Here is a 42,477-nt window from a genome sequence, read left to right on the forward strand (position 1 = left end):
TATACAATTCATAAAGTTATTTCAATTTTACAGCTTGCAAAGGAAAAGGAAGAAAGTTTAGGAGTTAAAGTTGTCCCTGTCTTCTGGATTGCGGGTGAAGACCATGATATGGATGAGATTAATCATACTTTTGTAGCGAAAAATAAAAAGATGAAAAAAACTATTTTTTATGACCGTAATCCGAAAAAGGCAAGTGCTTCTGAGTCTGAACTTTCTGTTGAAGATTGTAGAAATTGGATTGAAGAGATTTTTAAAACATACCCAGAAACAAATTTTACAAAAGATGTATTAAAATTTGTTGATGATGCTTTGAAAAAATCGAATACGTATGTAGATTTCTTTGCTCATCTTATTACGAAAATCTTTGCTAATTCTGGTTTAATCCTTGTTGATTCACATCATCCTGAATTAAGAGAGTTAGAAATTCCATTTTTCAAGCGAATTATAAGTAAGTATAAAGAGGTACAAAAGGGCCTTCGTAATCAGCAGGAAGTAATTAAAGAACTAGGATACAAACCGATTATTGAAACGAAGTCTCATGCAGTGCATATATTCATGGAAATAGATAATGAACGAGTATTGCTTGAAGAGCATCAAGGGAAGTTTGTTGGAAAGGATGGGGCGCATTCCTTTTCATACGAAGAGTTGATTGAAGAGATGGAGAGAAATCCGGCACGTTTTAGTAATAATGTTGTAACACGTCCTCTTATGCAAGAGTATGTATTTCCTACGCTCGCATTTATTGGAGGTCCAGGGGAATTAGCTTATTGGAGTGAATTACAACAAGTATTCCATACTGTCGGTTTTCAAATGCCACCTGTCGTTCCTCGTCTTACAATTACTTATGTGGAGAGAGATATAGCGACAGATTTATTCGATCTGCAATTGAGAGAAATTGATCCGTTTTTAAATGATGTCGATAAACTGCGTGAAAACTGGTTGTCTAATCAAATAGAGGAACCGATTGATGATCATTTTGAAAAGGCGAAAAAAGAAATTGCCGATATTCATACATCTTTACAGCAATTTGTAAAGAAAATAGAGCCAGGGTTAGGTGCGTTTGCAGGGAAAAACGAATTGAAAATTAATGAACAAATTGAACTGTTGGAAAGAATGTTGAAAAGAAATGTTGAGAAAAAGTATGAGGTTCAGCTAAATAAATTCCGCCGTATACAATTCGCACTTCGTCCATTAGGTGCACCGCAAGAGCGTGTGTGGAATGTATGTTATTATTTAAATCAGTTTGGTTTGGATTTCGTTGATCGTGTAATGGAAAACCCTTTTTCTTGGGACGGAAAACATCATGTTATAAAACTATAAAATCTTGCTCTTTGGAGCAGGATTTTATTTTTATTCCGTTGAATTTACTGTGAAGTGATTTTTTTCTGAATTATCAATCAAAAAATGTTAGATATGGCAATTGTGTTGGATACTTAAATATATGACAAAATAGCACAAAATGTAAACGTATTATTCGCTTTTTCGACAGTTTTTTATTTAAATTCCCGCAAAAGATGATAAAATTTAGTATATAATAAAAGAAAATAGCGATTTGTATAGTATGTTGCCTTTGTTGGTAAGTTAAATGAGTCGTTCTTTCGTATTATTTCATTCTCTAAGCGTGAAATATGTGTTTAGAGGAAGGGATACATTCAACATAATTAATTGGAAAAAGAGTAGGTGCAACAATGTTTAAACACGTAACAGTGCTTTTAAAGGAAACAGTAGACGGCTTAGATATAAAGCCAGATGGTACATATGTAGATTGTACACTGGGGGGAGGAGGACATAGTTCTTATTTATTATCCCAATTAACTGAAGGTGGAAAATTAATAGCGTTTGATCAAGATGAGATAGCGATTCAAAACGCGAAAGAAAAGTTCTCTTCATACGGTGAACAGTTTATAACAGTAAAGAGTAACTTCCGTTATTTAGCTGAAAAACTGCAGGAAATAGGTATAACAGAAGTAGATGGTATTTTATTTGATTTAGGTGTTTCATCCCCACAATTAGATACACCAGAACGAGGCTTTAGTTATCATCATGATGCACCGCTAGATATGCGGATGGATCAAGATGCCCCATTAACAGCGTATGATGTTGTAAATAGCTGGTCATATGAACAACTTGTAAGGATTTTCTTCCAATACGGTGAAGAGAAATTTTCAAAACAAATTGCAAGAAAAATTGAAGCTTATCGTGAGAATAAAGCTATTGAAACGACAGGAGAATTAGTAGAGCTAATTAAAGAAGGTATTCCGGCTCCAGCTCGTAGAACGGGTGGGCATCCTGCTAAGCGAGTGTTTCAGGCAATTCGTATAGCTGTAAATGATGAATTAAAAGTATTTGAAGAAGCATTGGAATCTGCTATTGAGATGGTTAAGCCAGGTGGAAGGGTTAGTGTTATAACATTCCATTCATTAGAAGATCGTATTTGTAAAACAACGTTTAAGCGAAATAGTACAACGCCACAATTGCCGCCAGGATTACCGATTATTCCTGATGAATTTAAGCCGAAATTAAAGCTTATTACAAGAAAACCGATTTTACCTTCTGATATAGAGCTAGAAGAAAATAATCGTGCGCGTTCTGCGAAGTTGAGAATCGCTGAAAAACGATAAAAGGGAGAGAGAGGTATGACTAATTTAGCTGTAAAGTACAAACAACAAGCGCAAGAAGAGGTGCAAATTCAAACGCCCCCACAGCAGATGGCTAAGCCGAAGGTTAAAGCAAAAATTACAAGAATCGAAAAACTGTTGTATGTAGCGTTTATTGGCTTTTTATTGTATGCCTGTGTCGCGTTTATTGGAAATAAAGCAGGCCTTTATCAAGTTAATGTAGAAGCAGCGACGATAGAAGAAAAAATTGTACAGCAGCAAAAAGAAAATCAAGAATTACAAGCTGAAGTAGAGAAGTTAAGTCGCTATGAACGAATCGCTGAAGTTGCAAAAAAACACGGGCTAGAAATTAATGCGAATAATGTGAAAGGCCTCAAATAAGGCAATAGGTGTGAAGGAACGATGAAGAAGAATATGACTAAATTTCATACCAATAAGGGAGCAGGTTATTTTATGATATTTTTCCTCCTGCTCTTTTTGCTGTTATTAGCCCGATTTTTTTACATACAATCAACAGGAACAGTTCATAATCAGGATTTAGATGCACTTGCTAAACAAAAGCATAGTAAAAAAGGAGTTCTTGAAGCGAACCGAGGAACCATTTATGATCAAAACGGTCATGTGTTAGCGCAAGATGCAAACTCTTACAAAATGGTAGCTGCACTAAAAGGTGCTAACTCAGTTGAGAATAAAGAAGATACTGCAAAGAAAATTGCAGGAGTACTTGGAAAAGGCGAAGAGGATATTTTAGCTTCTTTAAATAAGGAAGGTAGAAGTCAAGTCGAATTTGGAACGTTAGGCAAGGATTTGACGAAAGAAAAGAAGGAACAAATAGAAGCGTTGAAGTTGCCGGGAATATCTTTTATTACAGAAAATGCAAGGGTGTATCCAAACGGTGATTTTGCATCTTACGTTATAGGTCATGCAAAACCAAATGAGAATGGAACCTCGGTAGGTCAATTTGGCATAGAGAAAAGCTTGGATAAATACTTAAGTGCTTCGAACGGAGAAGTAGCGTATACAGGTGATCGTAAAGGTGTGTCCCTTGATGGTGGAAAAGTTAATGTAAAGGCACCTAAAAATGGAGATAACGCGTATTTAACAATTGATCAACGTGTCCAAAGTTATTTAGAAGACGCGATGAAAGCAGCAAGTAAGCAATATGAGCCAGAAAGTTTAATAGGGATTGTTGCAGATCCGAAAACTGGGAAAATATTAGCGATGTCTACTAAACCTAGTTATGACCCTAATGATCGTCAAATTAAATATTTCTTCAATGATGCAATTGCCAATGCATTTGAACCTGGATCAACAATGAAAATTTTCACGTTAGCGGCAGCCATTAATGAAGGTGTGTACAAAGGGCAAGATTATTATCAGTCCGGGACATATCAAGTCGGAAATAGGAAAATAAAAGATCATAACGGTGGTGCTGGTTGGGGCTCTATCACGTTTGATGAAGGGGTAGAGCGTTCTTCAAACGTAGCGTTTGCAATTTTAGGAGATCAAAAACTTGGTCCAGAACGTTTCCGAAAATATATTCATAGTTTTGGATTAGATGAAAAAACGAACATTGATTTATCAGGTGAAGGATCGAATACAATTTTATTTGATCAGCAAATACAACAAGTGACAACAGCTTTTGGACAAGGTTCCACTGTAACACCAATTCAGCTTGTACAAGCTGCAACGGCCATTGCAAATGATGGGAAAATGATGAAACCTTATGCAATTGATAAAATTGTAGATCCGATAACAGACAAAGTAAAATTAGAACATAAGCCAGAAGAAGTAGGAAAACCTGTTACAAAGGAAACAGCAGCGCAAGTAAGACAATTATTAGAACGTGTTGTTACATCTCCGAAAGGTACAGGGACAGCTTATAAAATTGATGGATATTCAGTTGGTGGTAAAACAGGTACAGCGCAAATTCCGGATGGAAAAGGCGGCTATATGACAGGGAGACAGAATTATATATTCTCATTCTTAGGTATGGCACCAATGGACGATCCACAACTTGTTGTGTATGTAGCTGTTAAACAGCCGAAATTAAAAGATGATGAGAACGGTGCACAACCGTTAGCTGATATTTTTAAATATGTAACAAAAAATAGTTTAGAGTATTTAAAGATTAAGCCAAATGAAGTGAAAGATCCGAAAAAACATCTGAAAGAACAACAAACTACTGTTCCGGATGTAAATGGTAAAACGATGGCTGAAGCGGGGAAAGCGATTGATAAAGCAAAACTTCGTCCAATCGTACTAGGTGAAGGGAAAGTACAGCAACAAGTACCAAAAGCGACTGAACAAACATTAAAAGGCGACCGAGTCTTCTTGGTAGGAGATAAGCCTACAATGCCAAATATACAAGGATGGGCACTGCGTGATGTTATGAATTTAGCGAAGACATTACAGCTTAACTTGAAACCTTCTGGTACAGGATACGTAACAGAACAAAGTGTGGCGGAAGGAACATTATTACAACCTGGTACAGAATTAGGTGTCACACTCGTACCGCCACTCGAACCACAGCAAGAAGCAGAAAAGCCGTAATGGTAAAAGAGAATAAGTTCTAATTAAATAAGTACAAGCATATATTGGAACAAGCTAGGCGTAAGGGAGGCTTGTTCCGATATGCGTGTATCAAATGTAACAGTTAGAAAACGACTTATTTTTATACTTATATCAGGTATACTTATTTTCACGATTATCGATATTCGTCTTGGATATGTGCAATTTTTTCTTGGGAATATGTTAACGGATCGTGCGAAAGATTCATGGAGTCGTAATATTACTTTTGAACCCGAACGTGGGAAAATTTTAGACCGAAATGGTGTGGAACTTGCCACGAATAAAAGTGCTCCAACTGTCTTTGTTGTACCGAGGCAAATTGAAAAACCAGCAGAGACTGCAGAGAAGTTAGCTGCAGTATTAGGTGTGGAAAAAGATGAGATTTATAAAAGGATTACAAAAAAAGAATCGATTGTAAGGTTAGATAAGGGCGGAAGGAAAATATCACATGACAAAGCGAAAGAAGTACGAGGATTAAGTCTGAAGGGCGTGTATATCGCAGAGGATTCTATCCGGTACTATCCATTTGGAAACTTTTTATCACATGTATTAGGTTTTGCAGGTAGCGATAACCAAGGTCTTATGGGACTAGAAAAATATTATGATAAAGAGCTAAATGGGGACAAAGGTCATGTGCGTTTTTTTGCAGATGCGAAAGGACAAAGGATGCCTAATGTTGGTGATGATTTCAAAAAGCCAGAAGCCGGTTTAAATTTAGGATTAACAATCGATGCGCGTATTACAAGGATTATGGAAAGAGAAATGAATATTGCGGAGTCAACTTATAATCCTGACGGTATGATTGCGATTGCGATGAACCCTAAAAATGGTGAAGTTTTAGGGATGTCTAGTCGACCGAGTTTTGACCCAGCGGATTTTCAAAGTGTCTCTCCAGAAGTGTATAACAGAAATCTACCTGTATGGAGTACGTATGAGCCTGGTTCAACATTTAAGATCATTACATTAGCTGCAGCATTGAATGAAAATTTAGTAGACTTAGAGAAGGATACGTTTTATGATGATGGAGCAGCTGAAGTAGGTGGAGCTAGATTGAAATGCTGGAAAGCAGGAGGTCATGGCAGTCAAACGTTTTTAGAAGTCGTTCAAAACTCATGTAACCCGGGATTTATTGAACTTGGTGATCGCCTTGGTAAAGACCGATTATTTAAATACATTTGTAATTTTGGTTTTGGGCAGAAGACTGGAATTGACTTGCAAGGTGAAGGCAGTGGGATTTTATTTAATTTAGATAAAGTTGGTCCAGTAGAGCAAGCAACAACTTCATTCGGCCAAGGGGTTTCTGTTACACCGATTCAACAAGTAGCAGCTGTAGCGGCGGCTGTAAATGGTGGAACATTGTATCAGCCGTATATAGCTAAGGAGTTTATTGATCCGAAAAATAATCAAGTTGTTAGTAAAAAGACACCTGTTGAGAAAAGAAAAGTTATTTCCAAGGAAACTTCAGAAAAAGTTCGTTATGCATTAGAGAATGTTGTAGCGAAAGGTTCTGGTAAAGGTGCTTATATTGATGGATATCGTGTAGGTGGAAAAACGGGTACTGCTCAAAAGGTGAAAGATGGTAAATATTTAGAGAATAATTATATAGTATCTTTTATCGGATTTGCTCCAGCGGATGATCCAGAGATTGTTGTGTATGTTGCTGTTGATAATCCAAAAGGGGTTACACAGTTTGGTGGAGTGGTAGCAGCTCCAATTGTCGGGAATATTCTTCGAGATGCGCTTCCTGTTATGGGAGTGAAACCGAGAAAAGAACAAGTTGAGAAAGAATATAAATGGGGCGATACACCAACTGTGGAAGTTCCGAATTTAATTGGAATGAAAAAGAAAGACTTACAAACACAACTCGTCGATTTGAAGCTTGATATAAGTGGAGATGGAGAGAAAGTAATTAAACAATCACCAGAAGCGGGAGCTAAAGTAAAAGAAGGCTCAAAAATTAGAATTTACTTCGGGAATTAAAGGTAACATAGTACGTTTTATGGTACAATTGGTGGAAGTGAGTTCTTTATAGAACAGTTACTTAATTTGAGACAGTAAGTGTCTCATTCATAAATAGGTCAGTAGCACTTACCTCCTTATATAGGAGGTAATGTGTTGCTTACTAAAAAAAGATAAATAAACAATGTAGAGAGGGTTTAGTGAAATGAAGTTGCATACACTTGTATCATGTTTGCATGATTTTCCAGTTGTTCCAAAAGAAAATCCAGAAATCACATCTATAGAAGCTGATTCACGTAAAGTGAAAGAGGGAAGCTTATTTGTATGTATGAAAGGATATACGGTTGATAGCCATGATTTTGCTAAGCAAGCAGCGGCACAAGGAGCGGCTGCTATTGTTGCGGAAAGACCAATTGATGTTGACGTTCCAGTTGTACTTGTGAAAAATACTTTTCGTTCGTTAGCGGTTTTAGCTGATTATTTTTATGGTCAACCGACACACAAGTTACATTTAATCGGAATTACAGGTACAAATGGAAAGACAACAACATCGCATATTATGGATGAGATTATGCGAGCACATGGTCATAAAACAGGGCTAATTGGAACGATTAATATGAAAATCGGTGATGAAACATTTGAGGTGAAAAATACAACACCAGATGCACTAACACTTCAACAGACGTTTTCAAAAATGGTTGAACAAGGTGTGGACAGCACGGTAATGGAAGTTTCGTCACATGCGTTAGATCTTGGTCGTGTACACGGATGTGATTACGATGTAGCGGTATTTACGAATTTAACACAAGATCATTTAGACTATCATCAAACGATGGAAGAATATAAACATGCAAAAGGGTTACTATTTGCACAGCTTGGCAATAGTTATAATCATAATGGCGAAAAGTACGCTGTGCTGAATAGCGATGATAATGTAACAGAAGAGTATATGAGAAGTACTGCAGCAACAGTTGTAACATATGGTATTGATACAACAAGTGACATTATGGCAAAAAATATCGTTATGACGAGTGGCGGGACTACATTTACGCTTGTCACACCATATGAAAGTGTAAATGTTACGATGAAATTAATAGGTAAATTTAATGTATATAACGTACTTGCAGCAACAGCAGCAGGACTTGTTTCGGGTGTGAAATTAGAAACAATCATTGCTGTTATAAAAGAACTAGCTGGGGTTCCAGGGCGTTTTGAAGTTGTTGATGGAGGACAAAATTATACAGTTATTGTTGATTACGCACATACGCCGGATAGTTTAGAAAATGTATTAAAAACTGCAAAACAATTTGCAAAAGGTGATGTGTATTGTATCGTTGGTTGTGGCGGCGATAGGGACCGAACGAAGAGACCGATAATGGCAAGTGTTGCAACAAAATATGCAACTCATGCAATTTACACATCAGATAATCCAAGAAGTGAAGATCCAGCGGCTATTTTAGATGATATGGTACATGGTGCAAGCGGGAAAAATTATGAAGTGATTATTGATAGAAAAGAAGCGATACACCATGCAATCACTAAAGCGAAAGCAGATGATATCATTATTATTGCTGGTAAGGGTCATGAAACGTATCAAATTATTGGTAAAGAAGTTCATCATTTTGATGATCGTGAAGTTGCTAAAGAAGCAATTAAAGGGCGTTTAAGCAACGAAGAGTAACAACGTGAGAGGAGGACTACATGTGCTTGAGCAAGGTTTATTAGTAACGGCTGGGGTAGCATTCTTAATTTCTGTTGCCCTTTCGCCATTGTTTATTCCATTTTTAAGAAAATTAAAGTTCGGACAGAGTATTCGTGATGAAGGACCAAAGTCACATCAAAAAAAATCAGGGACACCAACAATGGGTGGTATCGTCATATACGTATCTATGATGGTAACTTCACTTATTATGGCGATTAAGTTTAATTATTTAGGTGCAGAGGTTTCGTTATTACTATTAGTGACGTTTGGTTACGGATTGATTGGATTTTTAGATGACTACATAAAGGTAGTTAAGAAGAGAAATCTTGGTTTAACATCAAAACAAAAATTAGTAGGTCAGCTTGTTATTGCTATTGCATTCTTTTTAATTGGAAAAGGGCAAGCGTTCCACACATACATCATGATTCCGGGAACGGATGTTAAGTTTGAATTAGGTTGGGCGTATTTCGTACTTGTACTATTTATGCTTATTGGTGGATCAAATGCAGTTAACTTAACTGACGGTTTAGATGGTTTATTATCAGGAACAGCTGCTATTGCATTTGGAGCATTTAGTATTATTGCTGTGGCACAAGAGCAATTTGGAGTAGCGATATTTTGTATGGCAGTTGTAGGAGCTGTACTTGGATTTTTAGTATTCAATGCGAATCCAGCAAAAGTGTTTATGGGAGATACAGGTTCATTAGCTTTAGGTGGAGCCATTGCAGCTGTAGCGATTTTATTAAAACAAGAATTGCTACTTGTAATTATTGGCGGAGTATTCGTAATGGAAACTTTATCGGTTATCATTCAGGTCATTTCATTTAAAACAACAGGAAAACGTGTCTTTAAAATGAGTCCATTACACCATCATTATGAATTATGTGGTTGGTCAGAGTGGCGTGTTGTTGTGACGTTTTGGTCTGCAGGATTTTTATTAGCTGTGTTAGGAATTTATATCGGGGTGTGGATGTAATTGAAAACTGTAACTGAATTTCAAAATAAGAATATTCTTGTATTAGGCATTGCAAAAAGTGGTTATGCAGCAGCTACATTGTTACAAAAGTTAGGGGCAAATGTTATTGTAAATGACGGAAAGCCTTTAGCAGAGAATGTACTTGCTGCAGAATTACAAGCAAAAGGAATGGACGTTGTATGCGGTGGTCATCCTTTAGAATTATTAGAGAGAAATATTTCTCTTGTAGTAAAAAATCCAGGAATCCCGTATTCTAATCCAATATTAGTTGCTGCGAAAGAAAAGCAAATTCCAATTGTTACGGAAGTTGAATTAGCATATCGTATTTCAGAAGCACCATTTGTTGGGATTACGGGGTCTAACGGTAAAACGACGACGACAATGCTGACATTTGAAATGCTAAAAGAAGGACAAAAGCATCCTGTAATTGCAGGGAACATTGGAACTGTAGCGTGTGAAGTAGCACAGGGTGCAAAAGAAAATGAAGTTGTAGTTACAGAACTTTCATCGTTTCAATTGATGGGAGTAGAATTGTTCCAACCTAAAATTGCTGCGTTTTTAAATTTATTTGAGGCCCACTTAGATTATCATGGGACGAAGAAAGAATATGGTTTAGCGAAAGCAAATATTTTTAAAAACCAAACAGAAAATGATTATAGTGTAATAAATGCGGATGATGCAGATGTGATGGCTTTGTCTGCGTATTCTAAAGGTCAAAAAATCCTGTTTTCGACAACGAAAGAAATTGAAGATGGCGCGTGTATAAAAGATAACGCTCTTTATTTCAAAGGTGAAAAAGTTGTTGAAGTAAGCGATATCGTTTTACCTGGTCAACATAATTTAGAAAATATTTTAGCTGCGATGAGTATTGCGAAATTATTAGGTACTTCTAATGAAGCAATTACGGTCGTGTTAAAACGTTTTACGGGTGTAAAACATCGTTTAGAATATGTAACAACGATTAACAACCGTAAGTTTTATAATGATTCAAAAGCAACGAATATGTTAGCGACTGAGAAAGCACTATCTGCGTTTACACAACCGATTGTGTTACTAGCAGGTGGGCTTGATCGCGGAAATGAATTTGATGATTTAATTCCGTATTTCAAAAATGTAAAAGCGATTGTAACATTTGGACAAACAGCTCCTAAACTAGTAAGAGCGGCAGAAAAAGCGGGATTAGATATAATTGAAAGTGTCGATACTTTGGATGAAGCAGTGGTGAAGGCTTATGCTCATTCTAAAGATGGCGATGTTGTTCTTCTTTCTCCAGCGTGTGCAAGCTGGGATCAATTTAAAACATTTGAAGAAAGAGGAGACATTTTTATACAAGCTGTGCATAAACTTATATAAAGTAAATCAAAACATCAGTAGGCTAACACCTACTGATGTTTTGTTACATAGGGCAAAAGGTTCTGCCTAAAGAGGTGGTGTTTGTGGGTAATGAAGAAAACGCCTGATTTTATTCTCATCATCGTAACACTTTCATTGTTGACAATCGGAATGATTATGGTTTATAGTGCGAGTGCAGTTTGGGCCTCTTATAAAATGGGGGACTCATTCTTTTTTGCAAAAAGACAATTACTGTTTGCGGGTCTTGGTGTAGTAGCTATGTTTTTTATTATGAAAATTGATTATTGGGTGTGGCGTACGTATTCAAAAGTGATTTTGCTAGTTTGCTTCATTCTTCTTATTCTCGTTCTTATTCCTGGAGTAGGTCTTGTTCGAGGAGGAGCACGAAGTTGGATTGGAATCGGAGCATTTTCGATTCAACCGTCAGAATTTATGAAGTTTGCGATGATTATTTTCTTGGCAAAGTTTTTAGCAGAACGGCAAAAATTGATTACATCTTTTAAACGTGGTTTATTACCGGCTCTTAGTTTTGTTTTTCTTGCTTTTGGGATGATTATGTTACAGCCAGACCTTGGGACAGGAACGGTAATGGTTGGGACATGTATCATTATGATATTCATTTCGGGAGCGAGAGTCTTTCACTTTGCAATGTTTGGTTTGATTGGTGTAGCAGGATTTGTAGGGTTAATTGCATCAGCACCGTATCGAATGAAACGCATTACATCATATTTAGATCCGTGGTCAGATCCGCTCGGGAGTGGATTTCAAATTATCCAATCATTACTTGCAATTGGACCTGGTGGATTATTTGGGCTTGGACTTGGACAAAGTAGACAAAAATTTCTTTATTTACCTGAACCGCAAACTGACTTTATATTTGCAATCTTATCCGAGGAATTAGGTTTTATTGGTGGTTCATTTGTGTTATTATTATTTAGTCTATTATTATGGCGCGGGATTCGTATCGCATTAGGAGCGCCAGATTTATATGGTACGTTTTTAGCAGTAGGTATTGTGGCGATGATTGCGATTCAAGTAATGATTAATGTTGGTGTTGTAACAGGACTGATGCCTGTTACGGGTATTACCTTGCCGTTTTTAAGTTATGGTGGATCAAGTTTGACATTAATGTTAATGGCAGTAGGTGTATTATTAAATATAAGTCGCCATTCTCGCTACTAAACCCTGTTTATAAGACAGGGTTTTTCGTATGTGTGTAAAAATGCAATATGTATATAGAAATAAGTATAATGGAAATAAGAAAAGAGAAGCGGAGGAGTTAGTAGTGCGTGTATTAGTGCGTGTATTAGTGAGTGGTGGGGGTACTGGTGGTCATATTTATCCAGCTCTTGCTTTAATTAGAGAAATAAAAAAGTTAAATCCAGAAGCGAGATTTTTATATATTGGTACGGAAAATGGACTAGAGAGTACAATCGTTCCAAAAGCAGGTATACCATTTCAATCTATTGTTATAAGTGGATTTAAACGAAAAATATCATTAGATAATGTGAAAACAGTAATGCGTTTTCTAAAAGGTGTACAGGATAGTAAACGATACATTCGTCGTTTTAATCCGGATATCGTAATTGGAACGGGTGGATATGTATGTGGACCAGTTGTATACGCTGCAGCCAAACTAGGTATTCCAACTATTGTACATGAACAAAATAGTGTACCAGGTGTAACGAACAAGTTTTTAAGCCGTTATGTTGATAAAGTTGCTGTTTGTTTTGAAGCAGCTATAGAGCATTTTCCAGAGTCAAAAGTGGTAATGACAGGCAATCCACGAGCATCAGAGGTAATGGATCAAAATGGAATGAAGGGGAAACGTTCAGTTGGGCTTTCTCTTCCTAAAAAGTCTGTACTTATATTTGGTGGAAGTCGTGGGGCTAGACCGATTAACGATGCCTTCGTTGAAGCAATTGAACAGTTTGGGAACAAAAGCTACGAAATACTATATGTAACGGGTGAAGTACATTATGATAAAGTGATGGAAGCCGTGAAGCAAAAAGGAAACCCAAGCAATGTTATTATTAAGCCGTTCATTCATAATATGCCAGAGGTACTAACTGGTGTAGACCTTGTTGTTTCAAGGGCTGGGGCAACAACACTTGCAGAATTAACAGCGTTAGGAAAACCAAGTGTGTTAATACCGAGTCCGTATGTAACAAATAATCATCAGGAAAAGAATGCACGTTCAGTTGTTGATAAAGGAGCGGCAAAAATGTTACTTGAAAAAGATTTAACAGCTGAAACGCTTATTCGTGATATTGATGAGATTTTATTGAATGCACAAACATTACAAAATATGAAGCTAGCGGCTAAGCAACTAGGTATTCCAGATGCAGCAAATAAGCTGTATGAAGTAATGAATAAGCTTGTAAAAAAATAAAGTGAGGCTTTAATCAGTGGGGAGTGATTCTCTCTCTTTGATTATTATCTTTCACTAATAGGATGTTTACTGACATCCTGATTCCGCCTAATTTCTTTGTTATCGCCGAATTTTGATTTAGGAGCTGTACTGCCCGTAAATAGAGGGATAACGTTAGGTGAACGCCCTGCATATTATTGTCATAAGGAGACTTAATATGGGGGAGATTGTCTATGGAACAATTAGTAAATGAGCTTATAGAAGCAGACGTTGGTCGTGTTTTAGTTAACGAGCCGTTAGCACGTTATACAACTATGAAAATAGGTGGACCAGCGGATATTTTAATTGTGCCAAAGCATGTAGCCGGTATTGAAAAAACATTACAGTTAGTAAAGCAATACAAAACGAAGTGGACTGTAATTGGTCGCGGTTCAAACCTTCTTGTATCTGATCAAGGCATAGAAGGTGTTGTTATTCGTTTAGGAGAAGGATTAGATCACTTAGAGGTCGAAAAACATAAGGTAAGAGTTGGTAGTGGATATCCTCTTATTAAATTGTCAACTTTACTTAGTCGTCAAGGGTTAGCTGGATTGGAGTTTGCGAGCGGTATTCCAGGAAGTGTCGGTGGTGCAGTATACATGAATGCAGGTGCACATAAATCGGATATATCGAGTGTATTATCGAAGGCTCTCATTCTGTTTGAAGACGGTACAATTGACTGGTTAACGAATAAAGAACTGGAGTTTTCTTATCGGGCATCTGTATTGCAAACGAAACGTCCTGGTATTGTTTTAGAGGCGGTGTTTCAATTACAGGCGGGAAAACGTGAAGAAATTGTACGTAGTATGCAAAATAATAAAGATTACCGCCGTGAAACGCAACCATGGAATCACCCGTGTGCAGGAAGTGTATTTCGGAATCCAATCCCACATTTTGCAGGAGATTTAGTAGAAAAAGCAGGGCTTCGTGGTTATAGGATTGGTGGAGCTCAAATTTCTGAAATGCATGGCAATTTTATTGTTAATACCGGGGGAGCTTCAGCGCAAGATGTATTGTCTTTAATTGAATTAATAAAACATACAATTAAGGATAAATTTGATGTAGATATGCACACAGAAGTAGAAATCATTGGAAGATAACGGTTATTCGTTCCGCTCATTATCATTTATGTTACATAGGGGGATCGTACATGAATAATAGTAAAGTGATTAAACTACAAGATCGTGTACCAAAATTGAAAAATCAAAAGAAAAAAAACAAAAAAAATGTTAATCATCGATTGATTTTATACATATCAATTTTATTTTTATTAGTGCTCTTTTTAATTTATTTTCGGTCTCCGCTTAGTAATATAAAAAAGATTAGTGTGTTTGGAAATCACTATATGACGGATGAGCAAGTAATGAAGGATTCAGGCGTGACATATGATACAAGTTATTTCCGAGTGACAGCACATAAAGCTGAAGAAAACTTAACGAAGCGAAAAGAAATTAAAGCAGTAAATGTAAAAAAACGTTTTCCAAACAAGATTGATATTCATATCGAAGAATATTTAACGATTGGTTATATAAATAAAGAGGGAAAATTACAACCGTTATTAGAAAATGGAAAAACGCTTGATGTACTACCTAATGGAAAACTTCCTGTTGCAGCACCGATTTTTGAACCTTTTAAAGAAGAGAAAATGAAGGAGTTAATCGCTGAACTAGAAAAATTAACACCAGCTATTTTAAAATCTATTTCGGAGATTCGCTATTCACCAACGAATGCGAATGAAGATCATCTTACTTTATATATGAATGAAGGTTATGAAGTGAGCACTACGATTCAAAATTTCGCAAAACGTATGGAAGCCTATCCACTTATTTTAAAAACAATTGAGCCAGGTAAGAAGGTATTAATTGACTTAGAAGTAGGTGCATATACGAAAGAATTAGGTGCGGAAGAAAAAAAAGAATAGAATGGTAGTTTTCGTTGCTTATAGCAGAAAAAACGAAACGAATGTTCTATTATATGTATACGAATTTAGAAGAATGGTTCATTTGATGAAAAATATGTAAAAATTCTTAGATTCATACTAGTATTGGTACAAGTTTCACTTTTCTATGAGTACATCTTAGTGTAGACTTATACTTGGCGGTAAACTTTACACTCGAAATAGAATTATTTCAAGATAAGCAGTTATTCATAGTTTACTGCGATATTCTTAATTGAATGCTAAATAAAAATAAGAAAAATATAGGGTTAAAAAAGGGAAACGTATAAAGACGTTGAATATTTTTCTTATAAATAGTAAAGTTGCGATTGTTGTTCCATATATTGAGTTGTATGGTATAAATAAAGAAGGAGGTGCCAAAGAATGAACAGCAATGAAATATATGTTAGTCTTGACATCGGTACATCCAATGTTAAAGTCATCATTGGTGAAATGGTTAATGACAGCTTAAACATTATTGGTGTTGGAAATGTAAAATCAAATGGTTTAAAGAAGGGATCGATAGTTGATATAGACGAGACTGTTCGATCAATTAAAAAAGCAATTGAACAAGCTGAGCGCATGGTGGGAATCCACATTGAGCAAGTTGTAGTAGGTGTCAATGCAAACCAGGTACAGCTACTTCCTTGTCACGGAGTAGTCGCTGTTTCAAATGAAGATCGTGAAATCGGGAATGAAGATGTCTTACGCGTTCTAGATGCAGCACAAGTTGTGTCAATTGCTCCAGAACGTGAGTTTATTGATGTGGTACCTCGACAGTTCATCGTAGACGGTCTTGACGAGATTAACGATCCACGCGGGATGATCGGTGTAAGATTAGAAATGGAAGGTACACTTATTACAGGCTCGAGAACTTTACTACATAACCTACTTCGTTGTGTAGAAAAAGCAGGTCTTGAAATTGTTGATATTTGTCTTCAACCTTTAGCGGCTGCAACAGTTGCTATATCTTCAGATGAAAAAAATAGAGGAGTAGCCCTTGTTGATATGGGGGGAGGATCTACAACTTTATCTATTTTTAAAGATGGAGAGTTACAAGCGACGAGCGTATTACCATTAGGTGGAGACCATATAACGAAAGATATTGCGATTGGGTTGAAAACTTCAACAGAAAATGCAGATCAAATTAAGTTGAAATATGGACATGCTTTTTATGATACAGCATCTGAAGAAGAGATGTTTACGGTTCCTATTATGGGAAGTGATCAAACAGAACAATATTCTCAGTTGGAATTATCGGATATAATAGAGGCTCGTGTAGAGGAAATTTTAATGTTTGTTCAAGATGAAGTGCGTAAGTTAGGAGTAAAGCAAGTGGCTTCTGGTTATGTACTAACTGGCGGAATTGCTTCTATGCCAGGTGTTCTTGATCTTGCATATGATATTTTACATGAAAATGTTCGTGTAGCAACTCCTGATTATATTGGTGTGCGTGAGCCTCAATATACAAGTGGAGTTGGATTAATTAAACATTCTTATCAAAAAGCTAAATTACGTGGGAAAAATGTGCAGGAAAAGCAAGAGCATTTTGAACCAGTACCAGCACCAGCACCAACGCCGGTACAACAGCAACCCGCGAAACAAAAAACTCGTAATCAAAACAATAATAATCAAAATGATGACCGCATGATGTCAAAAGTAAAACGTGTATTCCGTTATTTATGGGATTAAAATTGGACACGAAAAATGAGGTTCTAGGGGGATTTCGACATGTTAGAGTTTGATACTACTCAAGATCAATTAGCGAATATAAAAGTTATCGGTGTCGGCGGTGGCGGAAACAATGCTGTAAACCGTATGATTGAACACGGTGTACAAGGTGTAGACTTTATCGCTGTGAACACTGATGCACAAGCATTAAATCTATCAAAAGCTGAAACAAAAATGCAAATTGGTGGAAAATTAACGCGTGGACTTGGTGCAGGCGCAAACCCTGAAGTAGGGAAAAAAGCTGCAGAAGAAAGTAAAGAACAGATCCAAGAAGCACTTCGTGGTGCGGATATGGTCTTCGTAACTGCCGGTATGGGCGGTGGAACTGGAACTGGTGCAGCTCCAGTTGTTGCTCAAGTTGCAAAAGAATTAGGTGCTTTAACAGTTGGTGTTGTAACACGTCCATTTACTTTTGAAGGACGTAAGCGTGCGACGCAAGCAGCATCTGGTATTGCAGCATTTAAAGAAAATGTAGATACTCTTATTGTAATTCCAAACGATCGCTTATTAGAGATTGTTGATAAAAATACGCCAATGTTAGAAGCATTCCGTGAAGCTGATAACGTATTACGTCAAGGTGTTCAAGGTATTTCGGATTTAATTGCAACGCCAGGTTTAATTAACTTAGACTTTGCAGACGTAAAGACAATTATGTCTAATAGAGGTTCTGCTTTAATGGGTATTGGTTCTGGTAACGGGGAAAATCGTGCTGCAGAAGCTGCGAAAAAAGCGATTTCTAGTCCATTACTAGAAACATCTATTGATGGAGCTCAAGGTGTTATCATGAACATTACGGGTGGCGCTAACTTAAGCTTATATGAAGTACAAGAAGCGGCAGATATTGTAGCTTCAGCTTCAGATCCAGAAGTAAATATGATCTTCGGTTCTGTTATTAACGAAGGATTAAAAGATGATATCGTTGTAACTGTAATTGCAACTGGTTTTGATGATAGCATTGCAACTCAACCACCAAAACCAATTATTCGTCCGAATGCGAACCACACGCAACAACAGCAACAACCAGTAGCTCAACCTTCAAAACAACGTGAAGTAAAACGTGAAATGAAGCGTGAAGAGCCAGTTGTACATGAGCGTCATTCAGATTCAGATGATATCGATATTCCAGCATTTTTACGTAACCGTCGTAGACGATAAAAAAAGGAGCTTTCATGCTCCTTTTTTGTTTTTTAAATGGAAAAGACCTGCTAAGCAGGTCTTTTTTTTATTTGGTATATTTTGTTGGTGAAAATAAGAGTATATCATTCTATGAATTTGTACTTTTATTTTTTACCGACAGATTATGTCTAGAAATCACAAAATAACAAAAAAACACCTCCGCAAATTGACACACTTTCCTATTGGATATGCATTATACTAGTCTCAACTTGAAAAAAGAGGTGAATTGTTTGGTTGTTTACGCCGACGTTGTTTGGTTGTTAAACGCCTGCATTGATTTTCTTTTGCTTTTATTAACAGCTACCGTGTTAAAAAAGAAAATCAAAAAATGGAGGCTTGTGTTAGGGGCATTTATAGGTTCAACTATTGTTATTTTTGCCTTTACTCCTTTTGCTTCTATGATGACACATCCAATTATGAAACTACTGTACTCATTACTTATTGTGTATACAGCATTTGGGTTTACAACATTTAGAAATTATGCACAAACTGTTTTTACTTTTTACTTTGTAACCTTTATGGTTGGCGGAGGATTAATTGGAACTCATTTCTTTTTGCAAACGAATGAAATGGTAAATGGATTGGTTCAATCTCAGTCAATTTCTTACGGTGATCCAATTAGTTGGTTATTTGTTATTTTTGGTTTTCCAGTAATTTATTATTTTTCTAAAAAGCGTATTGAAAGCGTAGAGGTCACGAAAATACACTATGATCAAATTGTGAAAGTAAAAATTCAATTAGCAGAAGAAGAACTAGAACTGGCAGGTCTTATTGACAGTGGGAACCAACTTTATGACCCATTAACAAAAACACCCGTTATGATTATGCATGTTTCATCATTAGAACATTGCTTACCATCTTGGTTAACAGAACAAATTTATTCCAAAACAGAAATTCCTCAAATACCAGAAAATGATTCTGGTTGGGCGACAAAATTACGCTTAATTCCTTTCCGTGCAGTAGGAGTAGAGAGTCAATTTTTGTGGGCAATTAAGCCTGACAGTGTGCAAGTTGACCATGAAGGTAGTTCTATTGTTGTAAACAAAGTATTAATTGGATTAAATACACAACAGCTTTCTACTAATGGGGAGTATCAATGTATTGTGCATCCAAAAATGTTGATTTCACAAAAAAATGGTAATTGCTTAATAATGAGAGGCGGGATAATATGATGAAATTAAAATTTTATTTAGTATACCTTTGGTATAAAGTATTGCTGAAATTAGGAATTAAGACCGATGAAATTTATTATATTGGTGGAAGTGAAGCGTTGCCACCACCGTTAACAAAAGAAGAAGAGGAAGTTCTTTTGAATAAATTGCCAAAAGGAGACCAGGCAGCAAGGTCATTACTTATTGAACGTAACTTAAGGCTCGTTGTATATATAGCAAGAAAGTTTGAAAATACAGGGATAAATATTGAAGATTTGATTAGTATAGGAACAATCGGCCTTATTAAAGCGGTAAATACATTTAATCCAGAAAAGAAAATAAAATTAGCAACATATGCATCGCGTTGTATAGAAAATGAAATTTTAATGCATTTACGTCGAAATAACAAAAATCGTTCGGAAGTTTCTTTTGATGAACCACTAAACATTGATTGGGATGGGAATGAACTGTTATTGTCTGACGTGTTAGGTACAGATGATGATATTATTACAAAAGATTTAGAAGCTACTGTAGATCGTCACCTTTTAATGAAAGCATTACACCAATTAAATGATCGTGAAAAACAAATTATGGAACTTCGGTTTGGGCTTGCTGGAGGAGAGGAAAAGACGCAAAAAGATGTGGCTGATATGCTTGGGATTTCACAGTCATACATTTCGCGTTTAGAAAAAAGAATTATAAAAAGATTACGAAAAGAATTTAATAAAATGGTGTAAAGAATAAGACCAGCCGTTATGTAGGCTGGTCTTATTCTATTTAGTTGTATTAGGAAAGATAATTTAAATAACAAATCGTGAAAAAACCACATGCATAAAATCCCCTTCAAAGGAAATACTTTACACTGTACAGCAACTCCCGATAGGAGGGAACACTTTGACGAGAAACAAAGTAGAAATTTGCGGTGTTGATACAGCTAAACTTCCAGTATTAAAAAATGAAGAGATGCGTAAATTATTTCGTGAAATGCAAAGTGGAGAGATAAGCGCAAGAGAAAAATTAGTGAATGGAAACTTACGTCTTGTACTGAGCGTCATCCAAAGATTTAATAACAGAGGAGAATATGTTGACGATTTATTTCAAGTTGGTTGCATCGGACTTATGAAATCAATTGATAATTTTGATTTAGGCCAAAATGTAAAATTTTCAACGTATGCTGTGCCGATGATTATTGGGGAAATACGCAGATATTTGCGTGATAATAATCCGATTCGCGTATCGCGCTCATTGCGAGATATTGCGTATAAAGCTTTGCAAGTAAGAGAAAAGTTGATTGCAGAAAATTCAAAAGAACCAACAGCAATGGATATTGCAAAAGTGCTAGAAGTAACTCATGAAGAGATAGTATTTGCTTTAGATGCAATTCAAGATCCAGTCTCATTATTTGAACCGATTTATAATGATGGGGGAGATCCTATCTTTGTTATGGATCAGTTAAGTGATGAAAAACAAAAGGACGAGCAGTGGGTTGAAGAATTAGCATTGAAAGAAGGAATGAAGCGTTTAAATGATAGAGAGAAAATGATTATTAGAAAACGTTTCTTCCAAGGAAAGACACAGATGGAAGTTGCAGAAGAAATTGGGATTTCCCAAGCGCAAGTATCACGTTTAGAGAAGTCAGCCATTAAACAAATGAATAAAACGATTCAAGGATAAGGTCTCACCAATTATGGTGAGACCTTTTTATATGTAATATGGTTTGTGCTCATAGTAGGGGATTAGTGTTCATATAATTTCGTATAGGTGGCTTCCTGTAAATATGAGAAACAGTTTCCAATTTGTCATATAAGGGAGAGGATGAAAATGGTGATACGAATTTCAGAGTTACAGATGAAGGATGTTATAAATATTTCAGATGGAAAAAGGATTGGGAATATTGGAGATATTGAAATTGATATGAACACAGGGAAAATTTGTTCTGTTATTATTTCCAAACAGACACGTATGCTAGGTATTTTTGGAAAAGATGTTGAGATTGTAATTCCTTGGAAGGAAATTGTGAAAATTGGGGAAGATGTCATACTTGTAAGAGTAAATCCTGTTAATTCTGTAACAGAATCAATACAAACACCGACAATTTCATAAAGAATATTACAAATTCCTCTTTTTTTTCTGTTAGGATTATGAAAAAATAAAAGTATGGTAAAATAGACAGGAAGTACCATGCTTTTTTCTGTTATTTTAATTAAAAGGAGCCGCTTTATTATGAGAGAAGCATTTAAATATGTGGACGGTATACTGTATTTACAAGCGTGGAAAGAACTTGGAAACATTACTGCTGGATTTACGACAAAAGATGGTGGGATAAGTACGGGCTCCTTTCATGCGATGAATTTAGGATTACATGTGAATGATATCGTGGAGAACGTTCATGAAAACAGACGCATTTTAGCAAATAAGTTACAAAAACCATTAGAAAATTGGATTTGCTCTGAACAAGTTCATGCTCATCATGTTGAAAAAGTAGGGCAACAGGAAAAGGGAAGTGGTGTCTATTCATATGAGGACGGCATTTCAAAAACAGATGGCATTTATACGAGTAATGAAGATGTTCTGTTAACGTCTTGTTACGCGGATTGTGTTCCGCTCTATTTTTATGCACCATCACATGGTATGATAGGACTTGCGCATGCTGGATGGAAAGGCACTGTACAAGAGATTGCAAAGGAAATGATTCAAAAGTGGAATGCAGAAGGTATTTCAAGTGATGAAATTCATGTTGCAATTGGGCCGTCGATCGGATCTTGTTGTTATGTTGTGGATGATCGTGTATTAACAGCAGCACAGGAAGTAGTTAGGGGTGCTGTTCCTCATCAAAAAATTTCTGACGGGCAGTACGCAATTAATTTAAAAGAAATTAATCGTATATTATGTGTACAAGCAGGCATAAAAGAAGAGCATATTGTAATGTCATCTCTTTGTACAAGCTGTGAAGAGCAACTATTTTTCTCTCATCGTCGTGATCAAGGTAAGACAGGAAGAATGTTGAGTTTCATAGGTTTTAAGGAGGAAGAAAGCAAGTGACAGTACAAGAAAATTTAGTAATTGTAAACGAAGCTATTAAAGAATCTTGCGCTCGAGCTGGACGTTCGTTGCAAGATATTAAACTTGTTGCAGTTACAAAAACTGTAGGGATTGAAAAAACAAACGAAGTAATTGAAGCTGGAGTTATCGATTTAGGTGAAAATAGAAATGAAGGTTTCTTACAGAAATACGAGCATTTCGGTTCAAAAGTTAATTGGCACTTTATTGGCTCATTACAAACGAGAAAAGTAAAAGAAATCATTAATGAAATTGATTATTTACATTCGTTAGATCGTCTTTCACTGGCGAAAGAAATTCAGAAACGTGCTGATAAGAAAGTGAAATGCTTTATTCAAGTGAAAACCTCATCTGAAGAATCGAAGCAAGGATTGGCAATAGAAGAGGTTGTTTCTTTTATTCAAAGTTTGCAAGAATTCGATAAAATTGAAGTGGTTGGACTAATGACGATGGCTCCATTTACAGAAGAAGAGGAAGAAATCAGACGCTGTTTTAAGGAATTACGTATGCTGCAAACAGAGGTGCAGGAGCTAGAGTTATTACATGCGCCATGTAAAGAATTATCAATGGGAATGTCCAACGATTACAAGATTGCAATTGAAGAAGGGGCTACATATATTCGTTTGGGAACGATTTTAGTAGGAAAAGCGTAAAAGGAAGGAGAATCTTATTATGAGTTGGTCAAAAGTAAAATACTTCTTTTTTGATACACCGGAAGAAAAAGAAGCAGCTCAATATGGTTATGAAAAGGAGCAAACAGACATGAAAAAGCAGCAAGATCCACCAGAACAACAAGACGTTACGTTCCCGAAAGCGCAACCGAAGCAAAATGTTGTGAGTATTGAAACAGCAAAACAATCTTCAAAAGTTGTTTTATTAGAACCACGCACATATTCGGAAGCACAAGGGATTGCGGACCACTTAAAAGGTAGACGAGCTGTTGTAATTAATTTGCAGAGAATGTCTACTGATCAAGCGGTACGTATCGTTGACTTTTTAAGTGGTACTGTATACGCTATAGGCGGGGACATTCAAAAAATAGGGCCGAAAACATTTATGTGTACACCTGAAAATGTAGATATTGTTGGTGCGATTTCAGAGTTATTCGGTGAAGAAGAAGAAACAAATATAAAGAGGTGGTAATACGCCATGACAACAGTTTTTATAGTGTTAAGTTATGCTATCGAGATTTACTCGTGGGCACTTATTATTTACATTCTCCTATCATGGTTTCCTGGTGCGAAGGAATCATCTTTTGGAGAGTTCCTGGCACGTATTTGTGAACCGTATTTAGAACCGTTCCGCCGCTTTATTCCGCCGCTTGGAATGATTGATATTTCTCCAATCGTTGCGATCTTTGCGTTGAAACTTGCTAAAACTGGTTTGTTCAGTTTATTAAGCTATTTCTTATAGTAAGAAGGTAAATACATGAGCATCTACGAACATTTTAGGCCTGATGAGGAGGTCTTTGTGGATAAAGTGCTAGAGTGGAAGCGAGCGGCGGAGTACCATCAAGTGAAGTTAACGGATTTTCTCGATCCTAGGCAACAACAAATTGTTTCTATGGTAATAGGACAAGGTGATGTTGCTGTGCAATTTGGTGGTGCAACGCCTAATGCAGAGCGTAAAAGAGCACTTATTTATCCAGACTATCTAGAATTAAATGAAGAAGAATTTCAAGTAGAAGTATTAGAAATTGACTATCCTTCCAAGTTTTATACGCTAGAACATAGGAAAATATTAGGTACATTTATGTCTCTTGGTTTAACAAGAGAAAAATGTGGTGATATTTTGCTGCAAGAAAATCGTGCCCAAATTGTAGTTGCGAAAGAAATTGTATCGTATATTGAGATGAACTTACAATCAATAGGGAAAGTAAAAGTCTCTTTAGCGTCAGTGCATGGAGAACAAATTCTACAGATACATGAAACGTGGGGAGAGAAATCTGGAACGGTTTCTTCACTTCGTTTAGATGTTATGTTAGCTGAAATGTTACATTTATCTAGACAGAAAGTACAACCTTTCATAAAAAATGGTTTAGTAAAAGTCAATTGGAAAACAGTGGAGCAAACTTCTTATGAATGTTATCCAGGAGATGTTTTTTCTGTTAGAGGATATGGCCGAAGTAAATTATTTTCTGTAGAAGGTAGAACAAAACGCGACAAATGGAGAATTTTGTATGGTATACTAAAATGATTGGTTTTTTAGAAGGAAATCCTCCTATTTTGTCGAAGAAAAGATATAATTGAAAGAGGAAATTTAGATAACTACTTGGAGGTGGCGTTGTGCCGTTAACACCATTAGATATTCATAACAAAGAATTTGGTCGCGGATTCCGTGGCTATGATGAAGATCAAGTAAATGAGTTTCTTGATCAAATTATCAAAGATTATGAATTGGTCATTCGTGAGAAAAAAGCTTTAGAAGAAAAAGTTGCGCAGTTAGAAGGGAAGTTAGATCATTTCTCTAATATTGAAGATACGTTAAACAAATCTATCGTTGTTGCACAAGAAGCAGCGGAAGAAGTAAAACGTAATGCGCAAAAAGAAGCGAAATTAATTGTGCGTGAAGCTGAAAAGAATGCTGATCGTATTATTAACGAAGCATTAGTAAAATCAAGAAAAGTTGCTTTTGATATTGAAGAGCTAAAGAAACAAGCGAAAGTATTCCGAACTCGTTTCCGTATGTTATTAGAAACACAGCTTGAGATGTTAAACAACGATGATTGGGATAAACTAATTGAATTAGAAGACGAAGTAGATGAACTGTTGAAAAAAGAAGAAACAGTGTAAGCTTGACGTTTTTCTCATTATTACATATAATTTTAAACAACATATTTATTAAGAAAAACGAAGATAGGGATAAGTACCTTTTCAAACCTTATATAGCGAACTGAGGATGGTGTAAGCTCAGGATAAGGAGATAGTGGGAATATCACCCTGGAGTTCCGCGCTGAACAAATAGAGTAAGCGTAGGCGTGTATTCGCGTTAAGAATATAAAGAGGATTCTATACATATGTATATGATCTACTAGGGTGGTACCGCGGGAGACTTTCTCGTCCCTTTTTGGGATGAGAAGGTCTCTTTTTTATTCCGTTTTTTAAGTATTTCTTTTATACATGTAAGGAGGAATTGAGCATGGAGTACAAAAATACATTACTGATGCCAAAAACTGAGTTCCCAATGCGTGGGAATTTACCAAAACGTGAGCCTGCAATGCAAGAAAAATGGGCTGAAATGAATATTTACGAAAAAGTACAAGAACATACAAAAGGTCGTCCTTTATTTGTATTGCATGATGGACCTCCATATGCGAATGGTGACATTCATATGGGACATGCATTAAATAAAGTATTAAAAGACTTTATTGTTCGTTATAAATCAATGACTGGTTTTAGTGCGCCATATGTTCCAGGATGGGATACGCACGGTTTACCAATTGAACAAGCTTTAACAAATAAAGGTGTAAAACGTAAAGAAATGACAGTTGCTGAGTTCCGTAAGTTATGTGCAGAGTATGCATATGAACAAGTAGAACGTCAACGTGAACAATTTAAGCGTCTAGGTGTACGTGCAGATTGGGATAATCCATATATTACTTTAGAGCCAGCTTATGAAGCACAACAAATTAAAGTGTTTGGTGACATGGCGAAAAAAGGTTATATCTATAAAGGTCAAAAACCAGTTTACTGGTCTCCAACGAGTGAATCTGCTTTAGCGGAAGCTGAAATTGAATATCAAGATAAAAAATCAGCATCTATTTACGTAGCATTCCCTGTAAAAGATGGAAAGAACGTATTAGAAGGTGATGAGAAGTACATCATTTGGACAACAACACCTTGGACATTACCTGCAAACTTAGGTATTTCTGTTCATCCAGAGCTTGAATATAGCATTGTAAAAGTAAATGATGAGAAATATATCATTGCTTCTGAGCTGTTTGAGACAGTTGCAAAAACGTTAGAGTGGGAAAATGCTGAAGTTGTGAAAACAGTAAAAGGTAGCGAACTTGAGTATACAGTTGCAAAACATCCATTCTACAATCGTGATTCATTAGTTATGCTAGGAGATCACGTAACAACAGATGCAGGTACAGGTTGTGTTCATACAGCACCAGGACACGGGGAAGATGACTTCGTTGTTGGTAAAAAGTATGGATTAGAAGTACTTTGCCCAGTCGATGATAAAGGTGTATTAACAAATGAGGCACCTGGATTTGAAGGCTTATTCTATGATAAAGCTAACAAACCAATTACAGAAAAATTAGAAGAAGTAGGCGCGTTACTGAAACTAACATTCATTACACATTCATACCCACATGATTGGAGAACGAAAAAACCAATTATTTTCCGTGCGACAGCACAGTGGTTTGCATCTATTGAAGCATTCCGTAAAGAATTAATAGAAGCTGTAGCAGAAACAAAATGGGTACCAGCATGGGGAGAAACTCGTCTTCATAATATGGTTCGTGACCGTGGTGACTGGTGTATTTCTCGTCAGCGTGCATGGGGTGTGCCAATTCCGGTATTCTATGCTGAGAATGGTGATCCAATTATTACGGATGAAACAATTAACCATGTAGCAGATTTATTCCGTGAACACGGTTCTAACGTATGGTTCGAGCGTGAAGCGAAAGATCTATTACCAGAAGGATTTACACATCCAGGTAGCCCAAATGGCGAATTCCGTAAAGAAACAGACATCATGGATGTATGGTTCGATTCAGGTTCTTCTCACCAAGCGGTATTAGAAGAGCGCGAAGATTTACAGCGTCCAGCTGATTTATATTTAGAAGGATCTGACCAGTATCGTGGTTGGTTTAACTCTTCATTATCAACAGCAGTTGCTGTAACAGGTAAAGCTCCATATAAAGGCGTACTAAGCCACGGTTTCGTACTAGATGGTGAAGGACGTAAAATGAGTAAGTCGATTGGAAACATCGTCGTACCGAAGAAAATCATGGATCAATTAGGCGGAGACATTTTACGCTTATGGGTATCTTCTGTTGACTATCAATCTGACGTACGTATTTCAGATGATATTTTAAAACAAGTAGCAGAAGTGTATCGTAAAATCCGTAACACATTCCGTTTCTTATTAGGAAACTTAGACGACTTTAAGCCAAGTGAAAATGCAGTAGCTGTAGCTGAACTTCGTGAAGTAGATCGTTACATGTTAGTAAAATTAAATGACTTAATTACAAAAGTTAAAGAAGCATATGAGACATACGACTTCGCTGCTGTGTATCATGCAATTCATAACTTCTGTACAATTGATTTAAGTTCATTCTACTTAGACTTTGCAAAAGACATTTTATACATTGAAGGTGCAAACCACGAAGATCGTCGTGCAATTCAAACTGTATTATATGATGTTCTTGTTGCGTTAACGAAACTTGTAACACCAATCTTACCGCACACAGCTGATGAAGTATGGCCATATATTCCAGGCGTAACAGAAGAAAGTGTACAATTAACTGATATGCCAGAAGCTGTACAATTAGATGACGCGGAAGCGTTAAAAACAAAATGGGATGCATTTATGACATTACGTGATGACGTGTTAAAAGCACTAGAAGTAGCTCGTAATGAAAAAGTAATCGGTAAGTCATTAAATGCAAGCATTACGCTATATCCAACTGCAGAAATGAAAGCTATGTTAGAGTCTATTAGCGAAGACTTAAAGCAATTATTCATCGTTTCTGAGTATAAACTTGGTGGTATGATGGATGAAGCGCCAGCAGATGCACCGAAGTATGAACATACAGCGGTTGTTGTTGTTCAAGCAACTGGTGAAACATGTGAACGTTGTTGGGTAGTTTCAGAAACAATTGGTAAAGATGCTGAACATGAAACATTATGTGAGCGTTGTGCAACAGTTGTTAAAGAAAACTATGTAAAATAATAAAAAACTGACTGCTATTGATGCGGTCAGTTTTTTTGTTGATGGCATATCAAGATCACTTTCAGACTCTTTCCTGTGAAGGAAAAATGTGTGTGAGGTAAGCAAATAAATTTCGGACACACTAACTGTACATTACAGCTAGGAGGAATGTACACGTGAATGAAATTTACATGGAAATAAAAGAAGAATTGCAATTGATGAGAAAAGAGTTGCAAGAGAGACTAGCTAAAGAAGTAATGCACAAATATGATGTCGAGTTCAGCCAAGAGCTTGGATATGAAATTAAGGAAGAGATAAAGAAAAAATTGCTATTACATGATATAAAAGAGGATTTAAAGGATGTAGAACGCGCATTATTTAAAATGGAAATAGACATGTATGGTATTTGTGAAGAGACAGGGAGATTAATTTCGACAAAGCAAATGAAGACAATGCCGACTGCCCGTACGATTCATGAATTCTTCTACGAAAAGGTAAATGTATGAATACGCACAACGATATTATATTACCTTTTTTAAATTTATTTTATTCTTCTATAAAGGTTCATTGTGAAAAGGTAGCAGCTATGCTAAAATTTTGAGGTACACTGTCTTTGTGGGGGAAATGAAAATGATATATTATGTAATAGCGTTATTCGTCATTGCTATCGATCAAATATCGAAGTGGTTAATTGTAAAGAACATGGAATTGGGTACGAGTATTCCGATTATCGACAATGTATTATACATAACATCACATCGAAATAGAGGCGCTGCTTGGGGTATTTTAGAAAATAAAATGTGGTTCTTCTACATTATTACAGTTGTTTTTGTAGTGTTTATTGTATTTTATATGAAAAAGTATGCGAAAACAGACAAGCTTCTAGGTATTTCGTTAAGCCTAATTTTGGGCGGGGCAATTGGTAACTTTATTGATCGTGTATTTAGACAAGAAGTAGTGGATTTCATTCACGTGTATATTTTCTCGTACAACTATCCAGTATTCAATATAGCTGATTCAGCATTATGTATTGGTGTTGTATTAATTATTATTCAAACATTATTAGAAGGCAAGAAAGCGAAGGAGTAATTGAATGAGTGAAGTAGTACAAGTAACAGTTGCAGCAGAGCAAAAAAACGAGCGAATTGATAAATTCGTTGCAGGGATAAATAACGAATGGTCACGTACGCAAGTGCAGCAATGGATTAAAGATGACGTTGTGACAGTAAACGGAAAAGCGGTAAAAGGGAATTATAAAGTAAAAGAAGAAGATGAAATTACAGTAACAATTCCTGAACCAGAAGAGTTAGATATTCAACCAGAGGATTTAAATTTAGAAATTTATTATGAAGATGCAGATGTGCTTGTTGTAAATAAGCCACGTGGTATGGTTGTACATCCAGCACCAGGGCATACAAGTGGTACACTTGTAAACGGCCTTATGCACCATTGTACAGACTTATCAGGCATTAACGGTGTAATGCGTCCAGGTATCGTGCATCGTATTGATAAAGATACATCTGGACTATTAATGGTTGCTAAAAATGATATGGCACATGAATCGCTTGTAAATCAGCTTGTAGCAAAAACAGTAACGAGACGTTACAAAGCGATTGTACACGGTGTGATTCCGCATGATAAGGGAACGATTGATGCTCCGATTGCTCGTGATAAGAAAGAGCGTCAAAGTATGACAGTTGATGAAAATGGTAAGAACGCTGTTACGCACTTCCAAGTGTTAGAACGCTTTAAAGACTTTACGCTTGTAGAATGTCGCTTAGAAACGGGACGTACGCACCAAATTCGTGTTCATATGAAATATATTGGCTATCCACTTGCAGGAGATCCGAAGTATGGTCCGAAGAAAACGTTAGATATGAATGGACAAGCACTTCATGCGGGTATTTTAGGCTTTGATCATCCTCGTACTGGTGAATATATTCAGTTTGAGGCACCGATTCCAGAAGTGTTTGAAGACGTATTAAATATTTTACGAAAATAGTATTGACAAATCATAAGAAAACTGAGATACTGGCAACAGTTAAATAATGATCCTTTAACACAGCCCCGTGAGGTTGAGAAGGTAACGGTTTGAAATACTTAGGGTATGTTGTACCCTTTTTTCAAAAGTCCTCTCGCACACGCTGAGAGGACTTTTTTTATACCATTACTCTCACGCAAGAAAAAAGCTTGGAGGTGTAGAGCATGCAAGAGAAAGCTGTCGTTTTAGATGACCAAATGATTCGCCGCGCTTTAACACGAATTAGTCATGAAATCGTGGAACGAAATAAAGGTGTAGATAATTGTGTTCTTGTCGGAATTAAAACTCGTGGAATTTTTATTGCACAACGTTTGGCAGAACGAATTGGTCAAATTGAAGGAAAAGAAATGGAAGTTGGAGAGTTAGACATTACGTTATATCGTGATGATTTAACACTACAATCGAAAAATAAAGAACCACTTGTAAAAGGTTCTGATATCCCTGTAGATATTACGAAGAAGAAAGTTATCCTTGTGGATGACGTATTATATACAGGAAGAACAGTTCGAGCAGCAATGGATGCTCTTATGGATTTAGGTAGACCATCTCAAATCCAATTGGCGGTTCTTGTTGATAGAGGTCATCGCGAATTACCAATTCGCGCTGATTATGTAGGGAAGAACATTCCAACATCAAGTGAAGAGCGTATCGAAGTTGATTTGCAAGAGACAGATCAACAAGATCGAGTAAGCATATACGATAAGTAAAGCCCTTTTAAATGTAGTCCTGTGAGGCTGCCAAAGGGTCTTGGCTTTCATATGTCAAATTTGGCATACGAAAGTGTAGGACTCTTTGTGCACAGGCACAAAGAGTTTTTTTATTGCAAAGATCTAAACTGAAGGAGGATGTAACAATGGAACAAAAGCCAGTGTTAGACGTTAATGAAGTACCGAAACCGGGAAAATGGTTATTTTTAAGTATACAACATTTGTTCGCGATGTTTGGATCAACAGTGCTTGTTCCGTTTTTAACAGGATTGAATCCATCAGTAGCATTAATATCAAGTGGATTAGGAACGTTAGCGTTCCTTCTTATAACGAAAGGTCAAGTACCTGCCTATCTAGGATCATCATTCGCCTTTATCGCACCGATTATAACAGCGAAAACGGCAGGTGGACCGGGAGCAGCAATGCTTGGTGGTTTGCTAGCAGGACTTGTGTACATCTTAATCTCACTCGGAATTAAGAAGTCAGGATCAGAGTGGATTATGAAATTACTTCCGCCAATCGTAGTTGGTCCAGTAGTAATGGTAATCGGTCTAGCTTTAGCACATACAGCAGTTAACATGGCGATGAACGGTGCGGATGGCAAATATAGCTTTACACACTTTTCAGTAGCGTTAGTAACGTTAGCAATTACAATTATCTGCTCGATATTCGGGAGAGGGTTTTTCAGTATCATACCAGTGTTACTAGGGATTGTCGGCGGATATATCTTCGCTTACTTCCAAGGGCTAGTAGACTTAAAGCCGGTAGCTGAGGCAAAATGGTTTGTTATACCAGATTTCACAGTACCATTTGTAACATATACGCCGGAGTTTTCGTGGAAGATTGTACTCCTGATGGTACCAGTTGCACTAGTAACAATTTCAGAGCATATCGGACATCAAATTGTACTTGGAAATGTTATTAAAAGAGATTTAATTGAAAAACCAGGTTTACACCGTTCAATCTTCGGTGATGGGAGCGACATTAATCGCGTCACTAATCGGTGGACCGCCGAATACGACGTATGGTGAAAACATCGGTGTGCTAGCAATTACGAGAGCATACAGTGTATACTTATTCATCGGTTCAGCAGTGTTTGCAATCATATTCGGGTTTATCGGTAAGATTTCTGCACTGATTCATTCGATCCCAACACCAGTTATGGGTGGTGTATCAATCCTACTATTCGGTGTAATCGCATCAAGCGGATTACGCATGATGGTAGATGATAAAACAGACCTAAGTGACAAACGAAACTTAATGATTGCATCAGTGATACTAGTGATTGGTATTGGCGGAGCGGTACTTCACGTAGGAGAATCGTTCCAAGTAGAAGGAATGGCACTAGCAGCAATTGTAGGTGTACTATTAAATCTACTACTACCAGAAACGAAACAAATAAAACAATCTAAGCAAATTGCTTCATAATAATAACCTTTTAATTCAGTCCCGTGAGACCGAAAAGGGTGGCTTCTTTCTTGCACCCTAGTCTCACACGACTAGGGTATTTTTATACAAATGTTGTTATAAATATACGAAAGTGGTAACATAAAAATTAGAAAGATGAGGGATGACGATGAGCCATTTGTTAACGATGAGTGAATTATCGGAAGTAGAAATTTCAGAAATCCTAAAAGACGCAGAAAATTTTGCGAATGGAAAAGAAAGCAAAACGACAGAGCAAACTTTTGTTGCGAACTTGTTCTTTGAGAATAGTACGAGAACGAGATTTAGCTTTGAGGTTGCTGAGAAGAGATTAGGACTTGATGTTTTAAACTTTTCAGCTGATGCATCTAGCGTACAAAAAGGAGAAACTTTATACGATACGATAAGAACATTAGAATCAATCGGAACAAAAGCGGTAATCGTCCGCCATGAGCAAGATCGCTACTTCGATGAACTAAAAGATCAGGTGAATATCCCAATCTTAAATGCTGGAGATGGATGTGGAAACCACCCAACGCAGTGCCTACTCGATCTCCTTACAATTAAACAAGAGTTTGGAAGATTTGAAGGATTAAAGATTGCGATAGTAGGAGATGTTCGTCATAGCAGAGTAGCGCGTTCGAATGCAGAAGCATTAACGAAACTAGGTGCAACAATCTACTTTGCAAGTCCAGAAGAGTGGAAAGATGAAGACAACACATTTGGAACATACAAACCATTAGATGAACTTGTTCCAGAAGTGGATGTAATGATGTTACTTCGTGTACAACATGAGCGTCATGATCATTATGAAACAGACATTATGAAAGAGTATCATGAGAAACACGGATTAACAGTGGAAAGAGAAAAGCGTATGAAAGAAGGAAGCATTATTATGCATCCAGCTCCTGTAAACCGTGATGTTGAAATTGCAAGTGAACTTGTTGAGTGTGAGCGTTCACGCATATTTAAACAAATGGAAAATGGAGTTTACGTAAGAATGGCTGTACTAAAACGCGCCTTACCAAATGTATTAGGAGGAATGAAACATGAATTACTTGTTTAAAAATGGTCGTTATATGAATGAAGAAGGAAAAATCGTAGCAACGGATCTTCTCGTACAAGACGGTAAAATCGCTAAGGTAGCAGAAAATATTACGGCAGATAATGCTGAAGTAATCGATGTGAACGGAAAGTTAATCGCACCTGGATTAGTAGATGTACACGTACATCTTCGTGAACCAGGTGGTGAACATAAAGAAACAATTGAAACAGGTACACTAGCAGCGGCAAAAGGTGGATTCACTACAATTTGCGCAATGCCAAATACACGTCCGGTACCAGATTGCAGAGAACATATGGAAGACTTGCAAAAACGTATTGAAGAAAAAGCTCATGTTAACGTACTACCATACGGAGCAATTACAGTACGTCAAGCTGGTTCTGAAATGACAGATTTCGAAACATTAAAAGAACTTGGAGCATTTGCTTTCACAGATGACGGCGTAGGCGTACAAGATGCGAGCATGATGTTAGCGGCTATGAAACGTGCAGCAAAATTAGATATGGCAGTAGTTGCGCACTGTGAAGAGAATACGCTTATTAATAAAGGTTGTGTACATGAAGGGAAGTTTTCTGAGAAACACGGATTAAACGGTATCCCATCAGTATGTGAATCTGTACATATTGCAAGGGATATACTGCTTGCTGAAGCAGCAGATTGCCACTATCACGTATGTCATGTAAGTACGAAAGGTTCGGTACGTGTAATCCGTGATGCGAAACGCGCTGGAATTAAAGTAACAGCAGAAGTAACACCGCATCACCTAGTGTTATGTGAAGATGATATCCCATCAGCTGATCCTAACTTTAAAATGAACCCACCGCTTCGTGGAAAAGAAGACCATGCAGCATTAATTGAAGGTTTATTAGATGGAACGATCGATATGATTGCAACTGACCATGCACCGCATACAGCGGAAGAGAAAGCACAAGGAATTGAAAGAGCACCGTTTGGAATTACTGGTTTTGAAACAGCATTCCCACTTCTATACACAAACCTTGTGAAAAAAGGAATTATTACATTAGAACAATTAATTCAATTCTTAACAGAAAAGCCAGCTGATACATTCGGCTTAGAAGCAGGTCGCCTGAAAGAAGGTAGAACAGCTGATATTACAATCATTGATTTAGAACAAGAAGAAGAGATTGACCCAACAACATTCTTATCAAAAGGAAAAAATACACCATTCGCAGGTTGGAAATGCCAAGGATGGCCGGTAATGACAATCGTTGGTGGTAAGATCGCATGGCAAAAGGAGAGTGCATTAGTATGAAAAGACAACTTATCTTAGAAGATGGAACAGTATTAATTGGAACAGGTTTCGGAGGCGAAATCGAAAAGTCAGGTGAGGTTGTATTTACAACAGGAATGACTGGATATCAAGAAACATTATCTGATCCATCATATTGCGGTCAAATCGTAACATTCACGTACCCATTAATCGGAAACTACGGCATTAACCGTGACGATTTTGAATCCATTCACCCATCTGTAAATGGTTTAATCGTAAACGAAATTTGTGATCATCCATCAAACTTCCGTAATGAAATTTCGTTAAATGATTACTTGAACGAAAGAAATATCCCAGGATTAGCAGGGATTGATACGAGAAAATTAACGAGAAAAATTCGTCAATACGGTACATTACGCGGACGCCTTTGTAATATGGATGCAGATGTAGAGTACATTGTAAGTCAATTAAAAGCGACAGTATTTACAGATCATGTAAAACGCGTATCAACGAAAGATCCATACCCAAGCCCAGGTCGTGGTCACCGAGTTGTACTAGTAGACTTCGGTATGAAACATGGTATTTTACGAGAATTAAATAAGCGTGACTGTGATGTAATTGTAGTTCCTTACAACACAACAGCAGAAGAAATTTTACGCCTTAGCCCAGATGGAATTATGTTAAGTAATGGACCTGGAGATCCGAAAGATGTACCAGAAGCAATTGAAATGTTAAAAGACATTATCGGTAAAGTTCCTTTATTCGGAATTTGCCTAGGACATCAATTGTTCGCTCTAGCATCAGGTGCAAATACAAGTAAGTTGAAATTTGGTCACCGTGGTTTAAACCATCCAGTAAAAAATCTTGCAACTGGAAAAGTAGCAATTACATCTCAAAACCACGGATACGCAGTAGAAGAAGCATCAGTTGAAAATACAGATCTTGAAATTACACATGTTGCTTTAAACGATGGAACGGTAGAAGGTCTTCGTCATAAGAAGTTCCCAGCATTTACAGTACAATATCATCCAGAAGCTTCAGCGGGACCAGAAGATGCAAATGATTTATTCGAAGATTTCTTAACAATGATTGAAAACTTCAAGAAAGAAGGGGAAGAGTTATGCCAAAACGCCTAGACATTAACACAATTTTAGTAATCGGATCAGGACCAATTGTAATTGGGCAAGCAGCGGAGTTTGACTACTCTGGTACACAAGCTTGTCAATCTCTTAAAGAGGAAGGTTACAAAGTAATCCTTGTTAACTCTAACCCAGCAACAATTATGACGGATACTGCAACAGCAGATAAAGTATACATCGAGCCATTAACATTAGAATTCGTAAGCCGTATTATTCGTAAAGAACGTCCTGATGCAATCCTACCAACATTAGGTGGTCAAACAGGTTTAAACATGGCTGTTGAACTTGCAAAATCAGGCGTACTTGACGAGTGCGGAGTTGAAATTTTAGGAACAAAATTATCAGCAATCGAGCAAGCGGAAGATCGTGATTTATTCCGTACATTAATGCAAGATTTAAATGAACCAACACCACCAAGTGAAATTATTCATAACCTTGATGAAGCATATGGATTTGTAAACGAAATTGGTTATCCAGTAATCGTTCGACCAGCGTTCACATTAGGAGGAACGGGCGGCGGAATTTGCCATAACGAAGAAGAGCTAATTGAAATCGTAACAAGTGGTTTAAAACATAGTCCAGTAACACAATGTTTATTAGAGAAAAGTATTGCTGGCTGTAAGGAAATTGAATATGAAGTAATGCGTGATTCAAATGATAACGCGATTGTAGTATGTAACATGGAAAACATCGATCCAGTTGGTGTTCACACAGGTGATTCGATTGTAGTAGCACCGAGCCAAACGCTAAGCGACCGTGAATATCAAATGTTACGTAACACTTCATTACGAATTATTCGTGCACTAGGAATTGAAGGCGGATGTAACGTTCAACTTGCGCTTGATCCATATAGCTTCCAATACTATGTAATTGAAGTAAATCCACGTGTAAGTCGTTCATCTGCACTAGCATCTAAAGCAACTGGATATCCAATTGCGAAATTAGCAGCAAAAATTGCAGTCGGCTTAACGTTAGATGAAATTGTAAACCCAGTAACACAAAAAACTTACGCTTGTTTCGAGCCAGCGTTAGACTATGTTGTTTCAAAAATTCCACGTTGGCCGTTTGATAAGTTTGAATCAGCGAACAGAACGCTTGGAACACAAATGAAAGCAACTGGTGAAGTTATGTCAATCGGACGTAACTTAGAAGAATCATTACTAAAAGCAGTTCGTTCTTTAGAGCTTAGCATTTATCACTTAGAATTAGAGCACTTAAAAGAACTTGATAAAGAAACGATGAAAAAACGTATCATTAAAGCGGATGATGAACGACTGTTTATTGTAGCAGAAGCAATTCGCCAAGGTGTAACGAAAGAAGAAATCAATGAATGGTGTGAAATGGACTTCTTCTTCTTACAAAAAGTTGAAAACATCGTAAATATGGAACGTGAAGTAAAAGCGAACGTAGGAAATATGGAAGTACTACAAACTGCAAAAGAAATGGGCTTCAGCGATCACTACATTGCAGCAGCTTGGAACAAAACGGAGCGCGAAATTTACGATATGCGTAAAGAAAATAATATGATGCCAGTATTCAAAATGGTAGATACTTGTGCGGCAGAGTTTGAATCTGCAACGCCATATTACTACAGCACATATGCGGACGAAAATGAATCGATTGTAACAGATCGTAAGAGTGTAGTAGTTCTAGGATCTGGTCCGATCCGCATTGGTCAAGGTGTTGAGTTTGACTACGCAACAGTTCACTCAGTATGGGCAATTAAAGAAGCTGGATATGAGGCAATCATTGTTAATAACAACCCAGAAACAGTTTCAACAGACTTCAGTATTTCTGACAAATTATACTTTGAACCATTAACGATTGAAGATGTAATGCACATTATCGATTTAGAAAAACCAGAAGGTGTTATCGTTCAGTTCGGTGGACAAACGGCAATTAACTTAGCTGCTAAATTAGAAGCTCACGGTGTGAAAATCTTAGGAACATCACTTGAAGATTTAGACCGCGCAGAAGATCGTGATAAGTTTGAAGCAGCGCTAACACAACTTGGTATCCCGCAACCAGTTGGTAAAACAGCAACGACTGTAGAGCAAGCAGTAGCAATCGCTGACAAAATTGGTTACCCAGTATTAGTAAGACCATCTTACGTACTAGGTGGACGTGCGATGGAAATCGTATACCGTCAAGAAGAACTACTGCACTACATGAAAAATGCAGTTAAAGTTCACGCAGATCACCCAGTATTAATCGACCGTTACATGGTTGGTAAAGAAATTGAAGTAGATGCAATTTCAGACGGTGAGAATGTATTCATTCCAGGTATTATGGAACATATTGAACGCGCTGGAGTTCACTCTGGTGACTCAATTGGAGTATATCCACCACAAAGCTTATCTGAAAAATTAAAAGAACAAATTATTGAACATACAATTGCACTTGGAAAAGGATTAAACATTGTTGGATTACTAAATATCCAGTTTGTAGTATTCAAAGATCAAGTGTACGTAATTGAAGTAAATCCACGTGCGAGCCGTACAGTACCATTCTTAAGTAAAATTACTGGTGTACCAATGGCAAACGTTGCAACGAAAGTTATTTTAGGGCAAGACCTAGTAGAGCAAGGATACGGAACGGGCTATCACCCAGAAGAGAAAGAAGTATATGTAAAAGCTCCGGTATTCTCATTCGCGAAACTACGCTCAGTTGATACAACATTAGGACCTGAAATGAAATCAACAGGGGAAGTAATGGGTAAAGATTTAACGCTTGAAAAAGCATTATACAAAGGGCTAGTTGCTTCTGGAATTAACATCCCAACGCACGGATCAGTAATCATTACTGTAGCGGATAAAGATAAAGAAGAGGCGATGGAAATTGCAAAACGTTTCCATGAAATCGGCTATAACTTATTAGCAACAGCTGGAACAGCACAATCGTTAGAAGAGAAAAATATTCCAGTACAAGTTGTAAACAAAATTGATTCTGAAGAATACAACTTACTAGATATTATCCGTCAAGGAAAAGCACAGTTTGTAATCAATACGCTAACAAAAGGTAAACAACCAGCGCGTGATGGTTTCCGCATTCGCCGTGAATCAGTAGAAAATGGTGTAGCTTGCTTAACATCACTTGATACAACGAGAGCAATCTTACGAGTATTAGAATCTATGACATTCTCAGCTCATTCAATGAAAGAAATTACGCAAACAAAGCGTCACGAGGTGGTACATGCATGATGCAAAAGCAAAATATGATCGTCGTTAATCAAAAAGAAATCGCAAAAAACATTTACGAATTAGTGCTTCAAGGAACATTAGTACAGCAAATGAACGAACCAGGGCAGTTTGTACACATTAAGGTAGCAGAGGGCATTGCGCCCCTTCTGCGCCGCCCGATTAGTATTTGTAATGTAAATCAAGAGAAGAACGAATTTACAATGCTATACCGTGCGGAAGGACAAGGGACAAAAACATTAGCAACTAGAAAACAAGGGGAAATGGTAGATGTACTAGGACCATTAGGACACGGTTTTCCTGTAGAAGAAGCAGAAGCTGGTCAAACAGCTTTACTCGTAGGCGGGGGAATTGGTGTACCACCACTTTATGAATTATCGCAGCGCCTCGTTGCAAAAGGGGTACGCGTAATTCACATCCTAGGTTTTCAAACGAAAGATGTAGTTTTCTATGAAGAAAAATTTGCAGAACTTGGTGATACGTACGTTGCAACAGTAGACGGTACACACGGTACAAAAGGATTTGTCACAGATGTAATTGATAATTACGGAATTGACTTTGATATTCTTTATTCATGTGGTCCGTTAGCGATGCTTCGTGCATTAGAAGGACGTTACAAAGAGAAAAAAGCCTATATTTCATTAGAAGAACGTATGGGCTGTGGTATTGGAGCTTGTTTCGCATGTGTATGCCACTTACAAGAAGATCCAAGTGGACATTCTTACAAGAAGGTGTGTAGCGACGGACCAGTATTTCCAATCGGGGAGGTTGTACTATGAACAGATTGCAAGTTGAATTACCAGGATTATCGTTAAAAAATCCAATTATACCGGCATCTGGATGCTTTGGGTTTGGTCGTGAATATGCACAGTTTTACGATTTAAGTGTACTAGGATCAATCATGATTAAAGCGACGACAGAACAACCACGTTATGGAAATCCAACGCCTCGTGTTGCTGAAACACCAGGCGGCATGCTAAATGCAATCGGACTTCAAAACCCGGGATTAGACAAAGTAATGAATTCGGAATTACCATGGTTAGAACAATTTGACCTTCCAATTATTGCGAACGTTGCAGGCTCACAAGCTGAGGATTACGTAGCGGTTGCGAAGGAAATTTCTAAAGCGCCTAATGTCCATGCACTAGAATTAAACATTTCTTGTCCGAACGTAAAAACAGGTGGTATCGCCTTTGGTACAAATCCTGAAATTGCTGCTGATTTAACGAAGCGAGTAAAAGAGGTTTCTGAAGTACCTGTATACGTGAAGTTGTCACCGAACGTGGCAAACATTGTGGAAATTGCAAAAGCGATTGAAAATGCAGGTGCAGATGGTTTAACGATGATTAATACATTGCTTGGTATGCGTCTAGATTTAAAAACAGCTAAACCAATTTTAGCAAACCGTACAGGTGGATTATCAGGTCCTGCGATTAAGCCAGTAGCAATTCGCATGGTACATGAAGTAAGCCAAGCGGTAAACATTCCGATTATCGGAATGGGTGGTATTGAGACAGCGGAAGATGTAATTGAATTCTTCTATGCTGGCGCAAGCGCAGTTGCAGTAGGTACAGCGAACTTTATTGATCCGTTCGTATGTCCGACAATTATTGAAGAGTTACCAGCATTACTAGATGAATTAGGATTTGATCACATTTCGGAATGTCAAGGAAGGAGCTGGAAGCAAACATGTCACAGTCGTTAATCGTTGCATTAGATTTTCCAGGGAAACAAGATGTAGAACAATTCTTGCGCCACTTTGAAGGGGAAAAGTTATTTGTCAAAGTTGGTATGGAGTTATTTTACAAAGAAGGCCCTGCGATTATTACGTACTTAAAAGAAAAAGGACATAAGATTTTTCTAGATTTAAAACTTCATGATATTCCGAATACAGTAAAAAGCGCTATGCGTAGCCTAGCTAGTCTAGATGTTGATATGGTAAATGTTCATGCTGCTGGGGGAAGCAGTATGATGAAAGCTGCGATTGAGGGATTAGAGGAAGGTAAGCAAGAAGGAAAAGAGAGACCGATTTGTATTGCAGTTACACAACTAACAAGCACTTCGGAAGCTATGATGAAAAAAGAGATCGGCATTGAGAAAACGTTAGAAGAAGCGGTTGCTCATTATGCAAAACTAACGAAAGAAAGTGGACTTGATGGCGTTGTTTGTTCAACACTTGAAGTTCCAAAATTACGTGAAGTATGCGGAAATGAATTTGTAACAGTAACACCGGGGATTCGTCTTGCAAGCGATGATGTAAATGACCAGGTGCGCGTAGCAACACCGAAACGTGCGAGGGAACTTGGCTCAAGCTACATCGTAGTTGGACGTAGTATTACAAAAGCAGAAAATCCGCTTGAAGCGTATAAAACAGTAAAACAACAGTGGGAAGGTGTAACAGTATGAAAAAAGAAATCGCATCGCATTTATTAGAAATTGGAGCAGTATTTTTACAACCGAACGATCCATTCACATGGTCTTCAGGTATGAAATCACCAATTTATTGTGATAACCGTTTAACTTTATCTTATCCAAAAGTACGTCAAGCGATTGCAGCTGGATTAGAAGAGTTAATTAAAGAGCACTTCCCAACTGTAGAAATTATTGCAGGAACAGCAACTGCTGGTATTGCGCACGCTGCATGGGTAAGCGATCGTATGGATTTACCAATGTGCTACGTACGCAGTAAAGCAAAAGGTCACGGTAAAGGGAACCAAATCGAAGGAAAAGCTGAAAAAGGTCAAAAAGTTGTAGTAGTAGAAGACTTAATTTCAACTGGCGGTAGTGCAATTACATGTGTAGAAGCACTTCGCGAAGCTGGATGTGAAGTATTAGGAATCGTATCAATCTTCACATACGAGTTAGAAGCAGGAAAAGAAAAACTAGAAGCAGCTAACGTAGCATCATATTCTTTAAGTGATTACAGTACATTAACTGAAGTTGCAGCAGAAAAAGGTATGATCGGACAAGCTGAAACAAAAAAATTACAAGAGTGGCGTAAAAATCCAACTAACGAAGCTTGGATCACAGCGTAACACGAAAAAAGACGACCGCGGGGTGAACTGAACCCAAAAAATTAGACAAATATATTAAGCAGCTACTAAGGATTGAACTCTGTATTGCACAGGGGACAATCCTTTTAGTTTTG

Annotated in this window: 37 protein-coding genes, 1 pseudogene and 1 other annotated feature (1 of these 39 cut by a window edge); all 38 genes and pseudogenes read left to right on the forward strand. The window is 37.2% G+C overall.

The features are described from left to right. On the forward strand, nt 1-1,320 hold the 3' portion of the coding sequence (gene bshC, locus MR169_RS10240) for a bacillithiol biosynthesis cysteine-adding enzyme BshC (RefSeq protein WP_193533122.1). It extends 297 nt beyond the left edge of the window; only the last 1,320 of its 1,617 coding nucleotides appear in the window; its start codon lies beyond the left edge, outside the window; the stop codon is at nt 1,318-1,320. 368 nt (nt 1,321-1,688) lie between these two features. After that, a complete protein-coding gene (gene rsmH / locus MR169_RS10245; RefSeq protein WP_000472508.1) occupies nt 1,689-2,621 on the forward strand; it encodes a 16S rRNA (cytosine(1402)-N(4))-methyltransferase RsmH in 933 nt (310 codons plus the stop codon). 15 nt (nt 2,622-2,636) lie between these two features. After that, complete coding sequence (gene ftsL, locus MR169_RS10250) at nt 2,637-2,999, forward strand: cell division protein FtsL (RefSeq protein WP_000182804.1); 363 nt, start codon at nt 2,637-2,639, stop codon at nt 2,997-2,999. A gap of 21 nt (nt 3,000-3,020) precedes the next feature. Further along, on the forward strand, nt 3,021-5,171 hold the full coding sequence (locus MR169_RS10255) for a penicillin-binding protein (protein ID WP_000739958.1): 2,151 nt from the start codon (nt 3,021-3,023) through the stop codon (nt 5,169-5,171). Between the two features lie 81 nt (nt 5,172-5,252). Beyond that, nucleotides 5,253-7,169 (forward strand): stage V sporulation protein D, encoded by a 1,917-nt coding sequence (locus MR169_RS10260; RefSeq protein WP_242319352.1) that lies wholly within the window; start codon nt 5,253-5,255, stop codon nt 7,167-7,169. Between the two features lie 184 nt (nt 7,170-7,353). Then, nucleotides 7,354-8,829, forward strand: a complete 1,476-nt coding sequence (gene murE, locus MR169_RS10265) for a UDP-N-acetylmuramoyl-L-alanyl-D-glutamate--2,6-diaminopimelate ligase (RefSeq protein ID WP_000766319.1) — start codon at nt 7,354-7,356, stop codon at nt 8,827-8,829. Between the two features lie 22 nt (nt 8,830-8,851). Beyond that, nucleotides 8,852-9,826: a phospho-N-acetylmuramoyl-pentapeptide-transferase gene (gene mraY, locus MR169_RS10270; RefSeq protein WP_000893060.1), complete on the forward strand. Its 975-nt coding sequence runs from the start codon at nt 8,852-8,854 to the stop codon at nt 9,824-9,826. Beyond that, nucleotides 9,827-11,179, forward strand: a complete 1,353-nt coding sequence (murD, locus tag MR169_RS10275) for a UDP-N-acetylmuramoyl-L-alanine--D-glutamate ligase (RefSeq protein WP_000860128.1) — start codon at nt 9,827-9,829, stop codon at nt 11,177-11,179. Between the two features lie 90 nt (nt 11,180-11,269). After that, nucleotides 11,270-12,361, forward strand: coding sequence for a stage V sporulation protein E (spoVE, locus tag MR169_RS10280; protein WP_000753520.1), 1,092 nt, complete (start codon nt 11,270-11,272; stop codon nt 12,359-12,361). Nucleotides 12,362-12,476: 115 nt separating this feature from the next. Further along, nucleotides 12,477-13,571 (forward strand): undecaprenyldiphospho-muramoylpentapeptide beta-N-acetylglucosaminyltransferase, encoded by a 1,095-nt coding sequence (gene murG, locus MR169_RS10285; RefSeq protein ID WP_021728036.1) that lies wholly within the window; start codon nt 12,477-12,479, stop codon nt 13,569-13,571. A gap of 212 nt (nt 13,572-13,783) precedes the next feature. Further along, a complete protein-coding gene (gene murB / locus MR169_RS10290) occupies nt 13,784-14,689 on the forward strand; it encodes a UDP-N-acetylmuramate dehydrogenase (protein WP_000437024.1) in 906 nt (301 codons plus the stop codon). Between the two features lie 50 nt (nt 14,690-14,739). Beyond that, nucleotides 14,740-15,510, forward strand: a complete 771-nt coding sequence (gene divIB / locus MR169_RS10295; protein ID WP_001065789.1) for a cell division protein DivIB — start codon at nt 14,740-14,742, stop codon at nt 15,508-15,510. A gap of 399 nt (nt 15,511-15,909) precedes the next feature. After that, the gene (gene ftsA, locus MR169_RS10300; protein WP_001087557.1) at nt 15,910-17,217 is read left to right on the forward strand and encodes a cell division protein FtsA; all 1,308 of its coding nucleotides are present in this window, start codon (nt 15,910-15,912) and stop codon (nt 17,215-17,217) included. Nucleotides 17,218-17,256: 39 nt separating this feature from the next. Beyond that, entirely contained in the window at nt 17,257-18,411 is a 1,155-nt protein-coding gene (ftsZ, locus tag MR169_RS10305) for a cell division protein FtsZ (RefSeq protein ID WP_000888984.1), read from the forward strand. A 251-nt stretch (nt 18,412-18,662) separates the two neighbouring features. Continuing rightward, nucleotides 18,663-19,604: a sigma-E processing peptidase SpoIIGA gene (gene spoIIGA / locus MR169_RS10310; RefSeq protein ID WP_242319353.1), complete on the forward strand. Its 942-nt coding sequence runs from the start codon at nt 18,663-18,665 to the stop codon at nt 19,602-19,604. After that, nucleotides 19,601-20,320 carry an RNA polymerase sporulation sigma factor SigE gene (sigE, locus tag MR169_RS10315; RefSeq protein WP_000976948.1) on the forward strand — a complete coding sequence of 240 codons (720 nt, stop codon included), beginning with the start codon at nt 19,601-19,603 and terminating at the stop codon, nt 20,318-20,320. The genes spoIIGA and sigE overlap by 4 nt, the downstream gene beginning before the upstream one ends. A 157-nt stretch (nt 20,321-20,477) precedes the next feature. Continuing rightward, entirely contained in the window at nt 20,478-21,257 is a 780-nt protein-coding gene (gene sigG, locus MR169_RS10320; protein ID WP_000197755.1) for an RNA polymerase sporulation sigma factor SigG, read from the forward strand. 147 nt (nt 21,258-21,404) lie between these two features. After that, complete coding sequence (locus tag MR169_RS10325; protein WP_000236745.1) at nt 21,405-21,686, forward strand: YlmC/YmxH family sporulation protein; 282 nt, start codon at nt 21,405-21,407, stop codon at nt 21,684-21,686. Nucleotides 21,687-21,806: 120 nt separating this feature from the next. Beyond that, on the forward strand, nt 21,807-22,625 hold the full coding sequence (gene pgeF / locus MR169_RS10330) for a peptidoglycan editing factor PgeF (RefSeq protein WP_242319354.1): 819 nt from the start codon (nt 21,807-21,809) through the stop codon (nt 22,623-22,625). After that, nucleotides 22,622-23,296, forward strand: a complete 675-nt coding sequence (locus tag MR169_RS10335) for a YggS family pyridoxal phosphate-dependent enzyme (protein WP_000218007.1) — start codon at nt 22,622-22,624, stop codon at nt 23,294-23,296. Before pgeF ends, MR169_RS10335 begins: the two co-directional genes overlap by 4 nt. Nucleotides 23,297-23,315: 19 nt before the next feature. After that, nucleotides 23,316-23,786 carry a cell division protein SepF gene (locus MR169_RS10340; protein ID WP_000119129.1) on the forward strand — a complete coding sequence of 157 codons (471 nt, stop codon included), beginning with the start codon at nt 23,316-23,318 and terminating at the stop codon, nt 23,784-23,786. A gap of 6 nt (nt 23,787-23,792) precedes the next feature. Next, entirely contained in the window at nt 23,793-24,056 is a 264-nt protein-coding gene (locus tag MR169_RS10345; protein WP_000214233.1) for a YggT family protein, read from the forward strand. Between the two features lie 15 nt (nt 24,057-24,071). Next, a complete protein-coding gene (locus tag MR169_RS10350; protein WP_242319355.1) occupies nt 24,072-24,839 on the forward strand; it encodes a YlmH family RNA-binding protein in 768 nt (255 codons plus the stop codon). Nucleotides 24,840-24,928: 89 nt separating this feature from the next. After that, nucleotides 24,929-25,435 (forward strand): septum site-determining protein DivIVA, encoded by a 507-nt coding sequence (divIVA, locus tag MR169_RS10355; protein ID WP_001131611.1) that lies wholly within the window; start codon nt 24,929-24,931, stop codon nt 25,433-25,435. 51 nt (nt 25,436-25,486) lie between these two features. After that, nucleotides 25,487-25,710, forward strand: a binding site (T-box leader). A 71-nt stretch (nt 25,711-25,781) separates the two neighbouring features. Then, nucleotides 25,782-28,547 (forward strand): isoleucine--tRNA ligase, encoded by a 2,766-nt coding sequence (ileS2, locus tag MR169_RS10360; RefSeq protein WP_206905168.1) that lies wholly within the window; start codon nt 25,782-25,784, stop codon nt 28,545-28,547. A gap of 155 nt (nt 28,548-28,702) precedes the next feature. After that, a complete protein-coding gene (locus MR169_RS10365; RefSeq protein WP_001002956.1) occupies nt 28,703-29,032 on the forward strand; it encodes a TraR/DksA C4-type zinc finger protein in 330 nt (109 codons plus the stop codon). Nucleotides 29,033-29,156: 124 nt separating this feature from the next. Continuing rightward, nucleotides 29,157-29,615, forward strand: coding sequence for a lipoprotein signal peptidase LspA (gene lspA, locus MR169_RS10370; RefSeq protein ID WP_000642184.1), 459 nt, complete (start codon nt 29,157-29,159; stop codon nt 29,613-29,615). 4 nt (nt 29,616-29,619) lie between these two features. Continuing rightward, entirely contained in the window at nt 29,620-30,528 is a 909-nt protein-coding gene (locus MR169_RS10375) for an RluA family pseudouridine synthase (RefSeq protein ID WP_000005830.1), read from the forward strand. 203 nt (nt 30,529-30,731) lie between these two features. Beyond that, entirely contained in the window at nt 30,732-31,274 is a 543-nt protein-coding gene (gene pyrR / locus MR169_RS10380; RefSeq protein WP_001156491.1) for a bifunctional pyrimidine operon transcriptional regulator/uracil phosphoribosyltransferase, read from the forward strand. 146 nt (nt 31,275-31,420) lie between these two features. Beyond that, nucleotides 31,421-32,702 (forward strand): annotated as a pseudogene (gene uraA, locus MR169_RS10385) (uracil permease). 148 nt (nt 32,703-32,850) lie between these two features. Continuing rightward, entirely contained in the window at nt 32,851-33,765 is a 915-nt protein-coding gene (gene pyrB / locus MR169_RS10390; protein WP_044795369.1) for an aspartate carbamoyltransferase, read from the forward strand. Then, on the forward strand, nt 33,749-35,035 hold the full coding sequence (pyrC, locus tag MR169_RS10395; protein WP_001108366.1) for a dihydroorotase: 1,287 nt from the start codon (nt 33,749-33,751) through the stop codon (nt 35,033-35,035). The genes pyrB and pyrC overlap by 17 nt, the downstream gene beginning before the upstream one ends. Next, nucleotides 35,032-36,129: a carbamoyl phosphate synthase small subunit gene (locus MR169_RS10400; RefSeq protein WP_016118555.1), complete on the forward strand. Its 1,098-nt coding sequence runs from the start codon at nt 35,032-35,034 to the stop codon at nt 36,127-36,129. The genes pyrC and MR169_RS10400 overlap by 4 nt, the downstream gene beginning before the upstream one ends. Further along, nucleotides 36,114-39,332 carry a carbamoyl-phosphate synthase large subunit gene (gene carB / locus MR169_RS10405; RefSeq protein ID WP_242319356.1) on the forward strand — a complete coding sequence of 1,073 codons (3,219 nt, stop codon included), beginning with the start codon at nt 36,114-36,116 and terminating at the stop codon, nt 39,330-39,332. Before MR169_RS10400 ends, carB begins: the two co-directional genes overlap by 16 nt. Next, a complete protein-coding gene (pyrK, locus tag MR169_RS10410; protein ID WP_000983368.1) occupies nt 39,329-40,108 on the forward strand; it encodes a dihydroorotate oxidase B electron transfer subunit in 780 nt (259 codons plus the stop codon). The genes carB and pyrK overlap by 4 nt, the downstream gene beginning before the upstream one ends. Then, complete coding sequence (gene pyrD, locus MR169_RS10415; protein ID WP_001081049.1) at nt 40,105-41,034, forward strand: dihydroorotate oxidase B catalytic subunit; 930 nt, start codon at nt 40,105-40,107, stop codon at nt 41,032-41,034. Before pyrK ends, pyrD begins: the two co-directional genes overlap by 4 nt. Next, a complete protein-coding gene (gene pyrF / locus MR169_RS10420) occupies nt 41,019-41,735 on the forward strand; it encodes an orotidine-5'-phosphate decarboxylase (protein WP_000083505.1) in 717 nt (238 codons plus the stop codon). The genes pyrD and pyrF overlap by 16 nt, the downstream gene beginning before the upstream one ends. Beyond that, nucleotides 41,732-42,364, forward strand: a complete 633-nt coding sequence (gene pyrE / locus MR169_RS10425) for an orotate phosphoribosyltransferase (protein ID WP_000711442.1) — start codon at nt 41,732-41,734, stop codon at nt 42,362-42,364. Before pyrF ends, pyrE begins: the two co-directional genes overlap by 4 nt. Nucleotides 42,365-42,477 lie beyond the last annotated feature (113 nt).

The organism is Bacillus cereus group sp. BfR-BA-01349, from assembly GCF_022663795.1.
In the GTDB taxonomy this organism is placed as follows: Bacteria; Bacillota; Bacilli; order Bacillales; family Bacillaceae_G; genus Bacillus_A; species Bacillus_A cereus.

Coding starts and splice junctions, on each gene's coding strand:
- rsmH (WP_000472508.1), top strand. CDS start 1,689: ATGTTTAAACACGTAACAGTGCTTTTAAAGGAAACAGTAGACGGCTTA.
- ftsL (WP_000182804.1), top strand. CDS start 2,637: ATGACTAATTTAGCTGTAAAGTACAAACAACAAGCGCAAGAAGAGGTG.
- MR169_RS10255 (WP_000739958.1), top strand. CDS start 3,021: ATGAAGAAGAATATGACTAAATTTCATACCAATAAGGGAGCAGGTTAT.
- MR169_RS10260 (WP_242319352.1), top strand. CDS start 5,253: ATGCGTGTATCAAATGTAACAGTTAGAAAACGACTTATTTTTATACTT.
- murE (WP_000766319.1), top strand. CDS start 7,354: ATGAAGTTGCATACACTTGTATCATGTTTGCATGATTTTCCAGTTGTT.
- spoVE (WP_000753520.1), top strand. CDS start 11,270: ATGAAGAAAACGCCTGATTTTATTCTCATCATCGTAACACTTTCATTG.
- murB (WP_000437024.1), top strand. CDS start 13,784: ATGGAACAATTAGTAAATGAGCTTATAGAAGCAGACGTTGGTCGTGTT.
- divIB (WP_001065789.1), top strand. CDS start 14,740: ATGAATAATAGTAAAGTGATTAAACTACAAGATCGTGTACCAAAATTG.
- ftsA (WP_001087557.1), top strand. CDS start 15,910: ATGAACAGCAATGAAATATATGTTAGTCTTGACATCGGTACATCCAAT.
- ftsZ (WP_000888984.1), top strand. CDS start 17,257: ATGTTAGAGTTTGATACTACTCAAGATCAATTAGCGAATATAAAAGTT.
- sigE (WP_000976948.1), top strand. CDS start 19,601: ATGATGAAATTAAAATTTTATTTAGTATACCTTTGGTATAAAGTATTG.
- MR169_RS10325 (WP_000236745.1), top strand. CDS start 21,405: ATGGTGATACGAATTTCAGAGTTACAGATGAAGGATGTTATAAATATT.
- pgeF (WP_242319354.1), top strand. CDS start 21,807: ATGAGAGAAGCATTTAAATATGTGGACGGTATACTGTATTTACAAGCG.
- MR169_RS10340 (WP_000119129.1), top strand. CDS start 23,316: ATGAGTTGGTCAAAAGTAAAATACTTCTTTTTTGATACACCGGAAGAA.
- MR169_RS10345 (WP_000214233.1), top strand. CDS start 23,793: ATGACAACAGTTTTTATAGTGTTAAGTTATGCTATCGAGATTTACTCG.
- MR169_RS10350 (WP_242319355.1), top strand. CDS start 24,072: ATGAGCATCTACGAACATTTTAGGCCTGATGAGGAGGTCTTTGTGGAT.
- ileS2 (WP_206905168.1), top strand. CDS start 25,782: ATGGAGTACAAAAATACATTACTGATGCCAAAAACTGAGTTCCCAATG.
- lspA (WP_000642184.1), top strand. CDS start 29,157: ATGATATATTATGTAATAGCGTTATTCGTCATTGCTATCGATCAAATA.
- MR169_RS10375 (WP_000005830.1), top strand. CDS start 29,620: ATGAGTGAAGTAGTACAAGTAACAGTTGCAGCAGAGCAAAAAAACGAG.
- pyrR (WP_001156491.1), top strand. CDS start 30,732: ATGCAAGAGAAAGCTGTCGTTTTAGATGACCAAATGATTCGCCGCGCT.
- pyrB (WP_044795369.1), top strand. CDS start 32,851: ATGAGCCATTTGTTAACGATGAGTGAATTATCGGAAGTAGAAATTTCA.
- pyrC (WP_001108366.1), top strand. CDS start 33,749: ATGAATTACTTGTTTAAAAATGGTCGTTATATGAATGAAGAAGGAAAA.
- MR169_RS10400 (WP_016118555.1), top strand. CDS start 35,032: ATGAAAAGACAACTTATCTTAGAAGATGGAACAGTATTAATTGGAACA.
- carB (WP_242319356.1), top strand. CDS start 36,114: ATGCCAAAACGCCTAGACATTAACACAATTTTAGTAATCGGATCAGGA.
- pyrK (WP_000983368.1), top strand. CDS start 39,329: ATGATGCAAAAGCAAAATATGATCGTCGTTAATCAAAAAGAAATCGCA.
- pyrD (WP_001081049.1), top strand. CDS start 40,105: ATGAACAGATTGCAAGTTGAATTACCAGGATTATCGTTAAAAAATCCA.
- pyrF (WP_000083505.1), top strand. CDS start 41,019: ATGTCACAGTCGTTAATCGTTGCATTAGATTTTCCAGGGAAACAAGAT.
- pyrE (WP_000711442.1), top strand. CDS start 41,732: ATGAAAAAAGAAATCGCATCGCATTTATTAGAAATTGGAGCAGTATTT.